This is a genomic window from Methyloligella halotolerans (assembly GCF_001708935.1).
Taxonomy (GTDB): domain Bacteria; phylum Pseudomonadota; class Alphaproteobacteria; order Rhizobiales; family Methyloligellaceae; genus Methyloligella; species Methyloligella halotolerans.
Genome location: NZ_MASI01000004.1, coordinates 56,458 through 111,058 on the forward strand (window position 1 = coordinate 56,458; position 54,601 = coordinate 111,058).

Consider the following 54,601-nt stretch of genomic DNA (forward strand, 5'->3'; position numbering starts at 1 on the left):
GAACACTCGACCTCGTCATTACCAATGACGCGCTCTACCACTGAGCTACGGCGCGTTTAGGCTAGGACGCTTCGCACCCGCTGCGGGGAAATCCGGCAGCAAGTGGCGAAAGCGGCGCGAAACTGCCATAGGGAACGGACACACGCAAGCGCGCTGGCGAGCATTTCGAGGATTGGGAGGCGAAACGTCCTATGTCTGGAGCCGAAGGAGCGAAGCCGGGCAAATCGGGGCAGGGCAAGGACAGCGACCGGGCCGAGCGCCTGGCTGCCGAGTTGCGCGCGAATCTCGCCCGGCGCAAAGCCCAGAAGAAAGCGCGCAGCGACTCCGATTCGCCGGAAAACGGCCCACAATCGGGTCAATGATCCTTGCTGACGCCGCAAGTCCCGCCAGCCTGGCGAGCAAGTCCTGCGGTCCGGCGACCGGAAGTGCTAAGCTTGCAGCCGCATCTCCGGAGGGATAAACGGGGAAACAGACTATGAACGCCGCATGATGCGGGGCGCCTCATCGCCTCGCCCTGACGGCGTTGAGGGAACCGAATGGACCGTATCCGAATCGTTGGGGGCAATCCTCTTATCGGCAGCATTCCGATCTCGGGCGCCAAGAACGCGGCGCTCCCGTTGATGATCGCGAGTCTGCTGACATCCGACACCCTGACACTGAACAACGTGCCCCATCTCGCCGACGTGGCTCAGCTGGCGCGCATCCTCGGCAATCATGGCGTCGATCTCACGGTCGTCGGCAAGCGCCACGGCGACAATGGCGGCCACGGCCAGACCTATCGGCTGACCGCCACCGAGATCGTCGACACGACCGCGCCCTATGAGCTGGTCTCGCGCATGCGCGCCAGCTTCTGGGTGCTCGGCCCCCTGATCGCCCGGATGCACAAGGCCAAGGTCTCGCTGCCCGGCGGCTGCGCCATCGGAACCCGCCCCGTCGATCTTCATCTTCATGCCCTCGAAGCGTTGGGCGCGAAGATCGAGCTCGATGGCGGCTACGTTCTGGCGAGCGCTCCCGGCGGCTTGAAAGGCGCTCATATCGCCTTCCCGAAGGTTTCCGTCGGCGCCACCCATAACGCCCTGATGGCGGCAACTTGGCCAAGGGCGAGACCCTGCTGGAGAATGCCGCGCGCGAGCCCGAGATCGGCGACCTCGCCGACTGTCTGGTCAAGATGGGCGCGAAGATCGAGGGCATCGGCTCGTCCACCCTTCATATCCAGGGCGTCGATTCCCTGCACGGGACCGAGCACGCCGTGCTTCCCGACCGCATCGAAACCGGCACCTATGCCATGGCCGTCGCGGCCACGGGCGGCGATGTGGTGCTGGAAGGCGCCCGGCCCGACCTGTGGCAGAGCGCGCTGGAGCTGCTGCGCGGCAGCGGCGTGGAGATCGAAGAGCGCGAGAACGCCATTCGCGTTGCCCGCAACGGCAGCGGCCTGGGGCCGTCATCCGTGGAGACGGAGCCGTTCCCCGGCTTCCCCACGGACCTCCAGGCCCAGCTTCTGGCATTGATGTCTCTCGCCCAGGGCACGTCGACCGTGCGGGAGACCATCTTCGAGAACCGCTTCATGCATGTGCAGGAGCTCGCCCGCCTCGGCGCCCATATCGATCTCAGGGGAGATACGGCTGTGGTGACCGGCGTGGACTCGTTGCGCGGTGCCCAGGTCATGGCCACCGATCTCAGGGCCTCGGTGTCCCTGGTGATCGCCGGCCTTGCCGCCGAGGGGGAAACCGTGATCAACCGGGTCTATCATCTCGATCGCGGCTTCGAGCGCATCGAGGAGAAGCTGGGCAGATGCGGCGCGCAGATCGAGCGCCTGAGCAGCTGATCCGGCGTGGCCATGCGCCCCGCTTTCATTCTCGCGCAGCTTTGTTAGAACGGCACGCGACCAATTGCGACCCGGAAGAGAATTCCGCCCATGACCCCATTGAAGCTGCTCGCGCTCGACGGTGACGATCTCGAAGTCATCTCCCTGCATCTCCAGGATGCCGTGATGCGCGTCGGCGACATGGCCTATCTGCCGTCCCAGAACAGGTTCGCAGCCGTCCTCAACCGGTTCGACTGGTTGACGGCGGTCGAGAGCCGGGCGAAGACCTGTCAGCGCCGCCGCGCCGCGCTCCGCTTCGACCGGGTGTTCAACGCCAAGCTCAAGGGCTTCCGGCCCGACCAGCACGACGAGGTGCTGTCGCTCCTGGCGATCCAGTTCACCGCCGAGGACGGACCCAGCGGCGTCATTCACCTCACCTTTTCCGGCGATAAATCCATCCGCCTCGAGGCCGAATGCATCGAGGCGGAGCTGACGGATCTGGGGCCTGTCTGGCAGACCAGGAACCAACCGCGCCATCCGGACCGCGAGCCGGAAGCGGAGATGTAATCCATGGCTGTCTGGCTCTCCACCACGGCGGAGGATTTCGACGCCCGCTTCAAGGATCTGCTCGCCACCAAGCGGGAATCGTCCGCCGACGTAAACGATGCGGTGGCGAAGATCATCGACCAGGTGCGCCGCGAGGGCGACAAAGCTCTGATCGCGCTCTCCAAACGCTTCGACCGGGTTGATCTCGGCGAGAAGGGCTTGCGCGTCACCGAAGACGAGATCGCGGCTGCGCGCGCCGAATGCGACGAGGCGACCTTGGACGCCCTCAAGCTCGCCCACGACCGCATCGCCGAGCATCACGCCCGCCAGCGCCCCGAGGACGACCGCTATACGGACGATCTCGGTGTGGAACTGGGTAGCCGCTGGACGGCGGTGGAATCCGCCGGGCTCTACGTGCCGGGCGGCACGGCGAGCTATCCGAGCTCCGTATTGATGAATGCGGTGCCCGGCAAGGTCGCTGGCGTCGAGCGCATCGTCATGGTGGTGCCGACTCCTGACGGCGCTCTGAATCCGCTGGTGCTCGCCGCGGCGGAGCTGGCCGGCGTTTCGGAGATCTACCGGGTTGGCGGCGCCCAGGCGGTCGCGGCCCTCGCCTATGGCACGGAGACCATTGCGCCCGTTGTGAAGATCGTCGGTCCCGGCAACGCTTATGTCGCCGCCGCCAAGCGTCAGGTCTTCGGCGTCGTCGGCATCGATATGGTGGCCGGCCCCTCGGAGGTCGTGGTGATTGCCGATTCCGAGAACGATCCCGCCTGGCTGGCGGCCGATCTCCTCGCCCAGGCCGAGCACGACACGGCCGCCCAATCGATTCTCATCACCGACGACGAGGCCTTCGCCAAGAATGTCGCCGATGCGGTCGATCGTCAGCTGAAGGATCTACCCCGCAAAGAGACCGCCGAAGCGAGCTGGAACGAGTTCGGCGCTATCATCCTGGTGAAGCATCTCGATGAAGCACCGGCCCTGGCGGATCGTCTGGCGCCGGAGCATCTGGAGATCGCGACCGCGGACCCGGAGGCCCTGTCGGACAGGATCCGCAATGCCGGCGCCATCTTCCTCGGCCGCTACACGCCGGAGGTGATCGGCGATTACGTCGGCGGCTCCAACCACGTGCTGCCCACGGCGCGCAGCGCGCGCTTCGCCTCCGGCCTGGGTGTGCTCGACTTCATGAAGCGGACCTCGCTTCTGAAGCTCGATTCCGACGCCCTCGCCAAGCTCGGTCCGGCCGCGGTGACCCTTGCCCAGGCCGAGGGGCTCGCGGCTCACGGTTATTCCGTCTCAATCCGCACCAATGCCGGAGGCGGACGATGACCGAATCGGAGACTCAGCCCCAGTCGCGTCTCGTCGAGGTCACCCTCGATCAGAAATCCATCGGCCATAACAACGCCGACGTGGCCCATGAGCGCGAAGTCGCCATTTTCGATCTGCTTGAAGAGAACAGCTTCGACCTGGAAGGCCATGACGGCGGGCCCTACACCCTGAACCTGGCGCTGGCCGAGAACCGTCTCGTCTTTCACATCGCGGACGAGAACCACAAGCCGGTGGAGGAGGTCAGCCTCTCGCTCACCCCCTTCCGCAAGCTGGTGAAGGATTATTTCCTGGTTTGCGAAAGCTATTTCGAAGCGATCAAGACGGCCCCTGCGGCCAGGATCGAGGCCATCGACATGGGGCGGAAGGGGCTGCACGACGAAGGGAGCCAACTCCTGAAGGAGCGGCTGGACGGCAAGATCAACCTGGATATCGCCACCGCCCGGCGTCTCTTTACCCTTTTGTGCGCCCTGCACTGGAAGGGATGAAGGCAACCGGGCGCCGCAGACCTGCTCTAGCGGCCGACGTAATCCGCCAGCTCGGAGAAATCCATCACCGGGGCGATCTGGTGAACATTGAGGTCGGTCCAGGGCTGGAAGAGCTTCATGATCGATGCGGCGTCGTCGGCCTCGAAGATCGACCAGGTCTCCTGCTGATTGAGACCGATCCAGGCGCCGATCATCTTCACGCCTTCGGGCTCGACGATCCCGCCCTGCTTGAAGCGCTTGATGCTTTCATCCCGATTCTCCGGGTCGATGGTGACATAGCAGACGAACAGCATGGTTCGGGTTCTCCTCGCTCGTTGCCGTACAACCGTCGGACCATAAACTCGATTTTTGCAACGGCCCGTTAAACGGAAGTTTGCGCGGATTGGGCCTCTGGCGAGCCTGACGAACCTGCCCTCTGGCCATCATTTTACCGCTGACCAGCGATCGCCCTTGATTTTGCGCATCTGCGCGACCATTCTCCGCCAGCCGGCGGAGACGAAAGGAGCTTTATGGCGAAGGAAGAGATGCTCGAATTTCCGGGAGTGGTGACCGAACTCCTCCCGAATGCCACCTTCAGGGTGAAACTCGAGAACGAACACGAGATCATCGCCCATACGGCGGGACGGATGCGCAAGAACCGGATTAGGGTGCTTGCAGGCGACAAAGTTCTTGTCGAGATGACCCCATATGATCTCACCAAAGGCCGTATCACTTACCGCTTTAAATAAGCTGGTGCCTGGTCGCAGCAGCAAGTCTGCTGCGAAAGGTGAAGCTGCCGCGTCGCAAGAAGCGCCGCGGGACAAGACAGGTGCGCCTGCGCCCGCGAAGCCGCCGGCCGCGAAGGCGGGCGGCCACCGGCCCAAGCTGGTGCTCGCCAGCGCGTCCCCGCGCCGTCTGCGCCTTTTGGAGCAGGCCGGAATCACGCCCGACGGGCTGCGCCCCGCCAATATCGATGAGAGCGCCAAGAAGGGCGAGGCTCCCCGCCATCTCTGCCGCCGCCTGGCGCGCGGCAAGGCCGAGGCCATCCGCAAGCTGCTGCACTCCGAGCCCGAATTCGAGAATTCCTTCATCCTCGCCGCCGACACGATCGTCGCCGTGGGCAAGCGCATCCTTGGCAAGGCGGAGAAGGAGCACGAGGCGACCCGCTGCCTGGAGCTGCTCTCCGGCCGCTCTCACCGGGTCTATAGCGCCATCTGCCTGATTACGCCTTCGGGCCGCATACGAGAGCGCATCGTGGAGACCCGCGTCCGCTTCAAGCGCCTGACGCGCCACGAGATCGAGGCCTATATCGCGACCGGCCAGTGGCGCGGCAAGGCTGGCGGCTACGCCGTCCAGGGCGTGGCAGGAAGCTTCGTGGTAAAGCTGGTCGGCTCCTATAGCAACGTGGTGGGGCTGCCCCTCTACGAGACATTGAATTTGCTGTCGGGCGAGGGCTTCCCCATCACCTATTTCTGGCTGAACCGCGTCGAGGTGGAGACCGCGTGACGGGCGGCGCGAAGCGAAAATCCGAAGCTCCTGCCGGCGCCAAGGCCAAATGCCCGATCTGCGGCAAGCCGACGGATCCCGAATACCGCCCCTTCTGCTCCAGACGCTGCGCCGATGTCGACCTCAACCGCTGGCTTTCCGGCCAATATGCGGTCCCCGGCGAACCGGCCGACCAGACTCCGACGGACGAAGATAGCGAAGCCTGATCCGCCGTGGGCGTCCGTGCCTGAGCGCCATCCCTATCGCGAGATTCCAGGGCAAGACGGGAATTGTAGGACAAGACCTGAAGACGGGTTGCGCAAACCGCGTCTCGTCGCGCTAAGCTCGTTCCCAACGCTTCAGGGAGGGCAACTCCCGAATGACGGAGGGAGGAACGGTCGATGACGGGATGGAGAGGACGTGCGCTCGCCGCGCTGCTTGCAACACTCGCGGTTCTGATGCCGGCGCTGGCGGCCGCCGAAGGACTGAAGACTCCGAAAGATGCCGTCGAGATCTTCCGGAAGGCGACGGCGGAGGGCGATGCGGCGGCGATTGCCGATCTTTATGCGCCGAAGGCCACGCTGCTGATGCCCGACGGCAAGGTCGCCACGGGTAGGGACCAGATCCGCGCCCTAAACGAACGCGTGCTTTCCGCCGGCAAGAACGAGCTCACATTTCGCGACGTGAAGGTTGATGGCGGGGATGCCCGCGCCGTGATGATCTGGAGCTGGGACCGCAAGATCACCCCGGAGGACGGGGACCCGGTCACCATTCGCGGCCGCTCCATGCTCTACTGGCTGAAGGGCGAGGACGGCTGGCAGATCGTCGTCGACATGTATCAGCAAGTGCCCCAGCGCTGAGCGCAATCGTCAGGCTTCACGCCTCTCGACAGGGCGGGCCTGATTGCCTATAAGCCCACTTCCTGCTTGGCCCTCGAGGCTTCGATCAGGCGAAATTAACCCGCGTCTGATATGAAAAAGCAGTCGCCCGGGACGCCCAGTCCCGGAGCCGGATGCCCAGGTAGCTCAGTTGGTAGAGCAGCGGACTGAAAATCCGCGTGTCGGTGGTTCGAATCCGCCCCTGGGCACCAACCAACCCCTTGAATAGAAACTGTTTTATCGCGTTGCTCATCCGGCGCCCCCCTCCGGTTTGACAATTCCGACGCCAGGTTTGACAGCGCGTGCACGCCTTTTGTTCTCGGCGCGATCGAAACGCTTCACGACGCCGGCCATCTTTCTGGTGCGATCGGCGTCCCTCGAATAGTGCCGTGCCATGGCCTCAGTGCTGTGGCCAAGGGCATCCGCGATGGTCCGATCATCGAAGCCTTCCTCGGCCAAAATCGTCCCGTAAGTATGCCTAAGACCGTGAAAGGTGAGGCCCGGCGCCACCAGGCCAGCCTTCTCCAATCTACCCCTGAAGGTGCGCCAACTAGCCCTGAAGCCACTCTCGGTCCATGGCAGACCTCGACTATTGGCAGCGATCGTCACCGCGTCGTGGGCCGGTGCCCCGTCGAGGATCTCGCGCAAGGCATTCGGAACTGGTTTGTCCTGCAACCGTCCGGTCTTCGATCGGCAGGCCCGTAGCGCCGCACCGTCATAGGCCGCTTTGCTGAGCGACAGCGCCACACCTTCATCCAGACCGGCATACATGCCGAGTGCGATCGGCACCTTTAGATGCCAAGGGGCGCTGTCGATGACGACATAGCGCTCATCATCGCTCCACGGACGATTTGCTCGCGGTGCCCCTCGTGGCCGCGCAATGTTCTTTATTCCCTCAGCGGGATTCCGGGGCAGGTAGGCTCGCTCGGCTCCCCATCCAAAGAGCAATGAGAAAACCTGCTTCACATAATTCCCAAAGCGCCGGCCGTGCGCGGTCGCTGCTTTGTCTCGGATCCTGACGATCAGCGGCTTGTCGAACTTCACGAGCGCAGTATCGGCGATCGGCTGCAGATAATCGAAAACGCGCCGATAGTCGCGCTGGGTGCGTGGAGCGAGGTCCTGGAACGCGGCGGAAGCCTGATATTGGGCGATCAACAACGCCAACGTGCCGGGTTTCGGGGGTCCGCTCGCTCTGGCCAGCGCCGAGATTCGAGCGCACTCCGCGAAGAATTCGGCTGACCCAATGGGTGCCTTCTCAAGATCGATGGCAGTGCGGCTTCGACGGTGATAGCACCGCCACTTGCCGTGCCGGTCGCGGAATATCTGAAAGCCTTTCACCCGCACTCGAGTCATCCCAATCTCGCTACAATGTCGTCGGCGTCGGAACTGTCGACGCCATCCTTCAAGCTGTCGAGCCAATCGTCCAGATCTCGGATGTCCCATCGCCGATCACCATTTTCAAAAGCGATGGGCGTCACCGGACATTCTATGCGGAACCGCTTCAGCGGCCGACCGCAGTGATGCGCCGCCTCGCTTGCCGTCAGCATCCGCTTTGGAACGACGCAGAGGTGTAAGGTCGCCCCTGCCATCTACTGCGCTCCAGAATCGGGCATGCTCGTACCGACGTCGAGCTGCAAGTTCTTTCCATCGTCGTGTGCGCTCATTCCAGTGACCTTGCCGGGGCCATCCACCGTCACGTGAACACGGACATTGCCCGCACCTTCCATTTTCACTTTGCCGGTCACGTCGATCATCTGCGGGCCGCCCTTAATGTCTCGGAGGAGCGGCGCCGTTTCAGATCCGGAGCCTGGCGGCGGCGGGTTGATTATCTGCGCAGGGAGTGCGGGCCCATTGGACGGGTCTTCATTCATCCACTCGGAGAACCGATCCCAGGCGTCCTGATAGGAGTCCCAGATTGTCGAGAGTGCGCTCGGCTCATTGTAGGGAATTGCGACCGGGGGGCCCGGGATGTTGGAAGGGATAGGCACCGCCGCTGAAGCCGGATCTGGCGCGGGCGTGAACGACGAGATGAACGAACTGATAGGGTTAGGTCCGATGCCCGAAGGGATCGCCTGATCAGCGTGCTTCAGAGCCTCGATATAGTCTCCCTTCCGCAGTGCGTTCACAGCCTTCGTATAGCGTTCAAAAGCAGTGGCAAAGCCCTCCAGCACTTTGCCGGCGTTTTCGAGAATTTCTTCGTTGAACCCTTTCGTTAGGGTGCTCCAATCCCAGCCCTCAGGCAGCTTCTTTCCGGCCAACTCCGCTATTGCGGACGCGAGTTTCTTGCCCGCCTCAGAAACCTTGGTCCACTTATCCGCGAGCTTCTCGTCCCAGCCGTCGTAGACAGCCTTGCCGACTTTGTAGAGACCCCATACCGCCGCCCCTATTGCGGTCAATCGCCATATCCCCATCCGCGCTAATCCGGCCAACGCACGCCCTGCGACGCCGGCAGCGTCGCCGATACCCTTGAGGCCCGAACCAACGATCCACATGGCGGGACCGGCTACCGCAAGGGCTCCGACGCCATCGGCCACAGCTCGCAGCATCCTGGGCTGATCTTCCAGCTGGCTCATCCATTCATCGGCACGTTCCAGAGCCTTGTCGATGGTCGGCATCCACCGCGTCGCGAAGACATCGGCGATGTTGGTCAGCAGGTTGCGCGAAACCTTGAGCTTCTTGCCCAGCCCTTCCATTGTGGTTGCGAAGGACTCGTTGAGCTGATTTTGAGCGGCCTCTTCATCGGCCACCATCTTTCGCGCCTTAAGATACTTGTCCCAGTTCTGGAAGAGCAGGGCGATGGCAGGCGCCGCCTGATCCTTGAACAGCTCGAAGAGTGCGGCCAACTGCTGATGCTCCGGCAGGTCTTCTCTCAGCCGGTCACGCAGCATGCCGAGGGCTTCGATCGGCTTTTCCTGCACCTGTTGCGCGAACTCATCCGCATCGATGCCCAGCCGCTTGAAGATCGCCAAGGCGGGCTTCGGCAGCGACTCCCCTCCGACCAGGACCTTGAAGAGGTTTTTGGAAGCCGTCGCGGCCTGCTCTACGTCGATACCGGCATCGCGCATTGTGGCGCCCATGGCAGCGATCTCGGCGTTGCTGAAACCAGCCTGGCGGCCGATGGCTCCGATTCTCGTGTGATAGTCGATCAGCTCCTTGCCGCGGACGTTCATGCTGTTCTCCAGCATGTCCATCCGGCCAATGAGCTTGTTGAGCTCGTCGTTGCTAAGGCCCGCACTCTGCTTGATGCTGGCCAGCATAGAGCCCGCATCTGCCGCGCTTTCCCCGAAGGCATCGGCCGCCTTGGCGGAGAGAGCAACGAAGCCGCGAACGTCCTCGAAGGCGACGCCGGCGCGAGATGCTGCTGACGCGAGATCCGTCAATTCCACTTGCGAGAGGGGAAGCTCACGCGCCAGCGATTTGATGGTCTGCTTTGCCCGTTCGTACACCGCCGGATCCGCGAGCTTGTCTTCCGCCTTCTTCCACTCGAGCATCCCCTCTTGCCAGTCGGCGGCCGCTTTGAGCATCAGTCCGGCCGGCAGGGTTACCGCCATCGTCATGGCACGGCCGGTGGAGGCCATCGCCGCACCAATGTTGCCGATGGATTGGGACCAGCTCCGTTCCATCGCCGCAAACTTGCGGGCCATGCCCGCCATCGGCCCGGAGACGCCATCGACGGCGGTGATGATTGCTCTGGCGTGTAAATCCGTCATGGCGCTGCCTGCTCCTTCCGCATCTGCACGGCTCGGCCGTGCCAATAGGCGATGCGCGCCGGCGTCATTCGCTCAACTTCCGAGACCGAGAACCCGCAGAGGAAGATAAGCTCGTCGGCGCGCTCTCTCAGTTTCCCTCGGCTGTAACCATCGGGATCAGGACCTCGGAAAGCGCGTTCACATCTCGCATCGGCAATGCCTCGAGCGAGATGGCATCGAGTCCGGTGAGCGTTGCCGCCCATCCGATGAGCGCCTCTCGGTCGACGGAGAGCGCCAGGCCGCCGTCTTTTGTCCGCTCGGCTTTGTGAATTTCGCCATGGCGAAGATAATCGCCGAATACCGGCTCCCGGAGCGTCAGCTCGTTGATTGGACCCTGATGCGTCTCCAGCGGACGCGATAGCTTCACCACCGGGCGGCCGCTTGTCTGTTTTCCGGCCACTGCGGCCTCACTCTTCTCCGTCATCCTCTGTCTCCTTTCGTTTTCTCGGTTTCATGATCTCGAGGTTGGCTCCCGCCATCGCTCGGAGATACTCCGGCGAGAAGGCCCGCTGGAGCGGTTCTGCAGCTGCGGCGATGGTCTTAGCCATCTCAGGCGAGGTGCCCATCATTGGCAGTGGTCGGCTGAACCTCATGTCCTCTTCCTTTCCTGCTTTGCTCAGTGCGATGCCTGGACGTCATCGGCCCGGAGCACAAACCAACTCGGTCCAGGCATCGCGCGGCGACCTGCCCAATAGGAAGGACCTGGGCTTTCTCGCCGATTCCTTTGCTAGCCCACGATGCCGTGGACACCGTTGAGCCTCACGCGCACCAGCGCGTCCGCCTCGGCGGCATCCGCGACTGCGGCACCAACAAGGGGATTTCCTTCAGCGACTGTCGTGAGGTTGCTGTCGGTGTCGTCCCAATAGAGGCGTCGCCAAGATCGATAGCCTCTTCGGCTTTCGGAAGGTCGAAGACGCCAATAGCGTCGATCTCGACAGCCTCGCCCGGGGCCGCGTCATAGTTCGCGACACCGAAGAGGCTGCCGACCAGCACGCCGTCACCTGAGGCGACCGCGGTCGGGGCCGGGACGGTGATCGTGTTTCCCGGCTGCACGAAGTTCTTCATTTCCAGAGTCCTTTCGAAGTGTGGAAGCGAACGCCTTTGACCCGCCGCCCTTCGAGTGCCGCGATGCGTGCCTCACAGTCGGCGATCGCCGCTGCGAGCTCGCTGTCGGATTTGAAGACCGTGTGTTCGTTCCCGAACCGGATCTCCCGCTCGCCTGAGTATCGAGCGTCGAGCAGTGCATCGCGGTACTTGCGGAGGGTGGCTAGGTCTAAGGCCATCTGAGTTGCCTTTACTCGGCGCTGCCGGGGTTGGCGTACCAGCTACGCCACTCGACCATGCCCGCCCCGAAATCGAGCCGGACCTTGATCTGAACACCGTCGACTTCGAAGCCCGCCTTGGTCTCGATCTGGGGCCCTTCCTCACCTTCGAGGTAGGCGTACTCCAACCCGTCGATCTCGGCGGGGGACGCAGCGACATACCAGCGAAGCCCGTCCGATAGACGCGGCTCCACCACCAGCTCCAGGCTGCCGGAGAAGGGGTTGATATCCTCCGCCTTCGCAGCCGTGATCTGGGCCAGAAGCTTTTCGGCGTCCGTTTCCAGCTCCGGCGGCACCACCAGGTATTTCGGGGTGACGCTGATCGCTTCGCCTTTCAGGCCGGTCTGCTTTCGGAGACCGGTCCGAGCCGCGGAGAGGGAGGCGACGCTCAGCGCGGTGCCAGGGTTCGCCAGGTTGCCGTGGTCGGCGTGGAAGAGCTTCTTGTTGTCGCTCATGGTGGGCCCGAGCCCGGCGTTCTCAGTCAGCAGGTCGACGAGGAAGTTGGCCTCGCTTGCAGCCGCTGTCTGTCCTAGCCGACGGGATAGATCGGTGAAGGCCCCGATGTCGTCATTGACCAGTGCTTGGCGGGAGATGCTGAAAATCCGGCCGAAGGTAAGCAGACGATAGGTTTCGCCCGCTTCAGCCAGGGAGCCCGATTTGAATTCGCCCGCTTCGTTGACCTTCTCCAGGCCGTCACCGGCAGAGAGGGCCAAGCGATGCTTCTCCCGGAAGTCCTTTGCTGTGGTCTTGCGGCCGGCGCGCTTCAGGCCCGAAGGCGCGGCCTGATACCCCTTCCGCAAAGTTCGATTCACCGCATCCCCGAGGATCAGCGGGAAATCACTGGTGGTGTGGAGAGCCCGCTCGATGAGCTTCGTCGGCGCGAGGCCCGCCACCGAAATGCCTCGAGTCGATAAGCAGTCGCGAGCGACGTCGAGAGTGCTCATATGGGCATAGCCGCGGGCCCGTTCGGAGATCTCGTGACCAGGATTGGCGCGAGCATAAAGGGCTTCGCCGATCACCAGCGCACGGGCCTCCGGATCGGTATGATCCGTCACAACCTCTGCGGCGGTGTTGCGAATCTGAGTGGTCGGCTCAGCCCGCGTCTTCATCGCCTCGAATGCGGCAGCACGTGCCTCTTCCACGGACGCTTCGGAATCGATCTGCTTATCGATCCAGCCTTGATCCAGACCCGTGATCTTGGCGATCGATCGGATCTCGACGTTGACGGCTGCCCGTTCCGCGGCAGGCGTCTCTTCTTTCTCCGGCGCGGTGACCGTGTTTTCCGGCGTGTTCACCGGAGCCTCAGGCTCTTTTGCCTGAGCGGGCTTAACCGTCATGCTTTCACCTCTGGTGGTGGCTTGACGATCGGCGGGAACCAATACGAGGGAGACCTCTCGAACAGTCCAGCGTGTCGCGATCTTCTCGCGCCGGCCGGACTTTCGATCCGTCCTCTCTTTCCAATCTTCGACGGTGTAGCCGACTGAAACACCTAGCCGTGTTCCATCAGCCAGCTCGTTTGCGATGCGATCAGCAACGGGATTGTGGGGGGACAGCTTTAAGGTCGCGTGGGCTTTCCCGCCGATCGCTCGAGCCGAGACAACCGACCCCAGCATCGCCTCAAAGCTGTCCCTTCGGTGATGGTCGAGAACGGGAGCGCCTTCGGCGCCTTCGAACCCGGCCACATCCAGAACTTCAGTGAAGGCGCCGCGGCTGTCGTATCGTTCGACCGGTGCGCCCGTAGAAAAGATGACCTCGACCGTGCGGCTCTCCGCATTCCAGCTGGACGCGCGGGGCGCTTCAGCAAGGCGCTTGAAGAGGTCGACCGTTTCCGACCGGGTGAGGAGATTTGTGTCCATTAGCGCAGCTCTCTCCGTGCCTGTGGCCTCATCTGCCATCTCGGATCGTTCTGAGTCGTCGGTACCAAACGCCAAAGTGAGTAGGGGTCCCGAGGGGCGTGGACCGCGACCAGATCGCCGGCGAGCGTCCGAATCCCGACTAAGCCGCCCTCCGCTTTCGCGAGGAGGTATGCTCGCCAGAGATCTGCACTACAGCCGAGAAGAGCGGGGATTTGGTCGTGATAAAGAGCCTTCAGCTTGCCCGCATCGATCTGGGCGTGCACCGCGGTGAACCGCTGCCGAAATTCGTCAGTGTTGAAGTAATCGAACCGGCGATCAGACATCGTCGACCTCCTTGTCGGAGGCCGTGGGCTCGCCGCCGAAGGCAAGCTTCAGGTCTTTGGCGCGATCGCGATCGGCAGCGATCTCTCGATCGAGATCTTCGATGTCGATGCCGCGCCCCGCGACAGCCTGGCGCCGCGACATGAGGCCTGCATTGATCGCAGCGATCTCTGCTTCGACATCCTTTTTCGGGTCCACCCAATCGAACCGCCGGGTGAGCCAATTGGCCGAAAGATACGGCTCCGGATTTCGCTCAAACCCTGGCGCGTCGATCTGTCCGGTGAGGATGGCGGTCGTAATGAACCGCCGCCAAATCGGGCGGCAGAACTTGTGTATGATTACGTTGCGCTGAAGCGCATCCACCTGCCGGCGCCATTCGACGAGGCCAGCGCGAATGCTGGAGTAGTTGACGTCCGAGAGGTCTCCTGTCAGCACCTCGTAGGGAAGGCCGAGGCCGGCCGCAATTTCCCGGGCGGTGATCTTGAGGAAGTCGATCACCTCTGCTCCGACTTTCGCGGGCTCGGAGAATCGGACATCTTGCCCGGACTTTAGGACCCGCATCTCGCCTGGTTCGAGACTGGTTTCCGCGAAGCTGTCGGCCACCGACTCGGCGAGGGAACCGCCAGTTCCTTCCATGTCGATGATGAACCCAGTCAGAAGTGCGGCAATCTTCTGCCGCACGAGCTGCGCATCGTGCGCCGTGTCCAAATCGGCAAGTCGGAGGAGGACAGGGGCGAACCAGCTCAATCCTCGAAGCTGACCCGCCACAATCGGATTGAAAAGGTGCAGTACCTCGCTCGCGGGGAGGCGGACTCTCTCCTGTGACCAAGCGAAACCAAGGCCAATTCGATCCCGGAAAAGGTGGTAGGCAAGTCGTCGACCGGAGCGATCGAGTTCAATGCCCTGGATGATATTGGCCCCGCCAGTAAGCTGCTGGTCCCGCGAGGAATCGATCTGATCAGGATCGATCAACCGAAGCTTAAGTTGGCCGTTCTCGAAGCCGAAGCTGCAGAAACTCTCGCCGTCGATCACCATCCCCCGGACTGCCAAGCCAAGAAGGCCATTGAAGTCGAGACCGCCATCAGCGTCCGCTTGAGGCGTCCAGTGCTCCCAAAGCAGATTGAGCTCTTCGGCCTTCGCCGGATCCGGATGCGTCGACTGAGGCTTGATGCCTCCGCCAACCATCGCCGAGGTCCAGCCGCTTACCCCTTTGGTAGCGTGTGCGTTGTTCGCGACCGTAGGTCTCGCGCGTGCTCTAATCAGCGCGCTAGATGAGTGGAGCGTCGCCAGTTGAGCCCGAAACTCGGGCATCCCGGCCCAGCGCCGGCCAGCGCCGGCCGCGTCATAGCCTCGCCGATATTCGCGCCGCGCCATCTCCGCACGATGCGGATCGATACCGGCGATTTTGGCGAGTGTTCTGACTATGGCTCGGGCGCGGCTCATTAGTCGGACTGGTTGCCCTGATGCGCCTGCGCGAAGGCCTCGTCCACTTCTTGCTCGATCTCGTCCAGATCCAGAACGGTCGTGCTCATAACGCCGAGTGCCCGGTCTGGACACAGGGTGTCCACCAGATCTTTCTGATTGACGATCAGAACTTGGTAGCGTCCGTCCTTGGAGTAGTCGCGCGGGTCCATTGCTCGGAGCAGAAGGAACGCCCGGCCTGCGTTGTAGAGGCGCAGTCGCTTAATCTGCTGACCTACTTCAACAGGCAGCCCACCATCTATTAGACGGCGAAGACAGACGAGCCGCGCGGCATCGTGCTTATCCCACCTTCTCGCTTTCCCAGTTTCCGGCTTGTGAAGCGGCTGGAAGACCTCATCGCTGATCCAGCGTTCGACGCGCGATCGCGAGATGAAGAGGTGTTGGCACAAGCTGGCTGTTCCAATTTTGTCCATAGGATCCTCCGACAACATGTCAGAGGTATTGCAGACCTCTGACGAGTTGTCAATGGTGCGAAATATGTGGTGCGGACTACATGTTGCCGCGCGATGCGCTTTAGGAGATTCTCGCTCGTATGCGCATCAAGCTTCTAAGGATTGCCCTCGCCGCCAGCTTCGCCTTACTGCTGCTAGTCTTCCTGCCGCTTCCGTTCGAACCCGAGCTGCCAGGTAGGTGGTGCGATGATGGAGCCATCTGGAGGGACTGCTATCGAAACTGGCTCGGTTCGTTGGCTGGTTGGGCGGCGTTCGCTGGCGCCTTGTTAGGTAGCGCCTTACTGATAGAGCATCTTAATCAGCTACGAAGGCAGAGCGACCTCTCCCTGGCGCAGCTTCAGCGGCATGATTTGATCCTCACCTCTGCGGAGGGACGTGGAGGAATCATCCTCAGACGAACAGCCAGCGCTATAAAGCGTCGCGCTGCAATTATGGCGCTCAGCCTCAAGCACAAACGACCAATTGAGATGCATCGCTTTGCTGAGGATCTAAAGGGAGATGAGCTATCGTGGGCGCGACAGGTTGCGCCAATTGAAGTGCTCGGTCCCTTCATCCATCTCGAGGATCACTGTGGAAGCTTTGACGCGCAGATCGCGTCTCTAGGAAATATAAACATCAGCAACAGTGTCGCCTATGTGACCAGGCTGAAGATTATTGAAGCGCAGGCCGACGCAGTGCTGAATGCAGAACACACCTCGGTGGTGAGCAAGTTTCGTCCCCACTTCAACACGCCACCGGGCGATGAGAAATCCTGATGCACTGCACCTATCCAGCTCGCGTAGAAGGACACGAAGGCGACTACGTTGCGACCTTTCGGGATATGCCCGAGGCCAACGGGGGAGGCGCGAGCCATCAAGAGGCGCTTGAGAGCGCCAAGGACGGCCTCGAAGCAGCCCTTTGGTTCCGCCTAAAAGACGGAGAGTCGATACCCGAGCCGAGCAAGGCTAAGAGAGGTGAGGTCATGATCCCCGTGGCTGGTGCTGTGGCCGTCAAGGCAGTCGCCATACGAGCCATTCAGAGAGCCGGCGTCAGCCGTTGTGAACTTGCCGAAAAGATGGGCGTCGACGAAGACGAGATCAGTCGGCTTCTTGACCCGAGACGGTCATGCCGAATGAAGCAGCTCGACGAGATGCTTTTGCGTTTGGGCTGGTCGTTTTCGATTGGGCTGGCTCCATTCACCGACCAACGTGCTTTGGCTCAGGCCGGCGATGAGGATGCTGAAGATGAGCTATTAGGTCGGATTGCAAAGCAGCGAGAGAACGAGCCAGCTACTCCTCTCGAAGACTAGCTGTGCTTCTCGGCCCATCGCCAATATCGTGAACTCGCTTCCCAACTTCGTGATCCCTCGATGCTGCGCGCAATTCGGGCAACTCACTATCAATCTACACTGAGAGCAAAAACTAAAGTCGCTCTTGGCGGTGAACGTGGCCCCGAAAGGGAAGGCACCCGAATGAGATAATGACACCGAGGTGGCGAGATATCGCCACCTCGGCAATGCAACAGTCTACGCGGCTTCGAGTCGGCGCGGCAGCAAAGGATCAGAAGCACGCCGCGAATGTGCATGTGGTTCTACTTGGCTAAGCGTCAGTCCCGAGAGTCGCAGGGCGTCCTGAAGCGCACGACGTACTGGCTCGTTCATGTGGTCCAACTGCCTGCTTCCACAATCCTCTTGGATAATGGATGGGGCGCAAATCGCGAGTTTGACCGCGATGCCGATCACGCTCGTGGCCTCAGTTGCGAGAAGAAGCGAACGCAGTCGCTCCATGCGCTTCCATGTCACCCTCATCCACCGATCTCGGGTCGGGTCTGACCAGGACCGAAAGAGTGCGTTGTGATGATCGACGCTGGCGATTTGATACCGCGCAAACAATGCCAACAGTTCCCGGTCCCGGGTCGAGACTTCAAGAGCGCCGGCCAGATCAATCTTGGTGATCGCGTTCATCGTGGTTTCCTCCGAGTTACTGAAACTTCCGGCAGCCGCAGCGGCTGTCGGTACAAGACATGCTAGTGCGCTCAGCAACGAGCGACGCGAGATGCTTCCTCTCGCTCCGCCGGCGGAAGGTGTTCGACTGTCAATTTTGCTCATTAAGGCCTCTCTGGTTTGGCTTGCTACAGCCATGCCAGGCACCGCCTGGCGCCGGGAGGGTAGCAACCTGCCAGAGAGACAGGTCGGACGTTTTCCCCTTTCGGGTCTTGTATGGCGCCCGCCTCCCGACATAGGGTGTCGGATGACGGACGGCCGCCAAGCCGTCGTCTGAGAGCCCTTTCTCAATGGGGCTCCACGGCAAGCGCCATGCGCCAACATGGCCGCTCTGCCTTCTCTGGTCCGAGTTGCTACACTCAAGGACCATCAAATCTGATTTGTGATTCTCCCGCAAGCTGAAGCCATCGCCCGGATGGGCGAAGATGGGTGTGAAGGCCATGCCTCCAACCAGAATCGAAACGCCCCAAGAGTTTTTCGATTTCGTCGTGATCCCTGACGTTCGCGACTTCCGGATGGGTCCTGATCTCCGGCGGGCCTATCACGCCTGCACCTCTCTGCTCAGCTTGCGAGATTGGGTCTACAGGAAGCATCGCGGCCGCCCATGGTCGGATGCCGGGAGATCTATGAATCCATTTACTTCGAAGGCTGCGTTGCAGGCCGCTCTGGAGCAGATCGACGATCAGTTTTCAGTAATAACAGACGTCGCCAATGCCTCGAAGCACATGGTCCTGGAGCCTGGGCGAGGTCGCACAAATCTTTACGGCGCCGCCAATACTGAAACTCGTAGCAGAGGTGCTCTTGGCACCGTGGCGATCGGGGAAGCTGCCATCGGTGAGAGTATCACTGAGGTGTGGGTGAAGATCGATGACCGGTACGTGCACGTTGATGTCAGCATCGATCGCGCCTTCGGGGTGTGGCAGCGTCTGATGGAAGAGAACTCTTGGTGAGGGAACACTGTCGAGCAGCTAGCCAGAGTCGTTAATGGGGCCATGAGAGCGAAGTCCACAGGATCAGGCTATCGGTTCATCCACTTCGACTTGACGACATTGGACGGAGACACGTTCTCCTTCGGAGCGGAGGCATGCGCCGCACCAGCTCGGCTTAGGTCGGGATCGAACATTTCACCTTGGGGATCTTCATTCGGCTTTTCACGCTCGGCTCTCAGTTGGTCCCATTGCTGCGCAGTCATGCTGTACCAGCCGCATCGGATCGCTGCCGCTTCAGCATATATCTCCGTGTCGAGAACCTCGTTGCGGAGCCCGCGCGGCAGCTTCCAGATCGAGCGAGGATACCCTCGCTGGTCTCGCTCGGTCACGCGAATTTCTGAGGTGAGCTGCGTGTAGAATTCCTGCGAAAGGCCTTTCGGATAGCCGCAGAAGCCACGCGAAAGCGGATCACTCTTTTTCAGTTGTTCGTAGAGTGCGACCTTCAGACTGCTCACGCCGACATTGTAGGCACGCCTACTAGCTCGATGCGCTTTGCCATCGGGGCGTCGCTCAGTCTGGGTGACCGTCAACGGCGGCGCTTGGTCCGACTTCGCCCCACGAACAACGATCACCTTTCGCCAGGAATGCTGCTTGGCCCAATCGTGCACGGTTCGATTATAGGCACCGCCGTCGATCGCGAGCATGTCGAGCGATCGTTGATTGCCGAAGGCGTCGGGCCAATTTGCCTTTAGCAGGCCGTCTAGTTGCCGGCGACAATCGCCCTCCCAGATCGGGAACGGAATGATGAGGTAATCCACCGTCCAGCGGCGCATCTCGGGACCGAACGCTTTGACGTGGACCTCAACGCGGTCGCCCTGGCAATCGCAGCCAGCGGTTAGCACCAACCCGCCTGGCGGGATGGTTCCGCGGTCATGCCCATCGTCTTCGGCACGCTCGCGGATCATCTCCCAGGGCGGAGCCTCGCTCGCCCGCTCATACGCGAGGCCGAGCACGTCGTTGAAGAAGACTTGCTCCGAGAGGTGGCTCCCTTCCGCTTCGAGCCACTGGTGCGCGATCGACGCCCAATCACGCGTCGGCGAATACGCTCGCCAGACGTGAAACGATGGTTCCCTCGCTGAAGGATTCTCTGCAACCCATTTTCCGCCGGCGATGATAGCGGCCTTGTGACGATGCTCGATTTCGGAGCCGCAGGCCACGCAGCTGAAGCAGGCTTCCTCTGGTTTGTCAGGATCGAGGTTGGAAAGAAAATTCTCCCAGGTCAGCGGCTGGAAATGACCGCAGTGAGGGCAGGGCACGTGCCAGCGCTCCTGCGTGCCGGATTTGAAAGCCCGCGTGATGCGGCAGGTGTCAGCATAGAGCGGCGTCGAAAGTTTCAGAATTTTCGCCCACTCGAACGCGCTCGCCCGACTGTCCGCCTGCCGCTCTGGATCGCCGGCACTGTTTGGCTCCCATTTCGAAAGGTCGTCCTCCACGATTCGCGGCGTGGTGATCTGCGACAATGATGACGGAGAATTCGCGCCGGAAATTTGCAGACTACCGCGACCCGTACGCGGCTGCTGAAAGAGAAGGGTGTCGTGGGAATCCCTACTCTTGACCTCGCCGAAAATCCGCTTCAGCGCTTTGGACTGTTGCCGCCAGCGACTCCACTTTCCCTTCGCCCACCGTTCAGCGTTATCCTTCGTCGGGTGCACCACGAACATGTCGCATGGCGCGAGGTCCATGGTGGCGCCGATAAAAACCTGGGCGAGAGTCGTTTTGCCGATCTGGGCACTTCCCATAAGGGTGACCACACGCGAGGGATGCTCCGGGGATAGGCAGTCAAGGATCCGGGCAAAATACGGGAAGGTCTCCCGGCGATAAGGACCCGGCCGCGGACTATCCGACCCGAACGTCACGTTCTCCTCGGCCCAGGCGCTAAAATCAGGTGGGGGAGGGGGCGGTAAGACATCCGCGAGAACTTCGAGGACGCTATGCCGAGGCTCTGCGAGAAAGCTCATGCCGCTTCGCTTCCTGCAGGTGCCGGCAGTTCCGCTTCCGTCGATAGCTCTTCTTTAGCGCGCGCGGCTGCTTTCCGACGGTGAGCATGATAAAGGTCACGAATCTCGATCGACAGCGCTTTGGCATCGAGATCGTGCGCTTCGGCGAGCGTCCGAGCGAGCGTGCTGGTCAGGAAGGTCTCGAATTCGTCGATCAGCTGAGATAGCTCCTGTCGCCACGCCCGCTGCGCCATTTCGGTCTCGATCCATCGGCCCGATTCTTTTTCGGCCTTGAGCTGCGCGAAGCGGGCTTCGTTGACAGCCTTAGCAGCTCGCGCCTTCCGCTCCGCTCGAACGAAGTCGCCGTCGGCGCCTGATGCTTTCGACGACGCATCGTTGGAGGAGATAGGTTGCGCCGCAAAAGCCGTCCGCTCCTGAGCAATCTGTTGGGCCGGATCCAGACGCTCTTCCAAATCTGCATCGGCCCGCTCGACCCAGATCTTGGCTCGGGTGCCCGTTCCAGCGAGGGCGGCCGGAGTGATCTTGCCTTCGGCAATCCAGTTGGAGACGCAGGAAGGGGCGCGCCCCTTCAGCCGCGCATATTCCCCTTTGGTAATGATCGTTTTCTCCACCGATCAAACTCCAAATTTCATTCGACTTCAGCCAATCAACTGAACTTCAGCCTTTCAGAATCTCACTTTTCTGGCGGGTTTCTGGGGTGCTGTGCCCCGCGTCGGCCCTGGCGTGGGAAGGACCCATGCATTGGGAGGGCGAGGGAGGGTTGAGGGAGGGTTGGGTGCCCCAGCCGAGCCCCTTCGAGGCCGCCTTTTCTTTTTATATTCAATGAGTTGTTCCTTTGCATATGGGAGGGTGGGAGGAATGGGAGGGTTATTACAGGTTTACGCGTATGCGCATGCGCATGTGCATGCGTGTTACGCGCGATACATGCGCGCGCATGCGCGTGTGGGGTAATTCGCAAAACCCTCCCGTGTTACCCGAACCCTCCCATTCCGTTAGAAATCAACGCGTTACGCCTTAGCCCATCCTCCCGATTATGGGAGGATGGGAAGATCAATCCGGCGACCAGCGGGATCATCGCCAACGATTTCGTCGATGACGGATGCCGGGCGGGGGTTGCCGTGAATGTCGACGAAGTCGTCAGCACGCCTCTTGAGCCGCACATTCAGCCACCAGATGACGTCCGATTGCTTCTTCGCGAAGCCGCGATCGCTCATGGCGGCGGAGAAGCCCTTGTTGGACCATTCCGGCCCGTCATTTACCTTGCCCCAGGCTTTGAACGTCTCGAACATCACCGAGGACTGCACCCGCTCGCCGGGAGAGGGGTCCACACAAGCCGACAGGAAGCGACCAAGTGGATCGCTTTCCTCCCGGTAAGCTCTCGTGGCCTCGGTGACCTCCTCGGGCTCCACGAGCCCCTCGTCTGCCCAATCGCGCAAGCCGTCGAGCAAGCGATTGAAGATGCCCTGGGTTTCCCGCTCCAGCTTCACGCCGAGATGCTTATCGCGCTCCGCTTCCGGGATCTGAACCAGCCACGGGATCAACCGCACGCGGCGCCAGATGCCTTCGTCCGCGCCCTGGATCACCGGCTTATAGTTGCCCGAGATCGTGAGCTTGAATTGGGGGAGGAACTCGAAGAAGGGCTGATTGAGGTGGCGCACCAGCATGGGCTCGCCGCCCGTGGCCAGCTTCACCAGCCCCTCCGCCAGCTTCGCGCCCTTCTCGGGCTCCGATGTCCGCAGAAAGCGCACACCGGTGAGCCGCGCCAGGTCTGGCGTCGGCTGCCCGCCGGCGCGGGTCCGGCTTTCGTTCAGGAACGTGGAGATGTCGATCGACTTCCCATAATCGCCCATCACGCGCGCCCAAGCGTTCAGCAAGGTCGACTTGCCGTTTTTGCCGGTGCCGTAGAAGAACGCCAGGATCTGCTCAGAGACGTCGCCGGTGAGCGAGAGCCCGCCCCACTGGTGCAGGAATCGCCTGTTCTCCTCCTTGGGCATTACACGCTCCAGGAAGCGGTCGTATGCTGGACAGGCGGCCAAGGGGTCGTATTCGACCGGCGCCAGATGAGTGATCAGGTCGGCCGGGTCGTGCGGCCGCAGCTTGATGTACTCCCCGTCCGTATCCTTGTTCAGCACCAGCGTGCCGTTCAGAACGTTGATCTTGTAAGGGTCTGCATCGAGAGCCTGGACATCCACTTCGCAGTCGGGCGCGGCGTGCTCGCGCAGCTTCGACATTCGGGAATTGCTCTCCGAATCCCGCCCCCACTTAGCGATGACATCCGACCAGAACACGGCCGGACCGCTCTTCGGCTCTTTTACGATGAAGTCATCGCCGGAGGCGCGGACGGCGTCGGCCTCATTCTGGATCGCACGCATGGTAACGTGGCTGGCCTTCAGCAGCTTGCCGTTCGCCGCGTCGCGGCTCCAGCGCTTGCCGTCCCAGTAGAGCCATCCTTCGCCCTCCGTCCATTTGAACTCGTGGCCGAAGCGGGCGACGAAGCGCTCCGCGTTGCGAGGTCGGTCAGCGGCAGATGCCCCAGCTCGCGGTCCAGCTCGCTCCACTTTCCGCCTGCTTTCCGGCGCGACCCTCCCGTTTGGGAGGATGTCGAAGACGCCTCCCGCGCCGCGCTGGACGGCGGCTGCTGTTGGCTCATGAAGGCGTCGAGCGCCGCCTGGTTGGCCACCGGTGCGGTGGCGATGATGGAGCGGATACGCTCCAGCGCTTGAGGTGAAGGTGTCACTGAGCCTCCACCTGAACATTCTCGCTAGTCGTCGCCGGAGCTCCGCTGAGCGGTACCATGAGGTTTGACAAAGCTAGCGTAAGCCATTGAAGTTCCGAACGCGGTTTGACAGGGGCGCTCGCTTTACCGGTTTGAATTTGCTTACAAAAGCTTTGACTGAAAATCCGCGTGTCGGTGGTTCAAATCCGCCCCTGGGCACCACCCCTTTTTTCAGCCGATGTTTTCTCACGCTTTTTCTGCGTTCCGTGACCCACTCGCTTCGACAATGGTGTTTGGTGCGAAAGCACCACCTGCTCGAAAAATGTGAAGTCCCTCAGGCGCGATATCATGACGGTGCAGCAGCCTGTCAGTCTCCCAGCCGAGGGTGGCGCTGAGTCGAGACGCACGAACGCGGATACCGGCAGGTGTGCGAGTCTGGGATAAGCCGGTAAAGCGCTGCGAAGGTGAGCCCGCAGATCAGCCAGGCGAGGACGACGTCCGAAAGGAAATGTCCCCCAAAAGCGATCCGGCTCACCGATAACGAGCCGGCGTAGAGAATGGTCGTTGCTGTTGCGGCCAGCCTTATTGGCTGCGGCGCAACAAGGGCCACAGCGACGAGCCAAGCTGCCGAGGAAGCCTCTCCACTGACAAACGAACAGTTTCCATCGCACCAGTCGCTGATGGCCCAGACCATCTGGTGGACGGCGTCCCCTCCAAAGACGTCGATCTCGCTTGGGCGGGGTCGGCCCCACTGCTCCTTCAAGAGGCCGTTCACAAGCAGGCCTGGGCCAAGTGCCAACCCGGATAGCAGCCAGATGGGCGTCCGCAGCTGTGACCAGGTCAACCCGGCGTTGAGGAAATCCCAGAGGACTCGGGCCAAGATGCCGAGAACGACCGCGGTCATGACCCAAATCGAACTGTTACGGAGCCACAGCAGGTTGGAATTGCCGGACAGGACGAAGCCGTCACCAGGGCTGTAGAACCAGCCGCTGACAATCAGATCGACTTCCGGAAAGGCCCAGAAGAACACGCTGGTTGCCAAAATTGCAGCTAAGAACGCGGTAATCAGAACGTCCGATTTCGCGTCAGCCAGATCGGGATTGGATAGGGTCGCGCTCATGACCCCGTCGGGATGCGCGCGCTAGCTTGCAGAAAACTTGCGGCCCCGTCAGCGGGGTGTCAGCTTCATGTGGACCCATCTGCGTAATGCGGATTTTAGTCGTCGAAAACGATCGCTTGCTGTCAGAGGCCCTGGGCCGTCGCCTCACCGAGGCCGGTCATGCGGTCGATGTTTTCGCGACCGTCGCGGATGCCGAGGCGGCGTGGAAAATGGCGGCCTACGACCTCTGCATCGTGGACGTCATGCTCGACGATGGCGATGGGCGGGAGCTCGTCAGATCTGCCCGTGCCGCCGGTCTGCGGACGCCGACATTGATGCTCACCGCGCGGGATGAGATCGGGGACCGTGTGGCTGGATTGGATGCGGGGGCTGACGACTATCTCGTCAAGCCGTTTGCGACTGAAGAGCTGCTAGCCCGGTTGAGGGCGCTGCGACGGCGCCGCGAGGACATCGCAGCGACCGAGTTCCGTATAGGAAATCTTCTCTACGATCCTCAAAGCATGAGTCTGAAAGTGGCCGACCGAGACGTAAAGCTGACGGCTCAGGAACATGCGGCTCTCGACAAGCTGATCCGTGCAGGCGACCGCATAACGCCGAAGCGGATGCTGGGGGAGCATCTCTATCCGCTGCACGAGGACTGGTCGGACAACGCGATCGAGACGCTGGTTCATAGGCTTCGCAAGAAGCTCTCGGAGGCGGGGGCCACAGTCGAGGTCAAGGCATTGCGAGGCCTGGGCTACATCCTCTGCATGACCCAATCATGAGGAGGGCCTATCGACTCGATGTGAGGCTCGCGATCATCGTGACCGTGATCTCCGCGCTCACCCTGGTCGGTGCCGGCATGATCCTGTCCATGGAGTTTACGGGCGGCCAATTCGCGATCGAGGAACGCGGGCTCTCTTCCCAGGTCAAGGATTGGGCGGGATCGCTCCGTCGCAACTCTGACGGCAGGGTCGTGTTCGACCGCCCGGCCGAGACATCATCGGACATTGACCCGCCTTACACCGGCCTCCTGTCCGGCGATCAGCCGGTCTACGGCTACACCGTCACGGATGCCTCCGGGACGGTACTGGATCGGTCCGACGTCAACGCACCAGCCGGACGCCCCGGACCAGCCGCCAAAGAACCTGTTCTTTCAACCGGACCGACGCTCGACGGCACCGGAGTGGTCCTGATCGCCGAACTTTACGTTCCGGAGTTTGGGGTATGGCTCCGGCTGGCTCGATCGCGTTCGGATGTCGCCGCTTTGACCAACACGTTCTTTGCCCAATCTCTCGAAGAGCTGGGGTGGGCGCCTTGGCGATGCTTGTTGTCATGGTGATCACCGCTGTGAGCATCGTTCGTTTCAGTCTGCTGGGACTTCGGCGCGTGGCTGCGCAGGCCGAACGCATCACCTTCGACAACTTGGACCATGAACGGCTCGACGGCTCATCGGCACCTGCGGAGGTTCAGCCGCTGATTGCTGCCGTCAACCAGTCCTTGGACAGCATAAGGGCCGGCGCCGTTGCTCAACGCGATTTCTCCATCCATGCCGCCCATGAGCTGAGGACGCCGCTTGCCGACCTCAGGCTGCGTCTGGAAGGCCTTCCACCTGATCCGGACCGGGATGCGGCCATGCGAGACGTCGATTCAATGGCCCGTCTCATCGAGCAGCTGCTGCAAGTCGCTCGGTTGGATGGCAGTACGGTCTTCACTCTTCAGTCGCTCCACCTTGGCGAGACAGTTGCTTCAATTCTGGAGGAGGCAGCGCCGCGGCTCGTATCTGCCGGATGGTCTCTGGAGGCGGACGGCCTGGACTCACCGGTGCGGATAATCGGTGACCCGACACTGATCACCCTCGTCCTGCGAAACCTCTTGGAGAATGTCCGCAGACACACGCCAGCCGGCAGCACCGCAAGGGTCTCCATCTCGAACGATGGAACGCTTCTATTCACCGATACGGGGCCGGGGTTGCCGCGCGGGTTTCCCCGTTCGAACTTCACACGATTTGTTCGGGGGAATGAGGATGCTCGTTCCGGAAGCGGACTGGGACTCTCGATCTGTGAAACCGCCATGCGGCGCATGGGTGGGACATTCACCGCCGAACCCGCAGCTGGCGGCGCAGCATTTCGACTGACTTTCAGGTTGGACCGATCCTCCTTAAATCAAGCGGAGTTCTTGGAACGCCCCAAGGCATGAGAGTCACTTTGCAGGCCGAGACCGAAAAAACGTGGTTGTTCCGCAATCTGCTATTCCGCTTCGGACCAGTGAGGATACGTAACGTAGCTGGTTAGCGCGCCGTCTTCGTGGGAGCGAATAATGACGGTGGTGCCCTTCGGCATGTAGATGATCTCGCCCGGGCCCGCGGTCAGAGTCTCGCCGTCGGACTCAACCGAAACCCTTCCCTCCAAGACCACCATAACGTCATCGACGACGATATCTGTCTTCAGGACCTGGTCGGGGCCGTACCGACCGTACCCGATGGTGATCGGACCCCCTTGCCGTTGATCCACTAGGTTCGCGGCAAAGATGTCGGCATCCTGTCCGGGCGAGCGTTCGAACATGGCATCGGCCGGTTCATATCTGAGCACTTTCATCTGTTTCCTTTCTGGGTGTCGGTGCAGTCATAGGGTCATCCATCTTGAGACCTGTCTCCCTCCGCGATGATGATGGCGAACCTGGCAGTGGCGTTAGCGCACTTGCTACTGCCAATCTCCACCTCCACAGGGAACATGTCGTCGAGAGCCTGGGTCATTGCCTTTCTCGCTCTGCAAGTTGTGCGATCTCAGTGTCGGCCAGGCCCGACATCTGTTCACCCAAGACCTTTAGAAAAACGAGCGCCCGTTCCCGGTAAACCACGTGGCGCTCCGGGCTCATGTCCCAAGACTGTTTAAGGTCGATTTCGGCGGATGCGAACTTCATCCCATCACTGGCGAAAAGTGCCAAGGCGACTTGGTCGATGATGTTTGAGGTCATTTCTAAGCTATCTCCGCTTCCTTGATTTCGGCCGCTATAAGCCGCGCCCGTCGAGCCAGGGCGCTTCGACGGTTCAGGTGGCTTTGGCCGTGCCAGGCACTCGTTTTCCGAGCCAAATGAAATAGATGTTGCGCGAGTAGATGACGAGACCGGTCGCTTGCCCAAGAATGAAAACCGGGTCCATGCGATAGATCGCATAGGCGAAGAGCAGCACCCCGCCCGCGAAGCTGAAATACCAAAAGGTCTCTGGAATAATGCTGGCCCGGGCCCGTTCCGTGGCGATCCACTGCACCAGGAAGCGCATGGAGAACAGAAGCTGCGCGACAAGGCCGGTCGCCAGCCAAACGAGCTCGACGGTGGGCGTCGCATCCCACCACTGAACCAGAGCGCCTATCATGCTTCCCCCTTCAGCCGTCGGCTTTCATCCGAGCTCACCTCCCCCCCCCCCCGAGGGCATCCATGCCGGCGGCCCAGGACACCTCCTCCACGACTGGCCGAATGAGGGTCCGCTACCGCAGCCGGCTGAAGCCGACGAGGGCGTAGAGCCCGAAGGCCGGACCCCCAGGCGTGTCGCCGGCCCCATGAAAGATGAAACTGACAGGAAGCTGACAAAGAGCCCTGACAGTTAAACGCTGCGGAAATGTTGATCAGACGACTCTCTGACGCCCGGCTGATTGAGCAGCTCCGATGAGCCTAGCTGCTATCGAGCGGGAGACCAGCTTGCGCTTTTGCAGATAATGCCTCCGACGACACAACCGCGCGTGGTCAAACCGCTGCTGACCGTTTTGATTGTCATCGAGAACGTCAGTCCGCGCTTCGGGTCGTAAGCTTGACCGGCAAGCGTCGTGTCGGACTTCGGTTGGAGGGTCATGATGAGCTTGTCGCCCACCTCTTCGCCCTTACTGGTATCGCCTATCCAGACGTTCGTCGCACAAAGCGATTCTCCGCATTCTGCGATGCGGACATGCGCGTTTCCGTCACCCCGTATCCACGTGCCCGAGACATCCGGCCCGCTTTGAGCGATCGCAGGTCCGAAAGCGAAGAGTACGAAAGTGAAGAGCCATACAGCCGTAACCAAACCAATCTGCCGTGGCGAACGCATGATTCCCTCCTCGACGGCCTATTCCGTTCTAGAAGGAGTACGCCCAACACCTGACGACGGATCAGCCGGTCTGTAGGCCGCCCGTTGGCACCATTTTCCTTCCCTCGGGCCTACCAGGAACTGCTGCTTGAGGCCGTCTCGGTCTGGAGCTTTTCGGCAAGGCGGCTGGCATCCCCGGCGGTCCAATCCTTCGGGGTGCTGACGGCCGTCCAGGCCTCGATGTAATCCGCTGGTGCAATGTCGTGCCCGTGCCCGGGCGGCACCTCGGCTGCGAACATCATGTCGATGCCGACCTGCAGCGCGGTGACGATGGGAAACCATTGCAGCAGGGGCGACACGTCCTCGCCCCTCGGCGCCGCCATCCATTGGGGCTGCCGGTAGAACATCCTCTCCTCAAAGAAGACGATCGCGTCCGTGGGATAGACGATATAGACGATCCGCACCCGTCCCCAATCCCTGTCGGCCTCCTCCGCGCTACCGCCGTGCCCGATCACGCGGAAATTCGCGCCGCCCTCGAAGACAGGGCGCCAGGCGGGCGATCCGGTCTCGCGGTCGCGCTGGATCGATCGCCAGATGCGGTTGCGGAAGGGCGGGCCCGACCACACCGCGCCGTCGAAAGCGTCCCCGAGCCAGGCATACATCGGAGGCGACCCTTCCGACCCCAGCGAGCCGAGGCTGAGGCCGAAGAGATAAAGCTTCGGCCGGCGATCTTTCGGTAGGCTCTGCCAGTACCGGTAGATGACGCGGAACACCTCCGCGGCGGAATCCTGGGAGCGCCCGGGCTCCAGGACCAGCGAGAGGGGGCTCTGCAGATAGGAGTATTGGACCGCGACGGTCGCGATGTCTCCGTGATGCATGTATTCCAGCGGCGCGATCCCGTTATTGTCCACCCACCCGGTGCCCGTCGGTGTCGCGATCACAAGGATCGAACGGTCGAAGGCGCCCATGGCGATCAGATCCGCCAGGGCAAGCTTCACCTGCTCCTCCGGCGTATCGGCGGTGCGCAGACCCGCGAAGACCCGGATTGGCTCCAGGGCCGGGCGGCCGGTAAATGCCTCGATCTCCGATTTTCGTGGACCTTCCGTGACGAAGCGCTTGCCGGCGCGCCCGAGATCCTGCCAGGCGATCTTCGAGCCGGGACCGCCGGATCGGGTCGCTTCCGTCGGCTGGATCGCGCCGGGCGGGCTCGTCACATCCGTCAGCGCCTGGCCTTTGTCGATCGCAGTGATGATGGCGCTGACCAGGGTGCCGTTCACTAGGGTCACCAGCAGCACCGCGAAGATGACGGCGCCGAGAAGCCCGGCGATTCTGCGCGGGACCCAGCGATAGACCAGGGCGGAGGCGGCCCGGAAGCCCGCAATCAAGCCGCGCAGGAGCAACATCATGAGGACCGCGACGCCGGCGGCCGTCGAGATCACCAGCAAGAGGTTGGCGGTCTCCACCGGCGGCATATCCAGCCGGGCGCGCACGTCGTCCTGCCAGGCCGCAGCCTGCGGAATGTAGACGATCGCAGCGGCCGCGCATGCGAGCGCCAGCACGATATTCGCGCCGAGCCACCAGGAGCGCGGCAACTCCGGCAATTGGAGATAGCGCCAGAGTGCGATGCCGCCATGGCCGATCCCATAGCCGATGAAGAAGGCCAGCCCGCCGAGAAGCCCCTGGAAAAGCGGCGGCCGCGGAACCAGCGAAGGCGTGAATGTCAGGATGAAAAGGAGGAAACCGAGAAAAAGCCCGGCATAGGACGGTCGCCACCAGGGGGCTGCCCGCTTCTCGTCCCTGGGGCTTCGCCGATTCTTCATGGGCGAAGTTTTGCCAAACGAAAGAGCCAAGGCAAGGGATTACCCGGGAACGCAAGCGCGTTGCACGTACAGGCGCGTTGCACGTAGAAGCCAAGCGCGGCGAGCGCTTCGTGCGGATGAGCCTCCCGGATCGGCGGGCTCGCGGTGAGGCGCAGAGCGCTACCGGCCCTCGACCTTGGTCCAGCTGTCGTCAGGATTGAAGCTGTCGATCTCGCTTGCGGCCGTTTCGGTGTCGTCGCCCAGATCCTTCTCGTAGACGACGCCCTTGTGATTGACCATGAAGGTCATCACGCCCGAATTTCCGTATTCGGCCGGGTAGGCCAGGAGCCCGAACCCGCCGATCATCCGCCCGTCCACGACGTAGTCGAATGCGCCCCCCGGGGCGTCGGCCCCTTGCCGCGTCAGGATGCGATAGTAATAACCGTGATAGGGAATCGGCGTGCCACCGAGCGCATAGCCCTCCTTGGCCGCCTCAGCGAAGAGCGTGCCAAGCGGGCTCTCCGGCGCGCCTTCAGCGCTCGGCCAATAGAGCCCGTCCTTCCGCCCCTGGGCGCTCACGATGCGTTGCGCGTAGGCGGCCGGCTGCCGACCGTCCAGATCGAGGGCGGCGTAGTCGTTTTGGGCCTGCACATAGGCGCGGCTCGCCTTGATGGCGCGAAGCTCATTCCGTCCGATGCGGCGCAGCAGGATCTCCTCTTCGCCCGCCGCCGTATCGAACTCCCATTTTCCGTCCTGTGAGACGACCGGAATCGGGAAGGGCCAATCCTCCTTGCCGAGAACGAGAATCGCCGTGCCGGCGTCCTTCTGCTCCAGCTCGTGCTTCTCTTCATAGGCGCTGACGAAGGTATCGCGCGTATTCGCGTCCGCAACCGGGTCGCCGGAGCCGATGACCGCCTCTCCCTCCGGCCCCAGAATGGTCACGAGCTTGGCCTTGTCGCCCTCCTTCGCCGCAGCGACCAGGGCCTCCACCGCATCTTTCGGCGTCTCGAAGGCTTGCTGCGCGTTTGCGGCGCTGCTGGCGAGCAGCAGCAAGGATGCCCCGAAGCACCCCGCCATCACCCGCACCAACCGGAACTCCTGAACCATCGCTCGACCTCCGACCCGTTCGATCATCTACGCCGGCGTCCGCCGCCCATATGTCCGCCACCCATGCGTCCGCCGCCTCTGAAGGACATATCCCTGGCGCTGCGTCCGCCGAGACTCGACCGGCCGCGGTCCGAGAAATCCCGGGCCATGCTGCCGTCGCGCCTGTCGAAGGCGTTGACGGAAGGCCGGTTGGCCGGCCTCTGGATATCCGGCTTCTGGATGTTCGGTTTCTTGATATCCGGCTTGTTGGCCAAGTTTGGTTTGTTGGCGAGGTTTGGTTTGCCGTCGCCGCCCGGCTTCCTGTCCTGCAGCGCCCCTTGCAGCTGACCGGCCGTGGGCCGCTTGTCGCCGAGATTGGGCGTGTTGTTGCCAAGCCGTCCGCCGTCGGCGCCGCTTCCCGCGCCGGGCCTGTTCTTCAGCTCGTTCTCCAGATCGCCGACGCTCGGACGCTTGTCGCCAGTGCCGGAGAGCCCGTCGCCGCGGCTGCCGAGATCGCCCTTCTTGTCGGCAAGATCACCCTTGGAAAAGTCGCCCTGGGAGAATTTGTTGCGGACGTCGGTGTTGTTGTAGTTCACACCGGCCCGGTGGTCGGAATCGTGGTGCCAGTTCTGCACGTCGACATTGTTCTTGTTGATGTTGACGTTGCGATTGAAGTTCTGGTTCACGTTCACGTGGATGTCGCCGCCGTGCCAGTTGAAGCCGTCGCCCCAGATGGCGTTGCCGATGGCGAAGCCCGCGCTCCACGCGAGGCCCGTAGCCAGCGCGCCGCCGAAGATGTAGCCCGGCGGCGGAGCGAAATAATAGGGCGGATAGTCCGGATAAGGCCAAGCGCCATAAACCACCGATGGCTGGTAATAGGGCACGTAGACTGTCTCGGGGTTGGTCGGCTCGATGACGATCACCTGCTGTGGCGCCGGCACGGCCGGGGCAGGAGCTTGAGAGCCCGAAGGGGCCGGCGCGGCGGCGGGAGCCTGATCGGTCTCCGCCGGCTGCGTCACCTTCACCGTCTGCTGCTCGTTCGACTCGAGCTTGCCGTTCTCCTTCGCGACCGCGCGCAGATGCTGCACGGCGTTCATGACGTCGGCCTGCTGCGCCAGCACCGCGTCGCCGAGCTTCGACGTCCAGTCGAGATCCTTGTTCATCATGTTCAGGACGTCGGGCACCTCGACGAGCGCCTTGATGCTGTTGTCCCAGGTCTGGGTGCCGAGCGCTTTGTCGAGCGCGTCGCCCTTCAGGTCCTTGTTCTGCTCCAGCCAGCGCGCCGCCTGGACCACTTCCAGCGGATAGGTCGAGGCGATCAGAACCTGAGCGAGCAGCGGATCGGGATAGAGCGCGATCGGAGCCACGAGCTGATCGAGCTGGGCCGCGTCGAGGAGCTGCGAGGATTGCTGGCCGTCCGAGGCCTGGCCGTTCTGCGACTGCTCGTTCTGCGTTCCGGCCTGAACCTGGCTCGCCGCGTCGCCCGCGGAGTTCGCCGGCGCGTCCTGCGCGAAGGAGGAGCCCGTCGCCGCCAGCACGAAGGCCATGCCCAGGAGGACGGAAAGACTGCGCTTCGGGCTCTCGATCATGCTCCCATCCTCTACGTCTCATCCCAGACGAAAGTGTCTAAGCGACACCGTTTATTGCCGGCAATCATGGCACAAAGCGGATGCCCTTAGAAAAGCGGAATCCGTTTCGTGGTAAGCGCTATCGTAAGGCTGGCAGAAAAGCCTCACCCGCCGCTCAATTGTGCACGATTATCACGCAAGGCTCGCCGCGTTCTGCTCATCTGAGGTATTCTCCCACCATATTTTCTGACCGGCTCGGGAGGCCGGTGGAGCGAGGGGGGAGTGCAATGGGCGAGATTCGGCGCTCCAAGAGTCCGTGCAGGAAAACCTGGCGGAGCAGGCTGGCTGCCACTCTGGCGCTGGCGGCGCTTTTGGGACTGGCCGTGCCGTCTGAAGACGCACAGGCCGCCGAGGGCGCGACCGGTATCTATCTGCTGGGCTCCAAGACCACGATGGCGGGCTATCTGCCGCCGCCCGGCACCTATTTCCTCGACTACAACTACTATTATTCCGGCAGCACCAACTTCACGCTCAACGCGGCAGGGTTCGAGCTGGAAGGCGGCGTCGACGCCGACGCCTATTACAACCTCCTCACGCCCATGTGGGTCGCCCCGGGCGAAGTACTGGGCGGCAATATCGCCTTTCTGATGCTGACGCCCATCGGTTGGAAGGACACCGAGGCGGGTGTCGCCGTCCCGCTCGAACAGCTCAATCTCACACTGCGCGCCGACAAGCAGGACGAGGAGACCCGCTTCGGCGATCCTGTGCCGGGCGTGAATATCGGCTGGCACGAGGGCAACTGGCACTGGACCGTCGGCGGCTTGGTGAACGTGCCGATCGGCTATTGGAAGCGCGGCAATCTCGCCAATATCGGCTTCAACCGCTGGGCCTTCGACGTCAACGGCGCCTTCACCTGGCTCAATCCGGAGATCGGCCTGGAGATCTCCAGCGCCGCAGGCTTCACCTTCAACGTCGAGAATCCAGACACCGACTATAAGACCGGCACCGAGTTCCACTATGAGTTCGCCGTGGTGCAGAACTTCTCCAAGGCCTTTGGCATCGGCCTGAACGGCTATTTCTACGATCAGGTCACGGGCGATAGTGGCCAGGGCGCGCGCCTGGGCCCCTTCGAAGGCCGTGTGGCGGCGCTGGGTCCCGTGGCCAACTTCAATTTCAATCTTGGCGAGCTTCCCGTCTCGACCAGCCTGAAATACTTCCATGAGTTCGACGTGAAGAACCGACTGGAAGGCGATGCCGGCTTCCTGACAGTGACCCTGCCGCTCTCCGTACCGAAGCCGTAGGGGCACTGAGCTAAGGCTTACGCGACCCACAGGGCGAGGGCGAGACACACTGCCAGCGCGATGAGGCATGCGATGCCGATGCCGAGCATCCACTTCCCGCCGCGCGCAAGATCGGCGGCGCGCATCTCCTCGGACTTGGTGCTGATGACGAAGCTCTGGCCTCTCTTCGGCTTGGCGCCGATCGCGCCATCTCCGGTGACGCCGAGGACGTAGATCGGAGCATCGAGCGGAAGCTGAACCTCCGAATAGCGAAACCCATGGGTTTGCTCGTTGCGGGTCAAGGCATTGATGGCAGCCACGGCGAAGCCGCCTTCGCTTCCGCCTTCATAGGGCTCGTAACGCTCTACCGCGGAGATACCCTCCACCGTCGCCTCTTCCGGCCGGACCAACACCGCGCCGCTGTCATCGACGACCTCGAAAGCCGCGCAGGCTGTGACGCTCTCCAGGGTCTCGTTGCCCCGGACGCGCTGGCGCCTACCGTTGCTGTCGGACCTGTAATAGCTGTATTCGCGCAAGACCGTAGCGACGTAGTGGGCGCAAGGACTCTGGGAGAGATGCCCAGTCACGGGCGCGGCACAGCGGAGCGTCCCCTTGACCTCAACCAGCGTCCCCGCTGGCAGGTCCGCGACCGTGCCGGCGGGCACCGTCTCCGTCGCCAGCATGAGGCCGCGTCGCGGCGCTTCGCGTGCCATAACCAGAGGAAAATACATGCGGCGACGGCGAGCACGCCGGCCAGGACCAAAAGCGCAACCATCACACCCCCCGACGCACTCAGATATTTTGCAGCGCGGATGATTGGGCCTAAGCCAAGAAGACGTCAATTGGAATATTTGAAGTTCCGGCGGCCTGGGTAATAGAAGGAATAGATAGACAGATATGTCGATGGAAAGACTGATAAATCCGGCTCCATGTCAAATTTATCGTACCTCTATACGTATCGTTCGCCATCCAATGAGGCCCGGGCACCTCTCATCGGGCGCCCACGTATTGCTGCCCCCATCAGACTAGGCTAATGGGTCGCGACGATCCCAGCCCTTCAAATCCGCTGCGCCCCTCGTAAGCTCGAACCCGCTCGCAACGCCATGGCATCACCGCCACTTCTCCTGCTGCAAGATATCGACCTGACCTACGGGGTGAAGCCCCTGCTGAATGGCGCCACGCTGTCTGTGGGCGAGGGCGAGATGCTGGCGCTTGTCGGGCGGAACGGATCGGGCAAGTCGACGCTTCTGAAGATCGCCGCGGGTCTCGTGGAGCCTGATGGCGGAAAAAGCTTTCTCCAGCCAACGGCGACCATCCGCTATCTGCCCCAGGCGCCGGATATCTCCGGCCACGCCACCACGGCCGCTTTCGTGGAGGACGGCTTGCCCCCCAGCGACGATCCCCACCGAGCGCAGATCTGGCTGGAGGAGATGGGGCTCACGGGCAGGGAGAGCACGGCGCATCTGTCGGGCGGCGAGGCGCGCCGGGCCGCGCTTGCCCGCGTTCTGGCCGCCGCGCCGGATATCCTGCTCCTGGACGAGCCCACCAACCATCTCGATCTCCTTGCTATCGAGCGCCTTGAGCAGGCCCTGAAGGCCTCGCGCTCCGCCATCGTCATGATCAGCCACGACCGGCGCTTCCTGGAGAACCTTTCGAAGTCGACCGTCTGGCTCGACCGCGGCACCACCCGTCGCCTGGAGCGCGGCTTCGCCCATTTCGAGGAATGGCGCGACCAAGTGTTGGAGGAGGAAGAGCAGGGCCGCCATAAGCTAAACCGCAAGATCGTCCAGGAGGAGCACTGGCTCCGCTATGGCGTCAGCGGCCGCCGCAAACGCAACCAGCGCCGCCTCGAGGATCTCCGCGCGCTCCGCCGCCAGCGCGATCAGCTCCGCCGCAACAAATCCGGCACCGAGATGAAGCTCGAGGTCCAGGACGCCATGGAGACCGGCAAGCGGGTCGTCGAAGCCCACCGCGTCTCCAAGTCTTATGGCGACCGGAAGATCGTCGACGATTTCAGCATCAAGATCGTGCGCGGGGACCGGGTCGGCATCGTCGGCCCCAACGGCGCCGGAAAGACGACCCTCATCAATCTGATCACCGGGGGCCAGGCGCCCGATGCGGGCACCGTGAAGCTCGGCACCAATCTGGAAGTCGCCACCCTCGACCAGAACCGCGAGAAGCTGGATGTCGACCGGAGTCTCGCCGCGACCCTGACCGGCGGGCGGGGCGACTCCGTCATCATCAACGGCCGCTCCCGCCACGTGGTCGGCTATATGAAGGACTTCCTCTTCAAGCCCGAGCAGGCCCAGACGCCCATCAAGGCGCTGTCCGGCGGCGAACTCGGCCGGGCCATGCTGGCCGTGGCGCTGTCCCACCCCTCGAACCTGCTCGTGCTCGACGAGCCGACCAACGATCTCGATCTGGAGACTCTGGATCTGCTCCAGGAGATGCTGGCCAACTATCCCGGCACCGTGATCCTCGTCTCCCACGACCGCGACTTCCTCGATCGCACGGTCACGTCTGTCGTCGCGTACGAAGGCGAGGGGCAGTGGATCGAATATGCCGGCGGCTATACGGACATGGTCGCCCAGCGCGGCTACGGCATGGAGAAGGCGGAGGCCCACGCCACGCCGGTTAGCGCGCCGCCGAAAAAGATGCTCGCGGGAGAGGCCGGCGCCGGCACGCCGAGCAAGAAGTCCAAGAACGAGCCGAAACCGGAGCGCCGCCGCCTCAGCCCAAAGGAGCAGCACGCCCTCAAGGTGCTGCCCGACCAGATGGAGGCGCTCCACAAGGAGATCGGAAAGCTGGAAGAGGCCCTCGCCGATCCGGACTTCTACATCCGCGATGTCGAGACCTTCACCGCCTCCACCAAGCGTCTCGCTGCGGCCCAAGCCGAACTGGAGCAAGCGGAAGAGGAATGGCTCCGCCTGGAGCTGCTGCGGGAAGAGATTGGGGCCTAGCCTCGCAACTTACGCCCAAAGCAAAACGGGCGCCCCGATCGGAGCGCCCGCAATAAGCCCTTAGATCTGATCCGGCCGATCCATCACTTCTGATCGTTCAGGAAATTGATGACTGCATCGGCGATGTGATCCGGCTGTTCCGGAAGCATGGCGTGACCCATGTTCGGAAAGGCCACCAGCCGCGCATTCGGGCGGTTTGAGACGAAATCGAACGCGTTCTGAGGCGGTGCGATCTTATCCTGCAGTCCCTGGACCACCAGCGCCGGCGCGGTGCCGCCATTGAACAGCGGCTTGAAATCCGTGCGCTCGGCCGCTTTCGTCTGCAGCTCCGCCGTCTTCGTGTGCCAGCCGTCGAGAAAGGCCTCCGGGCTGTTGCCAGGCGCGAACATCGAGTTCATCACCGCCTCGCGATGCTCCTCCGGCGAAAGCTTCGGATCGTACATCTTTTCGAATTCCGCCCAGGTCGCCTTGCTGGGCTGGATCTCGCCGCCGGCGGCGAGCAGCATGAGACCGATCACCCGGTCCGGCTGGAGCGACGAGACGGTCCGCGAGACGCGGTTGCCGAAGTTCTGGCCGAGCATGAAGACGTTCTCCAGACCCAGCTGGTCGGCAACCATCCAGACGTCGTTGCCGAGGTCCTGCAGCTTCACGGTCTCCATCGGGCCGGTGCTCTCGCCGATCCCGCGCGGATTGATGAGGACCACGTGATAGCCGGCCTTCGCCACGCTGTTGCCCAGCGCCTCGAAATCCTGTGCCGGCCGCCCGAGCGACGGATGCATGAGGACAGTCTGGCCTTCGCCGCGCTCAAAGATCTCGATGTGGACATCGCCCTTGTCGATCATCTTCCGCGACCAGCCCTCGAGCGATGCGCCGAAGGCGGTGCCGGCGGGGACGATCGCGAGCAGAGCGATCGCGACGGCGTACAACAGCGAAGCCGAAGTCCGCTGGCGAATTCGATGAAATGGCATGGGTCTTCCTTATTGCGATCGCGCTTATGCTTCTGCGCTCGGGAAAATCGGCGAGTTGATGCGAACAGCTAACACTGCGCGATGACGTGAAATCCACCAACCGCCGGGCGAGCGCGGGTGCCCGCAGGCAAGACGGCTGGTCCGGCCGCCGGCCGGGGTGTGCTAATGGGCCTTGGGGGCCTCGACGCAGTTCTCGAAGGTCATGGTCTCGTCCGGCCCTTCAGTGACGAAGGCCGTGTTGCCCTTGTTCCAGAACACGAAGCTCTCGTCCGCATTGGCGTAGCGCGCGCCGGAGCCGGAGATCACCTGGGGTAGGCTCATGCTGCGCCCGTCCGAGAGCGTGAGGTCGACTTTGTCTTCATAGAACATCGCGTCGATCGACTTGTCCGCATCGCATTTGAACACGACCTCGGCGATCGGCTTGGCGTCGTCCGCGGCTTCCGCGTTGGACGGCATCGCTCCCGTCAGGGCCATAGCCGCCGCCGCGGCAGCGGTCAGGGAAAGGGTGGATGTCCGGATCGCTTTACGCATACATGTCTCCTTAAGCCTCAAGTCGAGCCGCCACTGATCGATGGAATAGTGCAGAATGGCCGTGCCGAGTTAAAGATCTCATCCCAGAACCGATCAGATCGAGAGTACCGATGCACTGTATGTATCCAGCCGAAATCGAAGGCTCCGAAGGCGACTATGTCGCGACCTTTCGCGATCTGCCCGAGGCCAAGGGGTGCGGCCCCACGCGGGAGAAGGCGATAAAGAAGGCGCGAAAAGCCCTCGATGCCGCGCTCCGCCACCGCATGAAGGAGGGAGAGCCTCTGCCGCCTCCCAGCAAGGCCCAGATCCGAGAGATCCTGGTGACGCCGTTCGCCGAGATGGCCGCCAAATCGCTGATCGTCCGAACCTGTCAGGCCAGCGGCCTCAAGAGGGCGGACCTCGCCCGCCATCTCGGCCTGAAGAAGAAGGCGCTCAAGAAGCTCCTGGACCCGAACCACGAAAGCTCCATCGCGGAGATCGAAACGGCGCTCCGCGGTTTCGGCTACGAGCTGGCTGTCGGCTGCTTCTCACAACGGGAGCTGCAGCCTTAAACGCGGCAGGGTTGGTGGTGTCGGCCATCCGCTCGGCGCGGCTCACTTCGGCCCCATGCCCCAATGGCGTTGGGCATGGAAAATGCCGATTCGCTCAGAATGGCCCGGCGGTAATGTTGGCTTCAACCGGGCGAGGCCTCGAACATGGCGAGCCTGTGCAAAACAGCCCCTGCCGCAACAGGTGAGGGTACCAGCCTAAGGCCAGACTCTTGCGAGGAAATAGATGGCCGCCCCTCAAAACCTGTCCACAGGCCGGGGGGAAATCCGCAACCCATCGTTGCGGCAGTAGTGCCGCTATCCTCTTTCAACTAGCCTCGAAATTGAGGTTGCCTGCCGCTGAGTCGTTGGGGCGGGCCTGTGTTGGTTCTGCGTTGTAGATGTGGATGCGGCCCGGGCACGCTCGCCAGACGAGCGACACAAATCAGGCCTTGGGCCGCTTGTAAGCGGGGAGAGGCCATTATGGCAGATAACGCGTTTCGGCCGGAGGACAACGGGGCCTATATCGGGCCCGGCGTGACCTTCAAGGGCGAGATCTCAGGTCCAGAAAAGATTGTCGTAGAGGGCATCGTCGAGGGGGACATCACGGCGGGTTCGCTTCATATCGGGCCTAACGGCTCGGTGAAGGGCAACGTGGTGGCGACCGAGGCCGATGTGGAGGGCACTCTGTCCAGCAACGTGGAGATCAAGGATTTCCTGCTGCTGCGCTCCACGGGCCGGGTGGAAGGCCAAATCCGCTGCGGCGATTTCCAGGTTGAGCGTGGTGCCGTACTTGCCGGCGATTTCGCTGCCGGCAGTGGCGAGGGCCGGAAGGCGAAGGCCGAGGCGGGCGCCGACGCGGCGAAGCCGGCACCGAAACCTGCCGATGTGCCCGCGGCGAAATCGGACGATGCATCCGCTGGCGCCGAGGCGGAGCCGTCGGCCGAAGAGGTTCGCCTGGAGGCGGCCGAGTAGAGGAGCCCGCAGAGCGGAGCCGCTCAGGGGCTCCGCTGGACTCCCCTCCGATCCCCCCTCATGCTGCGACGCACCGTCGAGCCTTGCCGAGAGAGGCGACCGGCGGAACGCGTCGCAGCATGGAGGATCGATAATGCAGTCCCGCATCTTGGCGGCAGTCGCCGCGCTATTCTCGGCGGCCATGCTCTTTCCGGCAGCTTCGTTCGCTGGTGAGGACGTTACCTATCAGGTCGATGGCGAAGCCTTCGAGGGCTATCGAGCTCCGGCCGAGGGTGGCGTGTCGAAGGGTCTCGTCCTCGTTGTGCAGGACTGGGACGGTCTCACCGATTACGAGAAGAAGCGCGCCGATATGCTCAGCGCTCTGGGCTACGACGCCTTTGCCCTCGATCTTTACGGCAAGGGCAACAGACCGAAGGAGACCGGCGCGCGGAAAGCCGAGATGGAGGGGCTATACGAAGATCGCCAGCGTATGCGCAAGCTGCTGCTTGGCGGCCTGGCGGAAGCCGGAAGGGATCCGATCAGAAGCGGGTGGTCGTGATGGGCTATTGCTTCGGCGGCGCCGCCACCCTGGAGCTTGCCGCGTCGGGCGAGGCGAAGGGCATCGCCGGTTATGCGACCTTCCATGGCGGGCTGAACAACCTCCACGGCCAGACCTATCCGAAGGACACGCCGCCCATCCTGGTGGCCCATGGGGCTCTCGACAGCTCCGTGAGCATGGAGGACGTCGGCCGCCTCTCAGAGGCGCTGGAAGCGTCGGACGTGACTTACGAGATCGACATCTATTCCGGTGCGCCCCACGGCTTCACCGTGTTCGGCTCCGACGCGTATCAAAAACGCGCCGACGAGAAGTCATGGGACGCCTTCACCGGCTTCCTGGGAGAGCAGCTCCAAGAGTGAAGCCTCAATGACGAAAGCCTCGGTGGGGAAAGCCGTGGCGACTGACCGATAACCGCTGGTTCAGGGAGCGGGTACGGTCAATCGGTCAGCCCGGCGCTATCGCCGCCGCCCGGAAAGGCGTGCCACATTCCTGCACAGCGACAGGGATGCACCGAGCTCTTCCAGCTTCAGCCTCATCGCCATCGCTTCGAGCTCGCTTAGGAGCGACTCGGCATATTCCGTGAAATCATTCGCATCGGAATCCGTCGGAGCCCTGCCGGCACCGCTTGGATTGGCAGTCTCCTGCCAGCGATCGAACGGCTCCTGCAGCGGATCATTCTCTTCGAACTTCATGACCGGCTCCGAACGCCTTCAGTGGGGGTCGCAGACGCATCGCAACTCTCCTAAGACGTACAGTGTACGAAGGAAATGTCAAATATTCCCGGCAAGGTCGGGAAGGTTTTCCATCGAACTTCTCAGAACCTTCGGTTCGTCGGACTAGAAAGCCGATGGAATTTGTCACAATATTGATCGGTCAATTGGGTGCAGGGTGATCGGACCTCCGGTCGTCTAGAGGAAAAGAAGGAAAACCGCCGAATGGCGGGCTCGATCTCGTTTGGCCGTACAGACAGCATCGACGCAAGGCACGTGCGGATGGCGCGCGCGGGCCTGGGTCTTTCCGTGCGCGACTTGGCTCAACTTGCGCAAGTGAACAAGGCGACCATTGTTCGTCTCGAAGCCGGCATGCCCGTTCGCGACAGCACGGTGCAGGCGGTGAAGCTTGCCCTGGAGGCCGAAGGCGCCGGCTTTTTCATCAATAAGGACGGCACGATCTGCGTCAGCGTCCTCGCGTCGAAGTGAACACGGACCGGCGCCTCCCATGCTACGATGACTGGATCGCGCGATCGGGCATCGGGGCGCAGCAATGCATCTCATCGTCTATGTCAGTGAATGCGAAATCCCTGCAGCGGGTCTTCAGGGAGCCTTGGAGAGTATTGCCGAATCCTCCTGCTCGCATAACGACGCCGCCGGGATCACCGGGGTTCTCCTCTGCGAATACCATCATTTTCTTCAAGTTCTGGAGGGCGAGGAGACAGCCCTCCGAGCCCTCATGCAGCGGATCGAGCGCGATCCGCGTCATCGCGACATCGTCGTGCTCGTCGATCGGGAGATTGAGGGTCGCGCATTCCCCGATTGGTCGCTCGAACCGTTCTTCATCGATAACCCGGGGCTGTTGAATGCGAGCACGCTGCAGCACCTCCGAGACGTCTATCTCGAGCATTGCGATTTGAACGCCGGCGATCTGGTTTCATTTCTGAAGCGCATCGTCGACGAGATCGACGACTTCATGATCTTGCGGAAGTCCGACCGCACCAAGAACCTGCCCCCATAAGCCAGGCGTGACCGACGGAACTTCACCGCTTCTCCCGGTGCGATCAGCCGGGCTCACCCTTCTCCTTTTCTTCCTTGCCCTCCGCCAAATCGCTTCCTGCTTCCGGCAGTGCACAGAACCCTTGCGGCGGTATGTCGAGAGCCGCGTTGAACTTGCTGGAGAGGTTCTGGAAGGCGATCAGCCCCGTCAGCTCGACGATGGCGTCCTCGTCGAAATGCTGCCGCAGCGCAGCGAACTGGGCGTCCGTTGTCTCTCTGTCCGAGAGGGTGACGGCTTCCGCGTAATCCAGCGCCGCGCGCTCTCGATCGTCGAACAGATCGCTCTCCCGCCAGCGGGGCAGCGCCTCTACTTTCTCCATCTCCACCCCGCGCTTCATGAGCGTCGAAGAGTTCAGATCGACGCAGAAAGCGCAGTGATTGAGCTGAGAAACGCGCACCGTAACGAGCGAGCGCAAGGGGGGATCGATGGGCGAGCCCTTCCGGTCGATCATGCCGTAGAGCACTGCCACGCCCATGAACAGCCGCGGCGCGCGTCCCCAGGCGAGGGCGGGATCGAGCACGTCGCCGTATTTCCGTCGCTGGTTCCAGAAGAACGGCTTGAGATACCAGGGATAGGATTTGAGGGGTTTCGGCGCGATGCGCATGGCGAACGTTCGTCGTTGCACCCGTGGCGGGCAGGGGAGCGAACGAGCCTAGGCGTCAGGGCGCGCGGGCCGCAATGCATAGGGCGCCCCCGCCCATCACGTTGTCGCGAGGGGCGGGGCGCGAGATTGCGGGCTGCTAGTGGAAGTAGCCTTTCAGCTCGTCCGGCAGGACCTGCTTCACGTCGCCCATTTCGCCATCGGAGATATGGGCGTCGAGCAGCTTGAAGACAGCGCGCGTCGCCCCGTCCGGATCGATCGGATCGCCAGACTTCAGGTGCTCCGACACCTTCTCCAGGAACTCCGATTCGGAGCGAATCTTCTCCGGCTTACCGGCCGGCTCGTAGCGTCGTAATAGATGCCGCGCACCAGCGTCGGCAGCTGCGAAGCGAGATGCGCCGATTCCTCTGGCGGCAGCCGGTCGCGCAGGGCGAACAGCACGGCCCGCAGCGCATGATAGGAATTCTGCTTGTCCGGACCGACGGTCTCGCCGATCTCGTTGAGCCAGCTATTGGTCGTCTGCAATGTCTTGTCGAAGACTTCGAGACCCGTGGCACTCATGGTTCTCCTCCCTTCTTCGATGTCTGTCTGGTGAAGCCCGCCATGCGGTCTGCTGAGGGACGCCGGCCGGGCTCGCCCACGCCCAACGGCTGCTGCGGACCATTGTTCCTGGCTGTCCTCGGGGATGGGGTGCGTGACCTTCGCGCTCCGCGCCAAATCCGATATCCTGATTGGAGGCTGCCGGGGGAACGCGGCCTGAGGGAGGGGGAGTATGATTGGTGCGATGATACCGGACTCGCTGCGCGGTTGGAGCCGGTCCCAGCGGCACGCCGTGATCGCCAGCTATCTGGGCTGGACCCTCGATGCCTTCGACTTCTTCCTGCTGGTTTTCGTTATCGTCGACGTGGCGAAGGAATTCGGCGCCTCCGTGGAGGCCGTCACCTGGGCGGTGACCTTGACCCTCGCGCTCCGCCCCGTCGGCGCGCTGATCTTCGGCCGTCTTGCCGACCGCTATGGCCGCCGGCCGGTCCTGATGATCGACGTGCTGGCCTATTCGATCCTCGGCTTCATCACCGCGTTCTCGCCCAACCTCGTCGTCTTCATCATCATCCGCGCCCTGTTCGGCATCGCCATGGGCGGCGAATGGGGTGTCGGCGCATCCCTCACCATGGAGTCGATCCCCGCCAAGTCGCGCGGGCTCGTCTCCGGCATCCTCCAGGCAGGCTATCCGACGGGCTATCTGCTGGCGGCCATCGTGTATGGGTTGCTCTACGAGCATATCGGCTGGCGCGGCATGTTCATGGTGGGCATCGTGCCGGCCCTGCTGGTGCTCTACATTCGCCAGTTCGTCCACGAATCCCCGGGATGGCGGCGAGAGCATGCGGGCGCGAGCCGGATCGGCGAGATTCTGCGGCGCCACTGGGCGATCACCGTCTATGCGGTGCTCTTCATGATGTGCATGGCCTTCTTCAGCCATGGCACCCAGGATCTTTATCCGACATTCCTCAAGGTCGATCGCGGCTTAGACCCGCGCACCATCGGCGCCATCGCCGTGGTCTACAATCTCGGCGGGATCCTGGGCGGCATCGTATTCGGCGCGTGGTCTCAGAAGATCGGCCGGCGCAACGCTCTCATTATCGGCGCGGTGGGCGCGCTGGCCGTCCTGCCGTTCTGGACCATGGCCCACAACGTCGTGATCCTGGCGGCGGCCGCCTTCCTCATGCAGTTCACCGCCCATGGCTGCTGGGGCGTGGTGCCGGCGCATCTGAACGAAATCTCGCCGCCGGAAGCTCGCGGCACCTTCCCCGGCTTCGTCTATCAGCTCGGCAATCTGCTTGCGTCCGGCAACGCGACCATCCAAGCAGGTCTGGCGGCTAGCCTCGGCGGCTACGCGCCGGCGCTCATGATCGTCGCGGCGGGCGCCGGGATCGGCGTGGCGCTGCTCTCCTTCTTCGGCCGGGAGGCCAAGGAGATCGATATGACGATGGCATCCGAGCCCCAATCCTCAAGGGAGTAACGAGAGAATGCGCGTATTGGCCAGACTGTCGAGGACCTGTGTCGCCTTATGCCTTCTGGTGCTGTTCTACAGTCCTGCATATGCCGCGGACGACCACGAGGCAGTCGCGCTGGTGCAGGGGCTCTATGAGGCGCAAGCCAAGCTCCTGGCAGAAGAGGGAATGCCGCTGGTCAAGGTGCCCCGCGTCTCGACCCGCTATTTCGATCCGTTTGTCGCAGGTCAGCTTGACGCCAAGGATATCGGCTTCGATCCGATCTACGATGCCCAGGATTACGACGTGTCGGATGTGCGGGTCGCACTCGATCCGGAAATGCCCGAGCTGCGCGGCACCACCTTCGTTCAGGTGCATTTCAAGAATTTCGGCACCGAAAGGCAGCTCACCTACCTGCTGCGCCCCATGGAAGGGGGCGGTCCCTTGCGGGTGATCGATATCGAATCCGCCGACTGGCGTCTGTCCGACCTGCTCAAGGCAAACTGACCAGGCCGAGGGCGACGAAAAGCGGACCGGCACGCGCCGGCCCGCAATTCAAGGCGACGGATTAGTCGTCGTAGTTCTTCAGGATCTCACCCGTCTCGGGATGGACGTAAGCCTCGATGCGGGTGCCATCCTTGTCGGTCATCTCGACCTCGTAGGCGCCGTCGTCCGTCTCGATCTCGCGGACATCGTAGCCCTGATCCTTCAGGCTCGACTTCAGCTCGGCAGGCGACATCCATTTGTCGGCCGGCACGTTCAGCCTGTTGACCGGGTCGGCCATGGCCGGGGTGGCAACGGCGAAGGCACCGAGGACGGCGAGGGCGATAGCTGTCTTACGCATGGTTAGCTCCTTGTCTCGTGTTGCGGGGCTTGGGTCTCGTGTTCTCGAGACCGTGCCCGTTCGATGAGCGGAGACTGGACCATCCCTGCTGATATGATACTGACCGTCCTTGTCAGGGAATTGTCAGCTTCTTCGCGGCAGGGTATCGGCCATGAGATACGCTAGGAAAACCATGGCTGTACCGGCCGCAATCCTTCTGCTGGCGGCCGCGCTGACCGTCCCCGGAAGGGTTCGCGGCGACGATGACGACGACCATGAGTTCGCGAGACGCGCCGTGGAGCAGGGGCTCGTGGCGCCCCTTGCGGAAATCGCCGCCAAGGTAAGCGAGCAGATCGACGGCGAGATCATCGAGGTCGAGCTCGACAAGGAAGACGGCGTCTATGTCTACGAGTTCAAGATCCTGACCAAGCACGGCCGCCTCAAGGAGGTCGAGGTCGACGCCAATACCGCCGAGATCCTCGACATGGAGGACGAGGACTGATGCATATCCTCATCGTGGAGGACGATTCACGCATCGCCGCCGACATCGAAAAGGCGCTCGCCGCCTCAGGATTCTCCGCTGAGGTCTCGGCGGATGGCGAGGACGCCTGGTTTCGCGGCGACACCGGCACGTTCGACGCCATCATACTCGATCTCGGCCTTCCCAAGATGGACGGCCTGGCCGTGCTGAAGCGCTGGCGGTCGGGTGGCCGGCAGACGCCCGTTCTGATCCTCACCGCTCGCGGCGCATGGCCCGAACGCGTCGAGGGCATCGATGCCGGCGCCGACGACTATCTCACCAAGCCGTTCCGCATGGAGGAGTTGGTGGCGCGCATCCGTGCCCTCGTCCGCCGGGCGTCCGGTCATGGCGCGGCCGTGATCGAGGCGGGCGACCTCGCCCTCGATACCCTGCAGATGCGTCTTTCCAATCGCGGCGTGCCAGTATCCCTCTCGCCCCTCGAATACCGGGTGATGAGCTATCTGATGCATCAGAAGGGCAGGGTGATCCCGCCGACGGAGCTGATCGAGCATCTCTACGGCGACGACGATGCACGGGACGCGAACGCCCTCGAAGCCATCATCGCGCGCCTCCGCAAGAAGCTCGGCAGCAGCGCCATCGAGACCCGCCGCGGTTTCGGCTATTCCATTTCGGCCGGTCACCAGAGCACCCCGGAAGCGGCCCCATGAGCCGGGGCTCGCTGCGCTGGCGGTTGCTTCTTGCCGGCGCCGTCTCGAGCCTTGTCGCAGTTCTCGTCGCGGCCGCCCTTCTCACGCTCCTGTTCCAGCGCCATGTCGCGCGCTCCGCCGACAACGAGCTCACCGTCCATCTCGACCAACTCATCGCCGGCCTGGGTCGCGGCGCCGATGGGGGCATTGCGGTTATCGCGCCTCCGGGGGACAGCCGCTTCAGCGAGCCCCTGTCAGGGCTTTATTGGGAGGTGAAGGTCGCGCCGGACGGCCCCGTCTACCGCTCGCGCTCCCTGTGGGATTTCACCCTGGCACTCCCGGTGAGCGATAACGATGGCAGCGTGCATCAGGTCAGTCTGGAAGGACCGGGGGACACCGATCTCCATGGCTTGCAGCGGAGTGTCGTGCTGCCCCAGAGGCTGGGCGGCGGCACGGTGGAAGCGGTGGTGGCGCTCGATGCCACGGAGCTGCAATCGGCGACGCGCCGCTTCGCCACGATCCTCGTCCCGTCCTTGATGCTCATCGGTCTTCTGCTGGGCGCCGCCGCCTTCGCCCAGGTCACCATCGGTCTGCGGCCTTTGAAGACCATGCGAAAGCGCCTCGCGGCGATCCGCGACGGCAGGGCGGAAAGGCTCGGCGAGACCTACCCCGACGAGGTCCAGCCCCTGGCGACCGAGATCGACAGCCTGCTGGCCGCGCGGGCCGATCAGGTGGAGACCGCGCGCCGCCGCGCCGCCGATCTCGCTCACGGGCTCAAGACGTCCCTTCAGGTGCTCTCGGGCGAAGCACGAAGCCTGCGCGAGAAGGGCGAGAGCGAAGCGGCCGACAATATCGAGCTTCTGACGGGCGCCATGCAGCGTCACGTTGAGCGCCAGCTCGCCCGCGCTCGGCTCGCGCCCCAAAGTGCAGCCGCGCGCGCCGATCTGATGAAGGTCGTGCACACCGTGCGAAGCGTGGTCGAGCGGACGCCGCGGGGTGCCGAGTTGCAGTGGTCGGTCGACATCCCCGAAGGGCTCACCGCGCGCATCGACGAGCAGGACCTCGCCGAGGCTCTGGGCAATCTGCTGGAGAACGCCGCCCGTCACGCCAGAAAGGAAGTTCGCATCGCGGCCCACCCGGAGGGGGGCGCCGTTCAGCTCAACGTCGCCGACGACGGCCCCGGCATTCCTGAAGCGCAATTCGACGCCGTGCTGCGCCGGGGCGGACGCTCGACCGATCGGGCGAGGGGGCAGGGCTGGGCCTCGCCATCGTCGCCGATATCGCAGAAGCCTGGGGCGGAGAGGTGCGCCTGGCCGACAAACGCCCGGGCCTGGCCGTCTGCCTTATCCTGCCCTTGGCGGTCGGAGACTAGCCTTTGCGCTAATCGGCCAGCGGCAGGCGGATCGTCTGGCGCAACCCCTTCGGATCCTTGTTCTCGATGGTCACGTCGCCGCCCGCCCGCTGCACGATCTCCCGTGCGATGGTGAGCCCGAGCCCCGCACCGGCAATGTTCTGCCGTCGGGCGGGATCGACCCGGAAGAATGGCTCGAAGATCTGCGCTAGGAGGTCGTCGGGGATGCCTGGACCCTCGTCGTCGATGCGCACCAGCGCTTGGCCGTTATCCCGCCGGAGCGCCACCGAGGCACCACCTCCGTGGGTCGCGGCATTGATGATCAGATTCCGCAAGGCCCGCGAAAGGGCAAGCGTGCTCCCTCTCACCGTCACCTTCGGCGGATCTTCCAGCGTCACGGACCGTCCCTGCAGCTGGAGCTCGTCGACGATCTCCGCCAGCAGCTCGTCCAAGCGGATCTCCTCCGGCGCGGGCTGGTCCACCTCTTCGCGCACCAGCAGGATCGCGCTGTCGGCGATCCTGTCCAGTTCGTCCAGATCCTTCAGCCAGAGGGCGCGCTCCTCGTCGTCGAGATCGAGGAATTCCGCGCGCAGACGCATCCGGGTCATGGGCGTTCGAAGATCGTGCCCGGCCGCCGCCACAAGCCGCATGCGGCTTTCCACGGCCATTCGCAGCCGTGCCGACAGACGGTTGAGCGCCTGGGCCGTCGCCTTCACTTCGGCCGGCCCCTTCTCGGGCAAGGGCGGCAGGATCGCTTCCGGCTCGACTGCCGCCACCGCGTTCTCAAGCATCACCAGGGGGCGCGTCATCCGATAGGAGACGAAGATGGCGATGGCCACCGCGGCGGCCGTCAAATAGAGCATCCAACGTGAGAAGATTCGCCACCCCACGCCCGGCCGGGGGAGATGCGGCATGGGCATCAGCAGGTAGCCCCGGTCGCCGGCCGAGACGGAGACCACCAGCGGCTCTTCCCGGGCCTGCCGGGTCACCCGCACATCCAGGTCGGACCCCTTCTTGCGCAGCGTCTCCTGCAGCCATTTGGTCATGCCCGAGTCGTATTCTCCGGGCGCCGGCTGTTTCGAAAACCGCACGGTCTCGGAAAGTGCATCGGGGCTCGCCGCCGCAAGCTTCGCCATCGCCATGATGTCTTCGGCGACGGGTTCGACGGTGGTCTTCGGGCCGGGCGGCCCGAACACGAGCATCGAGATCGCGGTGGTCGAGCCGACCACGACGACGATGACCGCGATCAGCAGGATCGCAATGCGGACGCGCAAGGTGTTCACGAGGCGGCGTCCTTGGTCTCGACCCGGGCGGCGAGCTGATACCCGCCGTTGCGGACAGTCTTGAATAGCTGGCCGGATTTTTCCTCACCGAGCTTCCTGCGCAGGCGGCTCATCAGCACGTCGATCGAGCGATCCATGACGTCGCCTTCGCGGCCGCGGGTGAGATCGAGCAGGCTGTCCCGCGACAGCACCCGGCCGGGCCGCTCCAGGAAGACCTGCAGGAGATCGTATTCCGCGCCCGTCAGGTCGATTTCCGAACCCTCCGCATTTCTGACGCGTCTCGTGGCGGGTTCTGCGACGAAACCCTCGAAGTAATAGGTCGTCTCTTCCGCCGGCCCCGGCATCTCCGCGCGCCGCCGCAGCACGGCGCGGATACGGGCTACCAGCTCCCGCGGATTGAACGGCTTGCCCATATAATCGTCGGCGCCGATCTCAAGACCGATGATGCGGTCGACGTCTTCCTTCAGGGCGGTGAGGAGGATGATCGGCACGGCGGACCGGCGTGCCCGCAGGTCCCTGCAGATGTCCAGCCCGGACCCGTCGGGAAGCATGACATCGAGCACGATCAGATCGACCCCATGGGTCGAAAGCGATTCCTCCAGCTCCTGCCGGGAGGCTGCAAGCAGCACCCGGAAGCCCTGGCTTTCGATATACCGCGCCAGAAGCTTTCGGATTTCCGGATCGTCGTCGACCACCAGAATTTGCGGAGATGATTGCATGCAAAAGACCTGTCGCGCCGTTTTCAGAACCAGCCAGCCCGTCCTGTTCTAGCCACGCCCCGAGGCGACAGCGAGGGGATTTTTGTAAGCGATCATTGAGGAACCGGGGTCCAGCAACGTTCTGAAACAAATTTCCGTCTCCGGGACACGCTCAGACACAACCGGACCAACTGTTGCAATTGTTTGTCCCTACCTTGCGGGCATCGAAACGACCTCAAGGAGTGTCCACATGACCCGTTTCAAATCCCTCGCCCTCGGACTTGCGGCCCTGTTGGCCGTCTCCGTGGCGGGCGGTATGGTCTACGCCCACGATAAGAAGGGCGATGACCGCGGCCCCCACGCCGGTCCCGGCGCGATGGGCGAGCAGAAGCCCGGCCATCACGCCAAGGGACCCGGCTGCAAGCGCCACGGCGAACGTCACGGCATGCGTCGCGATCGCATGGGTCCGCCGCACTTCCGGCCCGATCCGAACCGGATGGCCCGCGAGCTTTCCACCATGGAAACCGCCATCGGGATCCGCGCAGAGCAGCTCGACACCTGGCGCGACTTCACCGATGCCCTCCAGGCGATGATGCCCAAGCCGCCGCACCCCGGTCATGACGGTCCGGCCAAGCTGGACGAGAACGAGCCGTTCTGGATGGCGGAGAAATTCGCCGATAGGACTCTCGAGCGCGCCGATGCCGCCCAAAAGCTCAAGGATGCCGTCGCCAAGCTGCGCGAAACCCTGACGCCCGAGCAGCTCGATCGCGCCAAGACCTATGAGCAGGGCGTGCTGGATCGGATGCGGCCCCATCGCTGGGGCGATCGCGGCGGCGAAGGTCCTGGCCAGATGAAGTGGAAGCACCAGGAGCGCCTCGGCGATAAGGACCATGGCGCCATGCAGGGCGATGACGCCCAAGGCGAGATGGAGCCTTCCAACGATCAAGATCAGATGAGCCCGTCTGAGGACGATGCGGGAATGGGCGCGCCAGACGATGACGACGCCGGCGAGACCGCGCCGGCCAACCCGGACGAGCTCTAGACCTCGTCCGTAGAAGGGAAGTAAGCCAGGCCCGATCAACCCGGGCCGGCGAAAGATGAGAGGCAACGTTAGGGGGATGGCAAAATGCCCTGCATGGCTGCCATCCCCCGGCCCTCTCCAGGACAAAGTGTTGTGGGTTTTCAGAGGAAAGTGGTCTGAGGGACTGCAAATGACCCGAGCCTATTCCGTCGCGCTGATGCTTTTCGTTCTGATGTTCGGCGCACTCTTCGCCGCGACCAGCCACGCCTGGGCCGACGATGGAGATACTGCCGCCGCGGACCGGACGGAAACCTCCGCGACGTCGCCCGAAAACGAGCCTGCGGGCCTGAGCGTGCTCGTCACCCCCGTCGCCCGGCAGAGCGTCGATCATCGGGTCACGGCGACCGGCACGGTCGCCGCGTGGCGCGAGATGCCCATCGGTGCCGAGATCAGCGGTCTTGCCGTCATTGCGGTCGATGCGGATGAGGGCGACCGGGTCAAGAAGGGGCAGCGCCTCGCCAAGCTGAACGACGCGCTTCTAAAGGCGCAGCTCGCCCAGCAGAAGGCGGCCATTGCCGAGGCGGAGGCTGCGCTCGCCAATTCCCAGTCCGACCTGGACCGCGCCAATCGCATGTCCAAGGGCATTCTCAGCGAACAGACCAAGGATGAGCGCGCCACCCTGGTTAAGACCAACGCCGCCAAGCTGGACGCCGCGAAAGCGCAGCTCGATCAACTGCAGGCGCAGCTCGACCAGACCGAAATCCTCAGCCCGACCGACGCGGTCGTGGCCGACCGCTCCATCACGCTCGGCCAGGTGGTCTCGAGCGGCAACGAGCTGTTTCGCCTGATCCGTGACGGCAGGCTCGAAGTGGCCGCAAGGATCGCGGAAGCGGATCTCGCCGCCGTTCAGCCGGGTCAGACCGTGAGCGTCATAGGTCCGTCCGGCGGCCGATATGAAGGCAAGATCCGCCTCGTCGCCGAGCGGGTCGACGAAGCAACGCGGCTCGGCACGGCCTATGTCGCCCTGCCGCCCGGCACGCCGCTGAAGATGGGCATGTTCGCCCGGGTGGAGATCGAGACCGGGTCCCAGGTTGCCATTGCGGTGCCCCAGAAAGCGCTTGTCTGGCGGGACGGCAAGGCCGGCGCATTCGTCGTCGAGGAGGACGGGCGCGTCGTGTTCACCCCCGTCACCATCACCCGCCAGGCCGGCGATGCGGTCGAGATCTCGCAAGGCCTCGAGCTCGGCCAGCGCATCGTCGTGAACGGCGCAGGCTTGCTCAGCGACGGCGACCGGGTGCGTGCCAAGCTCGCCGCGGCCGGCGAGGCGGAAGGAATTACCCCTTGAACCAGATGTCCGCCTGGGCGATCCGGAGGCCGATCCCCACGATCGTGCTCTTCCTCTGCCTCGCGCTTTTCGGCGCGCTGAGCTTCGAACGCCTGCGCATCAACAACTCTCCGGACATCGACATCCCGACAGTGACGGCGACCGTGACCCGCCAGGGCGCGGCGCCGACCGAGATGGAGACCCAGGTCACGCGTCTCGTGGAGGATGCCGTCGCCGGCTTGAGCAATGTGGATCACATACGCTCGACCGTGAACGAGGGCGCCTCGACCACGAGCGTCGAATTCCTGATGGGCACGGATATCGATCGCGCGACCCAGGACGTCCGGAACGCGATCTCCTCCATTCGGTCCAACTTACCGGCCGATATTCTCGAGCCCACCATTCAGCGGGTCGAGGCCACAGGCCAGCCGATCCTCACCTATGTGATCGACAGCCCCGACATGGCGCCGGACGAGCTCTCCTGGTTCGTCGACAACGATATCGCCAAGGCCATCCTCACGGAGAACGGCGTTTCCAAGATCACCCGCTCCGGTGGCGTCGACCAGGAAATCCGCATCCGCCTCGATCCCGACCGGCTGATGTCCCTAGGCATCACCGCCGCGGAGATCTCCGAGACCCTCGATGCGGAGAATGTCAACGAGCCTGGCGGACGGACGACCTTCGGCGATAGCGAGCAGACCATCCGCACCGTCGGCAGCGCCGACAGCGTCGAGGCGCTGGCGCAGAAGCGCATCCCTTTGGGCGATGGGCGGAGCGTGAAGCTCGCCGATATCGCCAAGGTGGAGAGCGGCTGGGCGGAGCCCCGCCAGCGCGCCAGGCTGGGTGCCGAAGAGGTCATCGCCTTCAGCGTCTATCGCTCCGTCGGATCGAGCGAGGTGGATGTCGCCGATCACGTTCGCGAACGCCTGGCCAAGTTCCAGGCCGAGCATCCGGAAGTTCATATCGAGGAAATCACCTCATCCACGGCCTGGGTGCTGGAAGGCTATCATGCCGCCATCGAGGCTCTCTGGCTCGGCGCCATCCTGGCGGTCGTTGTCGTGTGGTTCTTCCTCCGCGATCTGCGCGCCACACTGATCTCGTCCGTGGCCCTGCCGCTGTCTCTGCTGCCCACCTTCGCGGTGATGTACGCCTTCAATCAGTCCCTCAACAACATCACCCTGCTCGGTATCGCGCTGGTCGTCGGCATCCTGGTCGACGACGCCATCGTGGAGATCGAGAACATCGTCCGGCACATGCGGACGAGCGGAAAGAGCGCCTACGAGTCGGCCATCGAGGCGGCCGACGAAATCGGTCTGGCAGTCGTCGCCACCACGTTCTCGATCATCGCCGTTTTCATGCCCGTGGCCTTCATGCCCGGCATTCCGGGGCAGTTCTTCAAAGCCTTCGCTATCGCGGTCTGCTGCTCGGTGTTCTTTTCGCTTGTCGTCGCCCGGCTGCTGACGCCGCTCATGGGCGCCTATCTCATGAAGGCTGGCGGCAAGCACGACGACGAGCCCTTCTGGATACCGGCCTATATCAGGCTCTTGCGCGGTACCCTTCACCATCGCTGGATCACCATCGCGGCGGGCATCGCCTTCTTCATCGGGTCCATGTTCCTGGCGACCCTCCTGCCCACCGACTTCCTGCCCGCCGCCGATCGCGGCCGATCCGTGCTCTCCGTGGAGCTGGCGCCGGGCGCGTCCCTGGCGGAGACCGACGCCGTAACGAGGGCCGCCGTCGCCATGCTGGAGAAGCGCCCCGAGGTGAGCTCGGTCTATTCCGCCATCGGCAGCGAGCATTCCGGACGTGGTTTCGGCTCGACCGCGGCCGGCGAGGTGCGCAAGGCCACCGTCAC

At 63.0% G+C, this 54,601-nt stretch carries 59 protein-coding genes, 1 tRNA gene and 2 pseudogenes (1 of these 62 cut by a window edge); 31 read left to right on the forward strand and 31 right to left on the reverse strand.

What is annotated here, in order from left to right:
- Positions 1-536 precede the first annotated feature (536 nt).
- From murA to A7A08_RS08715, 4 genes and pseudogenes are all read left to right on the forward strand, one after another.
- A pseudogene (gene murA, locus A7A08_RS08700) lies at positions 537-1,825 on the forward strand (UDP-N-acetylglucosamine 1-carboxyvinyltransferase).
- 90 nt (positions 1,826-1,915) lie between these two features.
- Positions 1,916-2,371 carry a DUF2948 family protein gene (locus A7A08_RS08705; RefSeq protein ID WP_069095116.1) on the forward strand — a complete coding sequence of 152 codons (456 nt, stop codon included), beginning with the start codon at positions 1,916-1,918 and terminating at the stop codon, positions 2,369-2,371.
- A 3-nt stretch (positions 2,372-2,374) separates the two neighbouring features.
- A complete protein-coding gene (hisD, locus tag A7A08_RS08710; RefSeq protein ID WP_069095117.1) occupies positions 2,375-3,679 on the forward strand; it encodes a histidinol dehydrogenase in 1,305 nt (434 codons plus the stop codon).
- Positions 3,676-4,164 (forward strand): UPF0262 family protein, encoded by a 489-nt coding sequence (locus A7A08_RS08715; protein WP_069095118.1) that lies wholly within the window; start codon positions 3,676-3,678, stop codon positions 4,162-4,164. Before hisD ends, A7A08_RS08715 begins: the two co-directional genes overlap by 4 nt.
- 26 nt (positions 4,165-4,190) lie before the next feature.
- Here the strand turns inward: A7A08_RS08715 and A7A08_RS08720 are convergent, their stop codons facing one another.
- Positions 4,191-4,457 carry a DUF3303 domain-containing protein gene (locus A7A08_RS08720; protein ID WP_069095119.1) on the reverse strand — a complete coding sequence of 89 codons (267 nt, stop codon included), beginning with the start codon at positions 4,455-4,457 and terminating at the stop codon, positions 4,191-4,193.
- Between the two features lie 216 nt (positions 4,458-4,673).
- Between A7A08_RS08720 and infA the strand changes: the two genes are divergently transcribed.
- From infA to A7A08_RS08745, 5 genes are all read left to right on the forward strand, one after another.
- The gene (gene infA, locus A7A08_RS08725) at positions 4,674-4,892 is read left to right on the forward strand and encodes a translation initiation factor IF-1 (protein ID WP_045365920.1); all 219 of its coding nucleotides are present in this window, start codon (positions 4,674-4,676) and stop codon (positions 4,890-4,892) included.
- 4 nt (positions 4,893-4,896) lie between these two features.
- Positions 4,897-5,649 (forward strand): Maf-like protein, encoded by a 753-nt coding sequence (locus A7A08_RS08730; protein ID WP_342586645.1) that lies wholly within the window; start codon positions 4,897-4,899, stop codon positions 5,647-5,649.
- Positions 5,646-5,855 (forward strand): DNA gyrase inhibitor YacG, encoded by a 210-nt coding sequence (gene yacG / locus A7A08_RS08735; RefSeq protein WP_069095120.1) that lies wholly within the window; start codon positions 5,646-5,648, stop codon positions 5,853-5,855. The genes A7A08_RS08730 and yacG overlap by 4 nt, the downstream gene beginning before the upstream one ends.
- A gap of 174 nt (positions 5,856-6,029) precedes the next feature.
- Positions 6,030-6,488, forward strand: a complete 459-nt coding sequence (locus A7A08_RS08740) for a YybH family protein (RefSeq protein ID WP_069095121.1) — start codon at positions 6,030-6,032, stop codon at positions 6,486-6,488.
- Positions 6,489-6,642: 154 nt separating this feature from the next.
- Positions 6,643-6,718, forward strand: a tRNA-Phe gene (locus tag A7A08_RS08745).
- 37 nt (positions 6,719-6,755) lie between these two features.
- Here the strand turns inward: A7A08_RS08745 and A7A08_RS08750 are convergent.
- The 8 genes and pseudogenes from A7A08_RS08750 to A7A08_RS08795 all read right to left on the reverse strand — a co-directional run bounded on the left by A7A08_RS08750 (position 6,756) and on the right by A7A08_RS08795 (position 15,649).
- Entirely contained in the window at positions 6,756-7,859 is a 1,104-nt protein-coding gene (locus A7A08_RS08750; protein ID WP_069095122.1) for a tyrosine-type recombinase/integrase, read from the reverse strand.
- 236 nt (positions 7,860-8,095) lie between these two features.
- Positions 8,096-10,216 (reverse strand): phage tail tape measure protein, encoded by a 2,121-nt coding sequence (locus A7A08_RS08760; protein ID WP_069095124.1) that lies wholly within the window; start codon positions 10,214-10,216, stop codon positions 8,096-8,098.
- Between the two features lie 127 nt (positions 10,217-10,343).
- The gene (locus tag A7A08_RS08765) at positions 10,344-10,679 is read right to left on the reverse strand and encodes a phage tail assembly protein (RefSeq protein ID WP_069095125.1); all 336 of its coding nucleotides are present in this window, start codon (positions 10,677-10,679) and stop codon (positions 10,344-10,346) included.
- A gap of 303 nt (positions 10,680-10,982) precedes the next feature.
- Positions 10,983-11,320 (reverse strand): annotated as a pseudogene (locus A7A08_RS17360) (DUF2190 family protein).
- Complete coding sequence (locus A7A08_RS08775; RefSeq protein WP_069095126.1) at positions 11,317-11,538, reverse strand: phage head-tail joining protein; 222 nt, start codon at positions 11,536-11,538, stop codon at positions 11,317-11,319. The pseudogene A7A08_RS17360 and the gene A7A08_RS08775 overlap by 4 nt, the downstream one beginning before the upstream one ends.
- A gap of 11 nt (positions 11,539-11,549) precedes the next feature.
- Positions 11,550-13,433 carry a prohead protease/major capsid protein fusion protein gene (locus A7A08_RS08780; RefSeq protein ID WP_069095127.1) on the reverse strand — a complete coding sequence of 628 codons (1,884 nt, stop codon included), beginning with the start codon at positions 13,431-13,433 and terminating at the stop codon, positions 11,550-11,552.
- A gap of 315 nt (positions 13,434-13,748) precedes the next feature.
- Positions 13,749-15,197 carry a phage portal protein gene (locus A7A08_RS08790; protein WP_069095129.1) on the reverse strand — a complete coding sequence of 483 codons (1,449 nt, stop codon included), beginning with the start codon at positions 15,195-15,197 and terminating at the stop codon, positions 13,749-13,751.
- On the reverse strand, positions 15,197-15,649 hold the full coding sequence (locus A7A08_RS08795) for a hypothetical protein (protein WP_069095130.1): 453 nt from the start codon (positions 15,647-15,649) through the stop codon (positions 15,197-15,199). The genes A7A08_RS08790 and A7A08_RS08795 overlap by 1 nt, the downstream gene beginning before the upstream one ends.
- Before the next feature lie 119 nt (positions 15,650-15,768).
- Between A7A08_RS08795 and A7A08_RS08800 the strand changes: the two genes are divergently transcribed.
- Both A7A08_RS08800 and A7A08_RS08805 read left to right on the forward strand, forming a co-directional pair.
- Positions 15,769-16,443 carry a hypothetical protein gene (locus A7A08_RS08800; RefSeq protein WP_069095131.1) on the forward strand — a complete coding sequence of 225 codons (675 nt, stop codon included), beginning with the start codon at positions 15,769-15,771 and terminating at the stop codon, positions 16,441-16,443.
- On the forward strand, positions 16,443-16,976 hold the full coding sequence (locus tag A7A08_RS08805; RefSeq protein WP_069095132.1) for a type II toxin-antitoxin system HicB family antitoxin: 534 nt from the start codon (positions 16,443-16,445) through the stop codon (positions 16,974-16,976). Before A7A08_RS08800 ends, A7A08_RS08805 begins: the two co-directional genes overlap by 1 nt.
- A 216-nt stretch (positions 16,977-17,192) precedes the next feature.
- Here A7A08_RS08805 and A7A08_RS08810 read toward each other — a convergent pair whose 3' ends face one another.
- On the reverse strand, positions 17,193-17,630 hold the full coding sequence (locus tag A7A08_RS08810) for a hypothetical protein (protein ID WP_069095133.1): 438 nt from the start codon (positions 17,628-17,630) through the stop codon (positions 17,193-17,195).
- A gap of 464 nt (positions 17,631-18,094) precedes the next feature.
- On the opposite strand from A7A08_RS08810, the gene A7A08_RS08815 reads away from it, so the two are divergent.
- On the forward strand, positions 18,095-18,619 hold the full coding sequence (locus A7A08_RS08815) for a hypothetical protein (RefSeq protein ID WP_069095134.1): 525 nt from the start codon (positions 18,095-18,097) through the stop codon (positions 18,617-18,619).
- A gap of 68 nt (positions 18,620-18,687) precedes the next feature.
- On the opposite strand, the gene A7A08_RS08820 is transcribed toward A7A08_RS08815, so the two are convergent.
- From A7A08_RS08820 to A7A08_RS08835, 4 genes are all read right to left on the reverse strand, one after another.
- The gene (locus tag A7A08_RS08820; protein WP_069095135.1) at positions 18,688-20,616 is read right to left on the reverse strand and encodes a phage terminase large subunit family protein; all 1,929 of its coding nucleotides are present in this window, start codon (positions 20,614-20,616) and stop codon (positions 18,688-18,690) included.
- A complete protein-coding gene (locus A7A08_RS08825; protein ID WP_069095136.1) occupies positions 20,613-21,227 on the reverse strand; it encodes a hypothetical protein in 615 nt (204 codons plus the stop codon). Before A7A08_RS08825 ends, A7A08_RS08820 begins: the two co-directional genes overlap by 4 nt.
- A gap of 420 nt (positions 21,228-21,647) precedes the next feature.
- Positions 21,648-23,174, reverse strand: coding sequence for a DNA primase family protein (locus A7A08_RS08830; protein WP_069095137.1), 1,527 nt, complete (start codon positions 23,172-23,174; stop codon positions 21,648-21,650).
- A gap of 525 nt (positions 23,175-23,699) precedes the next feature.
- Complete coding sequence (locus A7A08_RS08835; protein ID WP_069095138.1) at positions 23,700-24,452, reverse strand: phosphatase PAP2 family protein; 753 nt, start codon at positions 24,450-24,452, stop codon at positions 23,700-23,702.
- An 86-nt stretch (positions 24,453-24,538) separates the two neighbouring features.
- On the opposite strand from A7A08_RS08835, the gene A7A08_RS08840 reads away from it, so the two are divergent.
- The 3 genes from A7A08_RS08840 to A7A08_RS08850 are packed head-to-tail and all read left to right on the forward strand — an operon-like array spanning position 24,539 to position 26,630.
- The gene (locus tag A7A08_RS08840; RefSeq protein WP_069095139.1) at positions 24,539-25,216 is read left to right on the forward strand and encodes a response regulator transcription factor; all 678 of its coding nucleotides are present in this window, start codon (positions 24,539-24,541) and stop codon (positions 25,214-25,216) included.
- A gap of 20 nt (positions 25,217-25,236) precedes the next feature.
- Positions 25,237-25,773, forward strand: a complete 537-nt coding sequence (locus A7A08_RS15960; RefSeq protein WP_069095140.1) for a hypothetical protein — start codon at positions 25,237-25,239, stop codon at positions 25,771-25,773.
- Positions 25,755-26,630 carry a sensor histidine kinase gene (locus A7A08_RS08850; protein WP_245290870.1) on the forward strand — a complete coding sequence of 292 codons (876 nt, stop codon included), beginning with the start codon at positions 25,755-25,757 and terminating at the stop codon, positions 26,628-26,630. The genes A7A08_RS15960 and A7A08_RS08850 overlap by 19 nt, the downstream gene beginning before the upstream one ends.
- A gap of 50 nt (positions 26,631-26,680) precedes the next feature.
- On the opposite strand, the gene A7A08_RS08855 is transcribed toward A7A08_RS08850, so the two are convergent.
- From A7A08_RS08855 to A7A08_RS08885, 7 genes are all read right to left on the reverse strand, one after another.
- Positions 26,681-27,028 carry a cupin domain-containing protein gene (locus A7A08_RS08855; RefSeq protein ID WP_069095142.1) on the reverse strand — a complete coding sequence of 116 codons (348 nt, stop codon included), beginning with the start codon at positions 27,026-27,028 and terminating at the stop codon, positions 26,681-26,683.
- A gap of 154 nt (positions 27,029-27,182) precedes the next feature.
- Positions 27,183-27,407 (reverse strand): hypothetical protein, encoded by a 225-nt coding sequence (locus A7A08_RS08860; protein ID WP_069095143.1) that lies wholly within the window; start codon positions 27,405-27,407, stop codon positions 27,183-27,185.
- Positions 27,408-27,480: 73 nt separating this feature from the next.
- Entirely contained in the window at positions 27,481-27,804 is a 324-nt protein-coding gene (locus A7A08_RS08865; RefSeq protein WP_069095144.1) for a lipid-A-disaccharide synthase N-terminal domain-containing protein, read from the reverse strand.
- 303 nt (positions 27,805-28,107) lie between these two features.
- A complete protein-coding gene (locus A7A08_RS08870; protein WP_069095145.1) occupies positions 28,108-28,509 on the reverse strand; it encodes a DUF2147 domain-containing protein in 402 nt (133 codons plus the stop codon).
- A gap of 110 nt (positions 28,510-28,619) precedes the next feature.
- A complete protein-coding gene (locus A7A08_RS08875) occupies positions 28,620-30,308 on the reverse strand; it encodes an alpha/beta hydrolase (RefSeq protein WP_069095146.1) in 1,689 nt (562 codons plus the stop codon).
- Positions 30,309-30,467: 159 nt separating this feature from the next.
- A complete protein-coding gene (locus tag A7A08_RS08880; RefSeq protein WP_069095147.1) occupies positions 30,468-31,394 on the reverse strand; it encodes a DUF2950 domain-containing protein in 927 nt (308 codons plus the stop codon).
- A gap of 23 nt (positions 31,395-31,417) precedes the next feature.
- Positions 31,418-32,962, reverse strand: coding sequence for a DUF3300 domain-containing protein (locus A7A08_RS08885; RefSeq protein ID WP_069095148.1), 1,545 nt, complete (start codon positions 32,960-32,962; stop codon positions 31,418-31,420).
- A 266-nt stretch (positions 32,963-33,228) separates the two neighbouring features.
- Here A7A08_RS08885 and A7A08_RS08890 point away from each other — a divergent pair, with 266 nt between their 5' ends.
- Complete coding sequence (locus A7A08_RS08890; RefSeq protein WP_083226610.1) at positions 33,229-34,242, forward strand: SphA family protein; 1,014 nt, start codon at positions 33,229-33,231, stop codon at positions 34,240-34,242.
- Between the two features lie 17 nt (positions 34,243-34,259).
- On the opposite strand, the gene A7A08_RS08895 is transcribed toward A7A08_RS08890, so the two are convergent.
- Entirely contained in the window at positions 34,260-34,904 is a 645-nt protein-coding gene (locus A7A08_RS08895) for a GIDE domain-containing protein (protein ID WP_169822970.1), read from the reverse strand.
- 420 nt (positions 34,905-35,324) lie between these two features.
- Here A7A08_RS08895 and A7A08_RS08900 point away from each other — a divergent pair, with 420 nt between their 5' ends.
- A complete protein-coding gene (locus tag A7A08_RS08900) occupies positions 35,325-37,181 on the forward strand; it encodes an ABC-F family ATP-binding cassette domain-containing protein (RefSeq protein ID WP_069095150.1) in 1,857 nt (618 codons plus the stop codon).
- 83 nt (positions 37,182-37,264) lie between these two features.
- On the opposite strand, the gene A7A08_RS08905 is transcribed toward A7A08_RS08900, so the two are convergent.
- Positions 37,265-38,149, reverse strand: a complete 885-nt coding sequence (locus tag A7A08_RS08905; RefSeq protein ID WP_083226612.1) for an alpha/beta fold hydrolase — start codon at positions 38,147-38,149, stop codon at positions 37,265-37,267.
- A gap of 162 nt (positions 38,150-38,311) precedes the next feature.
- Positions 38,312-38,680, reverse strand: coding sequence for an MliC family protein (locus tag A7A08_RS08910; protein WP_069095151.1), 369 nt, complete (start codon positions 38,678-38,680; stop codon positions 38,312-38,314).
- Between the two features lie 119 nt (positions 38,681-38,799).
- Here A7A08_RS08910 and A7A08_RS08915 point away from each other — a divergent pair, with 119 nt between their 5' ends.
- The 4 genes from A7A08_RS08915 (at position 38,800) to A7A08_RS17160 (ending at position 41,079) form a co-directional block, all read left to right on the forward strand.
- Positions 38,800-39,231 carry a type II toxin-antitoxin system HicB family antitoxin gene (locus A7A08_RS08915; RefSeq protein WP_069095152.1) on the forward strand — a complete coding sequence of 144 codons (432 nt, stop codon included), beginning with the start codon at positions 38,800-38,802 and terminating at the stop codon, positions 39,229-39,231.
- A 459-nt stretch (positions 39,232-39,690) separates the two neighbouring features.
- Entirely contained in the window at positions 39,691-40,182 is a 492-nt protein-coding gene (locus tag A7A08_RS08920; protein ID WP_069095153.1) for a bactofilin family protein, read from the forward strand.
- Positions 40,183-40,315: 133 nt separating this feature from the next.
- Positions 40,316-40,720, forward strand: a complete 405-nt coding sequence (locus A7A08_RS17155; RefSeq protein WP_208430603.1) for a dienelactone hydrolase family protein — start codon at positions 40,316-40,318, stop codon at positions 40,718-40,720.
- Positions 40,720-41,079 carry a dienelactone hydrolase family protein gene (locus A7A08_RS17160; protein WP_280948746.1) on the forward strand — a complete coding sequence of 120 codons (360 nt, stop codon included), beginning with the start codon at positions 40,720-40,722 and terminating at the stop codon, positions 41,077-41,079. Before A7A08_RS17155 ends, A7A08_RS17160 begins: the two co-directional genes overlap by 1 nt.
- A 96-nt stretch (positions 41,080-41,175) precedes the next feature.
- Here the strand turns inward: A7A08_RS17160 and A7A08_RS08930 are convergent, their stop codons facing one another.
- Entirely contained in the window at positions 41,176-41,412 is a 237-nt protein-coding gene (locus A7A08_RS08930; RefSeq protein WP_069095154.1) for a hypothetical protein, read from the reverse strand.
- Between the two features lie 243 nt (positions 41,413-41,655).
- On the opposite strand from A7A08_RS08930, the gene A7A08_RS08935 reads away from it, so the two are divergent.
- The gene (locus tag A7A08_RS08935; protein WP_069095155.1) at positions 41,656-41,919 is read left to right on the forward strand and encodes a helix-turn-helix domain-containing protein; all 264 of its coding nucleotides are present in this window, start codon (positions 41,656-41,658) and stop codon (positions 41,917-41,919) included.
- A gap of 64 nt (positions 41,920-41,983) precedes the next feature.
- Positions 41,984-42,451, forward strand: coding sequence for a BLUF domain-containing protein (locus A7A08_RS08940; protein ID WP_069095156.1), 468 nt, complete (start codon positions 41,984-41,986; stop codon positions 42,449-42,451).
- A 43-nt stretch (positions 42,452-42,494) separates the two neighbouring features.
- Here the strand turns inward: A7A08_RS08940 and A7A08_RS08945 are convergent, their stop codons facing one another.
- From A7A08_RS08945 to A7A08_RS08950, 3 genes are all read right to left on the reverse strand, one after another.
- Entirely contained in the window at positions 42,495-43,094 is a 600-nt protein-coding gene (locus A7A08_RS08945; protein WP_069095157.1) for a carboxymuconolactone decarboxylase family protein, read from the reverse strand.
- Positions 43,095-43,230: 136 nt separating this feature from the next.
- Positions 43,231-43,380, reverse strand: a complete 150-nt coding sequence (locus A7A08_RS17365; RefSeq protein ID WP_425349010.1) for a DUF2267 domain-containing protein — start codon at positions 43,378-43,380, stop codon at positions 43,231-43,233.
- Positions 43,365-43,652: a DUF2267 domain-containing protein gene (locus A7A08_RS08950; RefSeq protein ID WP_342586647.1), complete on the reverse strand. Its 288-nt coding sequence runs from the start codon at positions 43,650-43,652 to the stop codon at positions 43,365-43,367. The genes A7A08_RS17365 and A7A08_RS08950 overlap by 16 nt, the downstream gene beginning before the upstream one ends.
- 211 nt (positions 43,653-43,863) lie before the next feature.
- Here A7A08_RS08950 and A7A08_RS08955 point away from each other — a divergent pair, with 211 nt between their 5' ends.
- Positions 43,864-45,108 carry an MFS transporter gene (locus A7A08_RS08955; protein ID WP_425349011.1) on the forward strand — a complete coding sequence of 415 codons (1,245 nt, stop codon included), beginning with the start codon at positions 43,864-43,866 and terminating at the stop codon, positions 45,106-45,108.
- A 7-nt stretch (positions 45,109-45,115) separates the two neighbouring features.
- The gene (locus A7A08_RS08960) at positions 45,116-45,586 is read left to right on the forward strand and encodes a hypothetical protein (RefSeq protein WP_141693920.1); all 471 of its coding nucleotides are present in this window, start codon (positions 45,116-45,118) and stop codon (positions 45,584-45,586) included.
- Between the two features lie 61 nt (positions 45,587-45,647).
- Here the strand turns inward: A7A08_RS08960 and A7A08_RS08965 are convergent, their stop codons facing one another.
- Positions 45,648-45,923 (reverse strand): PepSY domain-containing protein, encoded by a 276-nt coding sequence (locus tag A7A08_RS08965; RefSeq protein ID WP_069095160.1) that lies wholly within the window; start codon positions 45,921-45,923, stop codon positions 45,648-45,650.
- Positions 45,924-46,095: 172 nt separating this feature from the next.
- On the opposite strand from A7A08_RS08965, the gene A7A08_RS08970 reads away from it, so the two are divergent.
- From A7A08_RS08970 to A7A08_RS17605, 3 genes are read left to right on the forward strand one after another with little or no spacing between them, the layout of a single operon-like run.
- Entirely contained in the window at positions 46,096-46,404 is a 309-nt protein-coding gene (locus A7A08_RS08970; protein WP_169822972.1) for a PepSY domain-containing protein, read from the forward strand.
- The gene (locus A7A08_RS08975) at positions 46,404-47,090 is read left to right on the forward strand and encodes a response regulator transcription factor (RefSeq protein ID WP_069095162.1); all 687 of its coding nucleotides are present in this window, start codon (positions 46,404-46,406) and stop codon (positions 47,088-47,090) included. The genes A7A08_RS08970 and A7A08_RS08975 overlap by 1 nt, the downstream gene beginning before the upstream one ends.
- Positions 47,087-48,556, forward strand: a complete 1,470-nt coding sequence (locus tag A7A08_RS17605; RefSeq protein ID WP_069095163.1) for a sensor histidine kinase — start codon at positions 47,087-47,089, stop codon at positions 48,554-48,556. Before A7A08_RS08975 ends, A7A08_RS17605 begins: the two co-directional genes overlap by 4 nt.
- Here A7A08_RS17605 and A7A08_RS08985 read toward each other — a convergent pair.
- Both A7A08_RS08985 and A7A08_RS08990 read right to left on the reverse strand, forming a co-directional pair.
- The gene (locus A7A08_RS08985) at positions 48,450-49,703 is read right to left on the reverse strand and encodes a sensor histidine kinase (RefSeq protein ID WP_069095164.1); all 1,254 of its coding nucleotides are present in this window, start codon (positions 49,701-49,703) and stop codon (positions 48,450-48,452) included. The two genes, A7A08_RS17605 and A7A08_RS08985, sit on opposite strands and share 107 nt — an antisense overlap.
- On the reverse strand, positions 49,700-50,422 hold the full coding sequence (locus A7A08_RS08990; protein WP_069095165.1) for a response regulator: 723 nt from the start codon (positions 50,420-50,422) through the stop codon (positions 49,700-49,702). Before A7A08_RS08990 ends, A7A08_RS08985 begins: the two co-directional genes overlap by 4 nt.
- Before the next feature lie 229 nt (positions 50,423-50,651).
- On the opposite strand from A7A08_RS08990, the gene A7A08_RS08995 reads away from it, so the two are divergent.
- The 3 genes from A7A08_RS08995 to A7A08_RS09005 form a co-directional block, all read left to right on the forward strand.
- Positions 50,652-51,443, forward strand: a complete 792-nt coding sequence (locus A7A08_RS08995) for a Spy/CpxP family protein refolding chaperone (RefSeq protein ID WP_069095166.1) — start codon at positions 50,652-50,654, stop codon at positions 51,441-51,443.
- Positions 51,444-51,612: 169 nt separating this feature from the next.
- Positions 51,613-52,767, forward strand: coding sequence for an efflux RND transporter periplasmic adaptor subunit (locus A7A08_RS09000; RefSeq protein ID WP_069095167.1), 1,155 nt, complete (start codon positions 51,613-51,615; stop codon positions 52,765-52,767).
- Positions 52,768-52,772: 5 nt separating this feature from the next.
- Positions 52,773-54,601 carry the 5' portion of an efflux RND transporter permease subunit gene (locus A7A08_RS09005; protein ID WP_245290871.1) on the forward strand. The gene runs 1,282 nt beyond the window's last position, so 1,829 of the gene's 3,111 nt are visible here — the first part of the coding sequence; its start codon is at positions 52,773-52,775; its stop codon lies off the right edge, out of view.

Coding starts and splice junctions, on each gene's coding strand:
- A7A08_RS08740 (WP_069095121.1), top strand. CDS start 6,030: ATGACGGGATGGAGAGGACGTGCGCTCGCCGCGCTGCTTGCAACACTC.
- A7A08_RS08705 (WP_069095116.1), top strand. CDS start 1,916: ATGACCCCATTGAAGCTGCTCGCGCTCGACGGTGACGATCTCGAAGTC.
- A7A08_RS08790 (WP_069095129.1), bottom strand. CDS start 15,197: ATGAGCCGCGCCCGAGCCATAGTCAGAACACTCGCCAAAATCGCCGGT.
- A7A08_RS08840 (WP_069095139.1), top strand. CDS start 24,539: ATGCGGATTTTAGTCGTCGAAAACGATCGCTTGCTGTCAGAGGCCCTG.
- A7A08_RS08975 (WP_069095162.1), top strand. CDS start 46,404: ATGCATATCCTCATCGTGGAGGACGATTCACGCATCGCCGCCGACATC.
- A7A08_RS08950 (WP_342586647.1), bottom strand. CDS start 43,652: ATGAGTGCCACGGGTCTCGAAGTCTTCGACAAGACATTGCAGACGACC.
- A7A08_RS08995 (WP_069095166.1), top strand. CDS start 50,652: ATGACCCGTTTCAAATCCCTCGCCCTCGGACTTGCGGCCCTGTTGGCC.
- A7A08_RS17160 (WP_280948746.1), top strand. CDS start 40,720: ATGGGCTATTGCTTCGGCGGCGCCGCCACCCTGGAGCTTGCCGCGTCG.
- A7A08_RS08715 (WP_069095118.1), top strand. CDS start 3,676: ATGACCGAATCGGAGACTCAGCCCCAGTCGCGTCTCGTCGAGGTCACC.
- A7A08_RS08880 (WP_069095147.1), bottom strand. CDS start 31,394: ATGGTTCAGGAGTTCCGGTTGGTGCGGGTGATGGCGGGGTGCTTCGGG.
- A7A08_RS08780 (WP_069095127.1), bottom strand. CDS start 13,433: ATGGACACAAATCTCCTCACCCGGTCGGAAACGGTCGACCTCTTCAAG.
- A7A08_RS08885 (WP_069095148.1), bottom strand. CDS start 32,962: ATGATCGAGAGCCCGAAGCGCAGTCTTTCCGTCCTCCTGGGCATGGCC.
- A7A08_RS08810 (WP_069095133.1), bottom strand. CDS start 17,630: ATGAACGCGATCACCAAGATTGATCTGGCCGGCGCTCTTGAAGTCTCG.
- A7A08_RS08855 (WP_069095142.1), bottom strand. CDS start 27,028: ATGAAAGTGCTCAGATATGAACCGGCCGATGCCATGTTCGAACGCTCG.
- A7A08_RS08930 (WP_069095154.1), bottom strand. CDS start 41,412: ATGAAGTTCGAAGAGAATGATCCGCTGCAGGAGCCGTTCGATCGCTGG.
- A7A08_RS08910 (WP_069095151.1), bottom strand. CDS start 38,680: ATGCGTAAAGCGATCCGGACATCCACCCTTTCCCTGACCGCTGCCGCG.
- A7A08_RS17605 (WP_069095163.1), top strand. CDS start 47,087: ATGAGCCGGGGCTCGCTGCGCTGGCGGTTGCTTCTTGCCGGCGCCGTC.
- A7A08_RS08970 (WP_169822972.1), top strand. CDS start 46,096: ATGGCTGTACCGGCCGCAATCCTTCTGCTGGCGGCCGCGCTGACCGTC.
- A7A08_RS08765 (WP_069095125.1), bottom strand. CDS start 10,679: ATGACGGAGAAGAGTGAGGCCGCAGTGGCCGGAAAACAGACAAGCGGC.
- A7A08_RS08965 (WP_069095160.1), bottom strand. CDS start 45,923: ATGCGTAAGACAGCTATCGCCCTCGCCGTCCTCGGTGCCTTCGCCGTT.
- A7A08_RS08935 (WP_069095155.1), top strand. CDS start 41,656: ATGGCGGGCTCGATCTCGTTTGGCCGTACAGACAGCATCGACGCAAGG.
- A7A08_RS08865 (WP_069095144.1), bottom strand. CDS start 27,804: ATGATAGGCGCTCTGGTTCAGTGGTGGGATGCGACGCCCACCGTCGAG.
- A7A08_RS08835 (WP_069095138.1), bottom strand. CDS start 24,452: ATGAGCGCGACCCTATCCAATCCCGATCTGGCTGACGCGAAATCGGAC.
- A7A08_RS08795 (WP_069095130.1), bottom strand. CDS start 15,649: ATGGACAAAATTGGAACAGCCAGCTTGTGCCAACACCTCTTCATCTCG.
- A7A08_RS08720 (WP_069095119.1), bottom strand. CDS start 4,457: ATGCTGTTCGTCTGCTATGTCACCATCGACCCGGAGAATCGGGATGAA.
- A7A08_RS08990 (WP_069095165.1), bottom strand. CDS start 50,422: ATGCAATCATCTCCGCAAATTCTGGTGGTCGACGACGATCCGGAAATC.
- A7A08_RS08805 (WP_069095132.1), top strand. CDS start 16,443: ATGCACTGCACCTATCCAGCTCGCGTAGAAGGACACGAAGGCGACTAC.
- A7A08_RS08960 (WP_141693920.1), top strand. CDS start 45,116: ATGCGCGTATTGGCCAGACTGTCGAGGACCTGTGTCGCCTTATGCCTT.
- A7A08_RS08895 (WP_169822970.1), bottom strand. CDS start 34,904: ATGCTGGCGACGGAGACGGTGCCCGCCGGCACGGTCGCGGACCTGCCA.
- infA (WP_045365920.1), top strand. CDS start 4,674: ATGGCGAAGGAAGAGATGCTCGAATTTCCGGGAGTGGTGACCGAACTC.
- A7A08_RS17155 (WP_208430603.1), top strand. CDS start 40,316: ATGCAGTCCCGCATCTTGGCGGCAGTCGCCGCGCTATTCTCGGCGGCC.
- A7A08_RS08955 (WP_425349011.1), top strand. CDS start 43,864: ATGATTGGTGCGATGATACCGGACTCGCTGCGCGGTTGGAGCCGGTCC.
- A7A08_RS08890 (WP_083226610.1), top strand. CDS start 33,229: ATGGGCGAGATTCGGCGCTCCAAGAGTCCGTGCAGGAAAACCTGGCGG.
- A7A08_RS08850 (WP_245290870.1), top strand. CDS start 25,755: ATGCTTGTTGTCATGGTGATCACCGCTGTGAGCATCGTTCGTTTCAGT.
- A7A08_RS08860 (WP_069095143.1), bottom strand. CDS start 27,407: ATGACCTCAAACATCATCGACCAAGTCGCCTTGGCACTTTTCGCCAGT.
- A7A08_RS08775 (WP_069095126.1), bottom strand. CDS start 11,538: ATGGCCTTAGACCTAGCCACCCTCCGCAAGTACCGCGATGCACTGCTC.
- A7A08_RS09000 (WP_069095167.1), top strand. CDS start 51,613: ATGACCCGAGCCTATTCCGTCGCGCTGATGCTTTTCGTTCTGATGTTC.
- A7A08_RS08945 (WP_069095157.1), bottom strand. CDS start 43,094: ATGCGCATCGCGCCGAAACCCCTCAAATCCTATCCCTGGTATCTCAAG.
- A7A08_RS08870 (WP_069095145.1), bottom strand. CDS start 28,509: ATGCGTTCGCCACGGCAGATTGGTTTGGTTACGGCTGTATGGCTCTTC.
- A7A08_RS08800 (WP_069095131.1), top strand. CDS start 15,769: ATGCGCATCAAGCTTCTAAGGATTGCCCTCGCCGCCAGCTTCGCCTTA.
- A7A08_RS08815 (WP_069095134.1), top strand. CDS start 18,095: ATGGGTGTGAAGGCCATGCCTCCAACCAGAATCGAAACGCCCCAAGAG.
- A7A08_RS08920 (WP_069095153.1), top strand. CDS start 39,691: ATGGCAGATAACGCGTTTCGGCCGGAGGACAACGGGGCCTATATCGGG.
- hisD (WP_069095117.1), top strand. CDS start 2,375: ATGGCTGTCTGGCTCTCCACCACGGCGGAGGATTTCGACGCCCGCTTC.
- A7A08_RS08750 (WP_069095122.1), bottom strand. CDS start 7,859: ATGACTCGAGTGCGGGTGAAAGGCTTTCAGATATTCCGCGACCGGCAC.
- A7A08_RS08900 (WP_069095150.1), top strand. CDS start 35,325: ATGGCATCACCGCCACTTCTCCTGCTGCAAGATATCGACCTGACCTAC.
- A7A08_RS08760 (WP_069095124.1), bottom strand. CDS start 10,216: ATGACGGATTTACACGCCAGAGCAATCATCACCGCCGTCGATGGCGTC.
- A7A08_RS08820 (WP_069095135.1), bottom strand. CDS start 20,616: ATGAGCTTTCTCGCAGAGCCTCGGCATAGCGTCCTCGAAGTTCTCGCG.
- A7A08_RS08905 (WP_083226612.1), bottom strand. CDS start 38,149: ATGCCATTTCATCGAATTCGCCAGCGGACTTCGGCTTCGCTGTTGTAC.
- A7A08_RS08915 (WP_069095152.1), top strand. CDS start 38,800: ATGTATCCAGCCGAAATCGAAGGCTCCGAAGGCGACTATGTCGCGACC.
- A7A08_RS08875 (WP_069095146.1), bottom strand. CDS start 30,308: ATGAAGAATCGGCGAAGCCCCAGGGACGAGAAGCGGGCAGCCCCCTGG.
- A7A08_RS08940 (WP_069095156.1), top strand. CDS start 41,984: ATGCATCTCATCGTCTATGTCAGTGAATGCGAAATCCCTGCAGCGGGT.